Annotated in this window: 63 protein-coding genes and 5 pseudogenes (1 of these 68 cut by a window edge); 31 read left to right on the top strand and 37 right to left on the bottom strand. The window is 61.4% G+C overall.

Annotated elements, in window-relative coordinates:
- From JHW40_RS02955 to JHW40_RS02970, 4 genes are all read left to right on the top strand, one after another.
- Positions 1–307, top strand: partial view of a cysteine hydrolase family protein gene (locus JHW40_RS02955; RefSeq protein WP_244519393.1) — the 3' portion only. The gene continues 299 nt to the left of window position 1, outside the view; only the last 307 of its 606 coding nucleotides appear in the window; its start codon lies beyond the left edge, outside the window; it ends in the stop codon at positions 305–307.
- A 103-nt stretch (positions 308–410) separates the two neighbouring features.
- Positions 411–1,247: a TIGR02587 family membrane protein gene (locus tag JHW40_RS02960; protein WP_272849041.1), complete on the top strand. Its 837-nt coding sequence runs from the start codon at positions 411–413 to the stop codon at positions 1,245–1,247.
- Positions 1,248–1,254: 7 nt separating this feature from the next.
- Positions 1,255–1,584, top strand: coding sequence for a hypothetical protein (locus JHW40_RS02965; protein ID WP_272849042.1), 330 nt, complete (start codon positions 1,255–1,257; stop codon positions 1,582–1,584).
- Positions 1,585–1,927: 343 nt separating this feature from the next.
- On the top strand, positions 1,928–2,095 hold the full coding sequence (locus JHW40_RS02970; protein ID WP_170851980.1) for a hypothetical protein: 168 nt from the start codon (positions 1,928–1,930) through the stop codon (positions 2,093–2,095).
- Positions 2,096–2,103: 8 nt separating this feature from the next.
- On the opposite strand, the gene JHW40_RS02975 is transcribed toward JHW40_RS02970, so the two are convergent.
- Together JHW40_RS02975 and JHW40_RS02980 are read right to left on the bottom strand one after the other, a co-directional pair.
- Positions 2,104–2,583, bottom strand: a complete 480-nt coding sequence (locus JHW40_RS02975; RefSeq protein WP_090617680.1) for a sigma-70 family RNA polymerase sigma factor — start codon at positions 2,581–2,583, stop codon at positions 2,104–2,106.
- Positions 2,584–2,790: 207 nt separating this feature from the next.
- Complete coding sequence (locus JHW40_RS02980) at positions 2,791–3,405, bottom strand: hypothetical protein (protein WP_272849043.1); 615 nt, start codon at positions 3,403–3,405, stop codon at positions 2,791–2,793.
- Positions 3,406–3,610: 205 nt separating this feature from the next.
- Between JHW40_RS02980 and JHW40_RS02985 the strand changes: the two genes are divergently transcribed.
- Positions 3,611–4,108, top strand: coding sequence for a YciE/YciF ferroxidase family protein (locus JHW40_RS02985; protein WP_090617678.1), 498 nt, complete (start codon positions 3,611–3,613; stop codon positions 4,106–4,108).
- A gap of 98 nt (positions 4,109–4,206) precedes the next feature.
- Here the strand turns inward: JHW40_RS02985 and JHW40_RS02990 are convergent, their stop codons facing one another.
- On the bottom strand, positions 4,207–5,757 hold the full coding sequence (locus JHW40_RS02990) for an alpha,alpha-trehalose-phosphate synthase (UDP-forming) (RefSeq protein ID WP_336390102.1): 1,551 nt from the start codon (positions 5,755–5,757) through the stop codon (positions 4,207–4,209).
- A gap of 142 nt (positions 5,758–5,899) precedes the next feature.
- Between JHW40_RS02990 and JHW40_RS02995 the strand changes: the two genes are divergently transcribed.
- Complete coding sequence (locus JHW40_RS02995) at positions 5,900–6,406, top strand: ferritin-like domain-containing protein (RefSeq protein WP_090617674.1); 507 nt, start codon at positions 5,900–5,902, stop codon at positions 6,404–6,406.
- Between the two features lie 99 nt (positions 6,407–6,505).
- Here JHW40_RS02995 and JHW40_RS03000 read toward each other — a convergent pair whose 3' ends face one another.
- Together JHW40_RS03000 and JHW40_RS03005 are read right to left on the bottom strand one after the other, a co-directional pair.
- Positions 6,506–6,712: a hypothetical protein gene (locus JHW40_RS03000; protein ID WP_090617672.1), complete on the bottom strand. Its 207-nt coding sequence runs from the start codon at positions 6,710–6,712 to the stop codon at positions 6,506–6,508.
- A 75-nt stretch (positions 6,713–6,787) separates the two neighbouring features.
- The gene (locus tag JHW40_RS03005; RefSeq protein ID WP_090617670.1) at positions 6,788–9,202 is read right to left on the bottom strand and encodes a membrane-bound PQQ-dependent dehydrogenase, glucose/quinate/shikimate family; all 2,415 of its coding nucleotides are present in this window, start codon (positions 9,200–9,202) and stop codon (positions 6,788–6,790) included.
- Between the two features lie 142 nt (positions 9,203–9,344).
- On the opposite strand from JHW40_RS03005, the gene JHW40_RS03010 reads away from it, so the two are divergent.
- From JHW40_RS03010 to JHW40_RS03020, 3 genes are read left to right on the top strand one after another with little or no spacing between them, the layout of a single operon-like run.
- Positions 9,345–10,469: a DUF3182 family protein gene (locus JHW40_RS03010; protein ID WP_090617668.1), complete on the top strand. Its 1,125-nt coding sequence runs from the start codon at positions 9,345–9,347 to the stop codon at positions 10,467–10,469.
- The gene (locus tag JHW40_RS03015) at positions 10,459–10,818 is read left to right on the top strand and encodes an alpha/beta hydrolase family protein (protein WP_211657448.1); all 360 of its coding nucleotides are present in this window, start codon (positions 10,459–10,461) and stop codon (positions 10,816–10,818) included. The genes JHW40_RS03010 and JHW40_RS03015 overlap by 11 nt, the downstream gene beginning before the upstream one ends.
- A gap of 2 nt (positions 10,819–10,820) precedes the next feature.
- Entirely contained in the window at positions 10,821–11,162 is a 342-nt protein-coding gene (locus tag JHW40_RS03020; RefSeq protein WP_211657447.1) for an alpha/beta hydrolase, read from the top strand.
- Positions 11,163–11,273: 111 nt separating this feature from the next.
- Here JHW40_RS03020 and JHW40_RS03025 read toward each other — a convergent pair whose 3' ends face one another.
- The 4 genes and pseudogenes from JHW40_RS03025 to JHW40_RS03035 all read right to left on the bottom strand — a co-directional run bounded on the left by JHW40_RS03025 (position 11,274) and on the right by JHW40_RS03035 (position 15,389).
- A complete protein-coding gene (locus JHW40_RS03025; RefSeq protein ID WP_419182456.1) occupies positions 11,274–12,863 on the bottom strand; it encodes a thiamine pyrophosphate-requiring protein in 1,590 nt (529 codons plus the stop codon).
- A pseudogene (locus JHW40_RS24095) lies at positions 12,778–13,059 on the bottom strand (thiamine pyrophosphate-binding protein); the annotation flags it as partial. The gene JHW40_RS03025 and the pseudogene JHW40_RS24095, both read right to left, overlap by 86 nt.
- A 499-nt stretch (positions 13,060–13,558) precedes the next feature.
- A protein-coding gene (locus tag JHW40_RS03030; RefSeq protein WP_090617666.1) for an IS5 family transposase occupies positions 13,559–14,310 on the bottom strand; the annotation gives its coding sequence in 2 pieces (ribosomal slippage) (positions 13,559–13,980 and positions 13,980–14,310; 753 coding nt in all).
- 206 nt (positions 14,311–14,516) lie between these two features.
- Positions 14,517–15,389 carry an SDR family oxidoreductase gene (locus tag JHW40_RS03035; RefSeq protein ID WP_272849045.1) on the bottom strand — a complete coding sequence of 291 codons (873 nt, stop codon included), beginning with the start codon at positions 15,387–15,389 and terminating at the stop codon, positions 14,517–14,519.
- On the opposite strand from JHW40_RS03035, the gene JHW40_RS03040 reads away from it, so the two are divergent.
- From JHW40_RS03040 to JHW40_RS03055, 4 genes are all read left to right on the top strand, one after another.
- On the top strand, positions 15,363–15,734 hold the full coding sequence (locus JHW40_RS03040; protein ID WP_272849046.1) for a hypothetical protein: 372 nt from the start codon (positions 15,363–15,365) through the stop codon (positions 15,732–15,734). The two genes, JHW40_RS03035 and JHW40_RS03040, sit on opposite strands and share 27 nt — an antisense overlap.
- Before the next feature lie 445 nt (positions 15,735–16,179).
- Positions 16,180–16,371, top strand: coding sequence for a hypothetical protein (locus tag JHW40_RS03045; RefSeq protein ID WP_272849047.1), 192 nt, complete (start codon positions 16,180–16,182; stop codon positions 16,369–16,371).
- Between the two features lie 78 nt (positions 16,372–16,449).
- A complete protein-coding gene (locus JHW40_RS03050; protein ID WP_272849048.1) occupies positions 16,450–16,692 on the top strand; it encodes a hypothetical protein in 243 nt (80 codons plus the stop codon).
- 74 nt (positions 16,693–16,766) lie between these two features.
- Positions 16,767–17,699, top strand: coding sequence for an IS5-like element ISPpa3 family transposase (locus JHW40_RS03055; protein WP_026155396.1), 933 nt, complete (start codon positions 16,767–16,769; stop codon positions 17,697–17,699).
- Between the two features lie 286 nt (positions 17,700–17,985).
- On the opposite strand, the pseudogene JHW40_RS03060 reads toward JHW40_RS03055, so the two are convergent.
- Together JHW40_RS03060 and JHW40_RS03065 are read right to left on the bottom strand one after the other, a co-directional pair.
- Positions 17,986–18,194, bottom strand: a pseudogene (locus tag JHW40_RS03060) (transposase domain-containing protein); the annotation flags it as partial.
- Positions 18,188–18,310, bottom strand: coding sequence for a hypothetical protein (locus tag JHW40_RS03065; RefSeq protein ID WP_272849049.1), 123 nt, complete (start codon positions 18,308–18,310; stop codon positions 18,188–18,190). The gene JHW40_RS03065 and the pseudogene JHW40_RS03060, both read right to left, overlap by 7 nt.
- Before the next feature lie 190 nt (positions 18,311–18,500).
- Here JHW40_RS03065 and JHW40_RS03070 point away from each other — a divergent pair, with 190 nt between their 5' ends.
- The 6 genes from JHW40_RS03070 (at position 18,501) to JHW40_RS03095 (ending at position 22,104) form a co-directional block, all read left to right on the top strand.
- Positions 18,501–19,193, top strand: coding sequence for a hypothetical protein (locus tag JHW40_RS03070; protein ID WP_211657415.1), 693 nt, complete (start codon positions 18,501–18,503; stop codon positions 19,191–19,193).
- Positions 19,194–19,369: 176 nt separating this feature from the next.
- Positions 19,370–19,870 carry a YciE/YciF ferroxidase family protein gene (locus tag JHW40_RS03075; RefSeq protein ID WP_090617022.1) on the top strand — a complete coding sequence of 167 codons (501 nt, stop codon included), beginning with the start codon at positions 19,370–19,372 and terminating at the stop codon, positions 19,868–19,870.
- A 49-nt stretch (positions 19,871–19,919) separates the two neighbouring features.
- A complete protein-coding gene (locus JHW40_RS03080) occupies positions 19,920–20,471 on the top strand; it encodes a type 1 glutamine amidotransferase domain-containing protein (RefSeq protein WP_090617024.1) in 552 nt (183 codons plus the stop codon).
- Positions 20,472–20,522: 51 nt separating this feature from the next.
- A complete protein-coding gene (locus JHW40_RS03085; RefSeq protein WP_090617026.1) occupies positions 20,523–20,996 on the top strand; it encodes an HD domain-containing protein in 474 nt (157 codons plus the stop codon).
- A 377-nt stretch (positions 20,997–21,373) separates the two neighbouring features.
- Entirely contained in the window at positions 21,374–21,676 is a 303-nt protein-coding gene (locus JHW40_RS03090) for a hypothetical protein (RefSeq protein ID WP_090617028.1), read from the top strand.
- Entirely contained in the window at positions 21,673–22,104 is a 432-nt protein-coding gene (locus JHW40_RS03095) for a PIN domain-containing protein (RefSeq protein ID WP_090617031.1), read from the top strand. The genes JHW40_RS03090 and JHW40_RS03095 overlap by 4 nt, the downstream gene beginning before the upstream one ends.
- Here JHW40_RS03095 and JHW40_RS03100 read toward each other — a convergent pair.
- The 3 genes from JHW40_RS03100 to JHW40_RS03110 are packed head-to-tail and all read right to left on the bottom strand — an operon-like array spanning position 22,079 to position 22,722.
- Entirely contained in the window at positions 22,079–22,252 is a 174-nt protein-coding gene (locus tag JHW40_RS03100; RefSeq protein WP_244519355.1) for a hypothetical protein, read from the bottom strand. The genes JHW40_RS03095 and JHW40_RS03100 overlap by 26 nt on opposite strands.
- Positions 22,240–22,455, bottom strand: a complete 216-nt coding sequence (locus tag JHW40_RS03105) for a hypothetical protein (protein WP_244519356.1) — start codon at positions 22,453–22,455, stop codon at positions 22,240–22,242. The genes JHW40_RS03100 and JHW40_RS03105 overlap by 13 nt, the downstream gene beginning before the upstream one ends.
- A gap of 21 nt (positions 22,456–22,476) precedes the next feature.
- Positions 22,477–22,722 carry a DinB/UmuC family translesion DNA polymerase gene (locus JHW40_RS03110; RefSeq protein ID WP_090617035.1) on the bottom strand — a complete coding sequence of 82 codons (246 nt, stop codon included), beginning with the start codon at positions 22,720–22,722 and terminating at the stop codon, positions 22,477–22,479.
- A gap of 4 nt (positions 22,723–22,726) precedes the next feature.
- On the opposite strand from JHW40_RS03110, the gene JHW40_RS03115 reads away from it, so the two are divergent.
- Positions 22,727–22,882 carry a PHP domain-containing protein gene (locus JHW40_RS03115; RefSeq protein WP_211657418.1) on the top strand — a complete coding sequence of 52 codons (156 nt, stop codon included), beginning with the start codon at positions 22,727–22,729 and terminating at the stop codon, positions 22,880–22,882.
- Positions 22,883–23,360: 478 nt separating this feature from the next.
- Here JHW40_RS03115 and JHW40_RS03120 read toward each other — a convergent pair whose 3' ends face one another.
- From JHW40_RS03120 to JHW40_RS03145, 6 genes and pseudogenes are all read right to left on the bottom strand, one after another.
- Positions 23,361–25,535 (bottom strand): xanthine dehydrogenase family protein molybdopterin-binding subunit, encoded by a 2,175-nt coding sequence (locus tag JHW40_RS03120; RefSeq protein ID WP_090617037.1) that lies wholly within the window; start codon positions 25,533–25,535, stop codon positions 23,361–23,363.
- Positions 25,532–26,500, bottom strand: coding sequence for an FAD binding domain-containing protein (locus tag JHW40_RS03125; RefSeq protein WP_090617040.1), 969 nt, complete (start codon positions 26,498–26,500; stop codon positions 25,532–25,534). Before JHW40_RS03125 ends, JHW40_RS03120 begins: the two co-directional genes overlap by 4 nt.
- Positions 26,497–27,021, bottom strand: a complete 525-nt coding sequence (locus JHW40_RS03130; RefSeq protein ID WP_090617042.1) for a 2Fe-2S iron-sulfur cluster-binding protein — start codon at positions 27,019–27,021, stop codon at positions 26,497–26,499. Before JHW40_RS03130 ends, JHW40_RS03125 begins: the two co-directional genes overlap by 4 nt.
- A 113-nt stretch (positions 27,022–27,134) precedes the next feature.
- Positions 27,135–27,716: a DNA-3-methyladenine glycosylase gene (locus JHW40_RS03135; RefSeq protein WP_090617044.1), complete on the bottom strand. Its 582-nt coding sequence runs from the start codon at positions 27,714–27,716 to the stop codon at positions 27,135–27,137.
- Positions 27,717–27,888: 172 nt separating this feature from the next.
- Positions 27,889–28,065, bottom strand: a complete 177-nt coding sequence (locus JHW40_RS03140; RefSeq protein ID WP_170851950.1) for a hypothetical protein — start codon at positions 28,063–28,065, stop codon at positions 27,889–27,891.
- Positions 28,066–28,129: 64 nt separating this feature from the next.
- Positions 28,130–28,990: pseudogene (locus JHW40_RS03145) on the bottom strand (IS5 family transposase); the annotation flags it as partial.
- A gap of 219 nt (positions 28,991–29,209) precedes the next feature.
- On the opposite strand from JHW40_RS03145, the gene JHW40_RS03150 reads away from it, so the two are divergent.
- Positions 29,210–29,344 carry a hypothetical protein gene (locus tag JHW40_RS03150; RefSeq protein ID WP_272849050.1) on the top strand — a complete coding sequence of 45 codons (135 nt, stop codon included), beginning with the start codon at positions 29,210–29,212 and terminating at the stop codon, positions 29,342–29,344.
- Positions 29,344–30,711: a transposase gene (locus JHW40_RS03155; protein ID WP_272849051.1), complete on the top strand. Its 1,368-nt coding sequence runs from the start codon at positions 29,344–29,346 to the stop codon at positions 30,709–30,711. Before JHW40_RS03150 ends, JHW40_RS03155 begins: the two co-directional genes overlap by 1 nt.
- On the opposite strand, the pseudogene JHW40_RS24100 reads toward JHW40_RS03155, so the two are convergent.
- The 7 genes and pseudogenes from JHW40_RS24100 to JHW40_RS03185 all read right to left on the bottom strand — a co-directional run.
- Positions 30,624–30,917 (bottom strand): annotated as a pseudogene (locus tag JHW40_RS24100) (IS110 family transposase); the annotation flags it as partial. The gene JHW40_RS03155 and the pseudogene JHW40_RS24100 overlap by 88 nt on opposite strands.
- A gap of 161 nt (positions 30,918–31,078) precedes the next feature.
- On the bottom strand, positions 31,079–31,816 hold the full coding sequence (locus JHW40_RS03160; protein ID WP_090617047.1) for an ABC transporter permease: 738 nt from the start codon (positions 31,814–31,816) through the stop codon (positions 31,079–31,081).
- A complete protein-coding gene (locus JHW40_RS03165; protein ID WP_090617049.1) occupies positions 31,813–32,757 on the bottom strand; it encodes an ABC transporter ATP-binding protein in 945 nt (314 codons plus the stop codon). Before JHW40_RS03165 ends, JHW40_RS03160 begins: the two co-directional genes overlap by 4 nt.
- Complete coding sequence (locus JHW40_RS03170) at positions 32,754–33,899, bottom strand: ABC transporter permease (RefSeq protein WP_090617051.1); 1,146 nt, start codon at positions 33,897–33,899, stop codon at positions 32,754–32,756. The genes JHW40_RS03165 and JHW40_RS03170 overlap by 4 nt, the downstream gene beginning before the upstream one ends.
- Positions 33,900–33,907: 8 nt before the next feature.
- Positions 33,908–34,813, bottom strand: coding sequence for a glycine betaine ABC transporter substrate-binding protein OsmF (gene osmF / locus JHW40_RS03175; protein ID WP_090617053.1), 906 nt, complete (start codon positions 34,811–34,813; stop codon positions 33,908–33,910).
- 780 nt (positions 34,814–35,593) lie between these two features.
- Positions 35,594–36,211, bottom strand: coding sequence for an exopolysaccharide biosynthesis protein (locus JHW40_RS03180; protein WP_090617055.1), 618 nt, complete (start codon positions 36,209–36,211; stop codon positions 35,594–35,596).
- A gap of 29 nt (positions 36,212–36,240) precedes the next feature.
- Positions 36,241–36,459, bottom strand: a complete 219-nt coding sequence (locus JHW40_RS03185) for a hypothetical protein (RefSeq protein WP_139208259.1) — start codon at positions 36,457–36,459, stop codon at positions 36,241–36,243.
- Positions 36,460–36,671: 212 nt separating this feature from the next.
- On the opposite strand from JHW40_RS03185, the gene JHW40_RS03190 reads away from it, so the two are divergent.
- Together JHW40_RS03190 and JHW40_RS03195 are read left to right on the top strand one after the other, a co-directional pair.
- A complete protein-coding gene (locus JHW40_RS03190) occupies positions 36,672–36,899 on the top strand; it encodes a hypothetical protein (protein WP_090617060.1) in 228 nt (75 codons plus the stop codon).
- A gap of 39 nt (positions 36,900–36,938) precedes the next feature.
- On the top strand, positions 36,939–37,544 hold the full coding sequence (locus JHW40_RS03195; RefSeq protein ID WP_244519358.1) for a cysteine hydrolase family protein: 606 nt from the start codon (positions 36,939–36,941) through the stop codon (positions 37,542–37,544).
- Between the two features lie 4 nt (positions 37,545–37,548).
- On the opposite strand, the gene JHW40_RS03200 is transcribed toward JHW40_RS03195, so the two are convergent.
- Positions 37,549–37,809 (bottom strand): hypothetical protein, encoded by a 261-nt coding sequence (locus JHW40_RS03200; RefSeq protein WP_090617062.1) that lies wholly within the window; start codon positions 37,807–37,809, stop codon positions 37,549–37,551.
- 82 nt (positions 37,810–37,891) lie between these two features.
- On the opposite strand from JHW40_RS03200, the gene JHW40_RS03205 reads away from it, so the two are divergent.
- From JHW40_RS03205 to JHW40_RS03220, 4 genes are all read left to right on the top strand, one after another.
- Positions 37,892–40,174, top strand: a complete 2,283-nt coding sequence (locus JHW40_RS03205) for an FdhF/YdeP family oxidoreductase (protein ID WP_090617064.1) — start codon at positions 37,892–37,894, stop codon at positions 40,172–40,174.
- A gap of 29 nt (positions 40,175–40,203) precedes the next feature.
- Positions 40,204–41,040, top strand: coding sequence for a TIGR02587 family membrane protein (locus JHW40_RS03210; RefSeq protein WP_272849052.1), 837 nt, complete (start codon positions 40,204–40,206; stop codon positions 41,038–41,040).
- A 7-nt stretch (positions 41,041–41,047) separates the two neighbouring features.
- Positions 41,048–41,422 carry a hypothetical protein gene (locus tag JHW40_RS03215; RefSeq protein ID WP_272849053.1) on the top strand — a complete coding sequence of 125 codons (375 nt, stop codon included), beginning with the start codon at positions 41,048–41,050 and terminating at the stop codon, positions 41,420–41,422.
- Between the two features lie 298 nt (positions 41,423–41,720).
- Complete coding sequence (locus JHW40_RS03220) at positions 41,721–41,888, top strand: hypothetical protein (RefSeq protein WP_272849054.1); 168 nt, start codon at positions 41,721–41,723, stop codon at positions 41,886–41,888.
- Between the two features lie 6 nt (positions 41,889–41,894).
- On the opposite strand, the gene JHW40_RS03225 is transcribed toward JHW40_RS03220, so the two are convergent.
- Both JHW40_RS03225 and JHW40_RS03230 read right to left on the bottom strand, forming a co-directional pair.
- On the bottom strand, positions 41,895–42,374 hold the full coding sequence (locus JHW40_RS03225; protein WP_090615062.1) for a sigma-70 family RNA polymerase sigma factor: 480 nt from the start codon (positions 42,372–42,374) through the stop codon (positions 41,895–41,897).
- A gap of 570 nt (positions 42,375–42,944) precedes the next feature.
- Positions 42,945–43,871, bottom strand: coding sequence for a manganese catalase family protein (locus JHW40_RS03230; protein ID WP_272849055.1), 927 nt, complete (start codon positions 43,869–43,871; stop codon positions 42,945–42,947).
- Positions 43,872–44,014: 143 nt separating this feature from the next.
- Between JHW40_RS03230 and ku (JHW40_RS03235) the strand changes: the two genes are divergently transcribed.
- On the top strand, positions 44,015–44,815 hold the full coding sequence (gene ku, locus JHW40_RS03235) for a non-homologous end joining protein Ku (protein ID WP_272849056.1): 801 nt from the start codon (positions 44,015–44,017) through the stop codon (positions 44,813–44,815).
- A 2-nt stretch (positions 44,816–44,817) separates the two neighbouring features.
- Here ku (JHW40_RS03235) and ligD read toward each other — a convergent pair whose 3' ends face one another.
- From ligD to JHW40_RS03260, 5 genes are all read right to left on the bottom strand, one after another.
- On the bottom strand, positions 44,818–47,283 hold the full coding sequence (ligD, locus tag JHW40_RS03240) for a DNA ligase D (RefSeq protein WP_272849057.1): 2,466 nt from the start codon (positions 47,281–47,283) through the stop codon (positions 44,818–44,820).
- Positions 47,284–47,285: 2 nt separating this feature from the next.
- A complete protein-coding gene (ku, locus tag JHW40_RS03245) occupies positions 47,286–48,131 on the bottom strand; it encodes a non-homologous end joining protein Ku (protein ID WP_272849058.1) in 846 nt (281 codons plus the stop codon).
- 188 nt (positions 48,132–48,319) lie between these two features.
- Entirely contained in the window at positions 48,320–48,628 is a 309-nt protein-coding gene (locus tag JHW40_RS03250; protein WP_090617407.1) for a type II toxin-antitoxin system RelE/ParE family toxin, read from the bottom strand.
- A 104-nt stretch (positions 48,629–48,732) separates the two neighbouring features.
- Positions 48,733–49,197 carry a hypothetical protein gene (locus tag JHW40_RS03255; protein ID WP_090617403.1) on the bottom strand — a complete coding sequence of 155 codons (465 nt, stop codon included), beginning with the start codon at positions 49,195–49,197 and terminating at the stop codon, positions 48,733–48,735.
- Between the two features lie 132 nt (positions 49,198–49,329).
- Positions 49,330–50,391 (bottom strand): DNA topoisomerase IB, encoded by a 1,062-nt coding sequence (locus tag JHW40_RS03260; RefSeq protein WP_090617401.1) that lies wholly within the window; start codon positions 50,389–50,391, stop codon positions 49,330–49,332.
- Between the two features lie 327 nt (positions 50,392–50,718).
- On the opposite strand from JHW40_RS03260, the gene JHW40_RS03265 reads away from it, so the two are divergent.
- Positions 50,719–51,027, top strand: a complete 309-nt coding sequence (locus JHW40_RS03265) for a hypothetical protein (RefSeq protein WP_419182481.1) — start codon at positions 50,719–50,721, stop codon at positions 51,025–51,027.
- Between the two features lie 395 nt (positions 51,028–51,422).
- Here the strand turns inward: JHW40_RS03265 and JHW40_RS03270 are convergent.
- Positions 51,423–51,866 (bottom strand): annotated as a pseudogene (locus tag JHW40_RS03270) (IS66 family transposase); the annotation flags it as partial.
- A gap of 62 nt (positions 51,867–51,928) precedes the next feature.
- Positions 51,929–52,165: a group II intron maturase-specific domain-containing protein gene (locus tag JHW40_RS03275; RefSeq protein ID WP_336390103.1), complete on the bottom strand. Its 237-nt coding sequence runs from the start codon at positions 52,163–52,165 to the stop codon at positions 51,929–51,931.
- A gap of 1,168 nt (positions 52,166–53,333) precedes the next feature.
- Here JHW40_RS03275 and JHW40_RS03280 point away from each other — a divergent pair.
- Positions 53,334–53,684, top strand: a complete 351-nt coding sequence (locus JHW40_RS03280) for a hypothetical protein (RefSeq protein WP_090617397.1) — start codon at positions 53,334–53,336, stop codon at positions 53,682–53,684.
- Positions 53,685–53,854 lie beyond the last annotated feature (170 nt).

Raw genomic sequence — 53,854 nt, forward strand, 5'->3', positions numbered from 1 at the left:
TGTTCCGCCGGCACGGCTGTTCGACAAGCAGCTTTATTCGCCCTGGCCTGATGGCAGGCTGGACGGGTTTCTGCGCCGGGCCGGGATCTCGACCCTGATCGTCACCGGGGGCGAGACCGAAGTCTGCGTCCTGGCCACGGTTCTGGGCGCGATCGACCGCGGCTATCGGGTGATTCTGGTGTCGGATGCGGTCTGTTCCTCGGCGGACCCCAGCCATGACGCCGCGATGCAGATCTATGAATCGCGCTTCGGACAGCAGGTTGAGACCGCGCCGCTGGCGGAACTGCTGAATCAATGGCGGGTCTGAACGCCTTGCGGGAACAAAGACCCCGGCCATCGGGTTGGCATTTCCAGGATGCGGCAAACCCGTCGCGGCAAAACCCGGCGATCCGGTCAGTGGAACATCAGGCATGGCGCAATCAGGGCGGACCGCCTCTCACCCTCCCAACCGCGTGTTCCGCGATTTCGGCCGCGCGGCGGGCGGGGCGCTGATCTTTTCACTGCCGATGCTGATGACGATGGAGTTGTGGTCGCTCGGCTTCTATCTGGACCGGCTTCGGTTGTTGCTGCTGGTGGTCGTGACCCTGCCGCTGCTGGTGCTGCTGTCGCGCCATATCGGCTTTGAACGCACCCGAGGCTGGCGCAGCGACGTGTTCGACAGCCTGATCGCGCTGGGGGTGGCGGCGGTGATTTCGGCCGTGGTGCTGTTCCTGCTGGGGGTGATCGACGCCGAAACATCGCTTGACGCGGTGCTGGGCAAGATCTCGATCCAGATGATCCCGGCTTCGATCGGTGCGCTTCTGGCCAAAAGCCAGCTTGGTGCCGGATCCGGGGACGACCCCGAAGAGCAGGACGAATCCTGGTGGGGAGAGTTGTTCCTGATGGCGGTTGGCGCATTGTTTCTGGGGCTGAACACCGCGCCGACCGAAGAGGTGATGGTGATCTCGTATCAGATGACGCATTGGCATGCGCTGGCGCTTGTCGTGCTGTCGTTGCTGCTGATGCATGGCTTTGTCTTTTCGGTGGGCTTTGCCGGCGGCTCCGAGGTCTCCAGCGAAGAGCGGTGGTGGAGTGCATTCATCCGCATGACCTTACCCGGCTTCATCATCGCGCTGACGGTCAGTTTCTGCTTGCTGTGGCTGTTCGCACGCACCGACGGGCTGTCCTTTGACAGTGCGCTGATGGCGACCATCGTTCTGGCGTTCCCCTGTGCGATCGGCGCCGCCGCCGCCCGCCTGATCCTGTGAGGCAATGATGAGCGACGCAGACGAAAACACCGGCAAACGACCCCTGGCAGAGTGGATATTCGGACTGCTGTCCGGCTGTGGCATCGTTGTGCTGATCCTGTTTTTGAGCTGGCAGGCGCTGTTTTCGTCCTCTCATGCGCCGGATCTGGTCGTGTCCGTCATCGGCGTCGAGCGCAAAGGCGACGCAAACATCGCGACTTTCGAGGTTGCGAACCATGGCGACCGGGCAGCATCGGCGGTGACTGTACTGGCGAAAGGACAGCAGGTGGTCGAGTTTGATTATGTGGCGGCCCATTCAATCCGGCGTGGCGCGGTCGGCGTGGCGGCGGGAACCTAGGTCGCGGATCTAGGGATCGCGATCGGCGGGTTCGCGGAACCCTGACACTGCCGGGACGCGGCGGGGCGGCACCCGGGAGCTTCGGGAGGAATTCCGGGAACATTCCCCCCGTTCCGCCCCAGCGACAAAAGCGTTTCCCGCATTTATTTCGACGAATGTCTTTCGTAACTCATTGAACTGACGTATATTCAGAGGAACGCGACTGGCGTCGGGGGACAGCTTCAGCCCGGGCGAAGGGCCGGGAAAACATGTAACACCGCAAGGCAAAATTGCATGAAGGGGCCCATTCGCAGCGAATATGGATTAACATAAAGCAATTGATCGGGCGCATCTGGAGCTTTGAATGACCCGCGAAACGAATGACGATCCGGAGGCGGATTCCCGGCTGGATGCCGCCTTGTCGGAACTGCTGGCGCAGGTGGATGCCGAGCCAATCTCGCCGCGCCCTCGCGAACTGGCGCAGCGGCTTGAGGCCGCGTTGCGGCAAAGCCGCAAGTCGCGCGCGCAGTAAAGGTCCTGTCAGCGGGGATGCTCGGGCTCCAGCGCGCGGCGCAGGATATTGCGGGCGCGGTTCACCCGGCTTTTGATCGTGCCGATGTCGCATTCCAGGATCCGCGCCGCGTCCAGATAGCTTTCACCGATCACCGCCACCAGAATGATCGCCTCGCGGTAATGGACCGGCATCGCCTCCAGCGCGGCGCACAACTCGCGCTGGCGCAGATGCCATTCCTGCGCAGGCGGAACCGAGGGTTGCAGGGACGCGCAATCGCTGCCGCCGGTGCGTTCGCGGGCGGATTTCTTCACATCGGTAAAGAACTTGTTGCGCATGATCGTGAACAGCCAGGCGCGCATATTGGTGCCGGGCCGGTAGAGATCGGCCTTCTCGATGGCGCGCAGCATCGTGTCCTGTACCAGATCCTCGGCATCGCCCGCCGCGCCGCAAAGCGAGCGGGCATAGGCGCGCAAGGCCCTTACATGGGTCAGGACGTCATCCGACATTGTCAACCATCCAGCGCCTGCCTTCCCCTGCTAACCCAATGCCGTGCGCGGGATTCGGTTCCCTGAAGGCAGCGTTCCGGAACGGCGTTCACCGCCGCACAGATGGCAAAAGCGAGATGGACCGGGCTCAGTCGATGCGGTTCTTTCCGGGGCCGCTGCCGCCGGGCTGTTTGGTGTTGAGGTCGCCATGCCGGTTCGGGTCCTCGGTCACCATGTTGGCGGGGTCGATGCGCTGCTGCCGCTGATCCAGCTCCGTCGGCGCGGGGCGGCGCAATCTCTCCAGATCCGTCGGGGGCGGGGGTTGCCGGGCATTCCCGCGCGCGGAGGGGGCAGGGGAAGAATGTCGGCATGACGCAGCCGAACCACGGTCAGACCCGATGCGATGCCGATCCCTAGGGCCAGCAGGCCGGCGACGACCCCCGATGGCGGCAGGACCAGTTCCCAGCCGGGGCTAAGACGGGCGGGCAGCAGCCCGTAATCGACCACCCCGGCCAGCGCAGCGGTGCCCAGCCCCGCCACCCATGCCGCACCCATTCGCGGGCTGCCGATCACGCGCAGCAGAAGGATGGCGACGCCCGCCCAGAAGAACGCCGATACGATATGGATGATCGCACCGGGGGCAGTATGGGTGAGATCCATATCTGCGATGGTCGCGACCGCCGGGCCATGCAGGACATGCGAGGTGGCATTCAGCGGCATCCACGGCGGCAGACCGCCCATGATCGCCAACATACCAAGAACGAGCACCGAAAGAACCGCCGCAAGTGTGCCTGCAAGGGGCAGGGCAAGGCCGAAACGTGCCATCGGATTGCGGACCGTCATGAGGACTCTCCTTCATTCGGGCGCCGTTAACCGCAAAACCCCCGATATGTTCCCGCATCACCGCCGGACGAAAAACTTCGTACGGGTTTTCGCGGGATGAGCCTCACGGATCAGTTTTCGATGCGGCAGGCAGGAACATCCCGCTCGCTACCTTGTTGCTTTCCCGTCTGCCGCAGAAGGCGGCATGAGTTCACAGGAGGATCCGATGAAGACCAAGGCCCTTGATGACCTGTTTCATGACACGTTGCGGGATATCTATTACGCGGAACGCCAGATCCTGAAGGCACTTCCGAAGATGGCGCGCGGCGCACAATCGGAGGATCTGCGTTCGGCCTTCGAGGCGCATCGCGAGGAGACCGAAGTGCATGTCGAACGGCTGCAGAACGTGTTTGAACTAATCGGCAAACGCCCTCGCGGGAAGACCTGTCCGGCTATTGATGGGATCATTGAGGAGGGCGAGGAAATACTGGAATCTTTCAAGGATTCTCCGGCGCTGGATGCGGGGCTTGTGTCGGCGGCGCAGGCGGTCGAACATTACGAGATCACCCGTTATGGCACGCTGAAACGGTGGGCAGAGGTATTGGGCATGAAAGACGCGGCCGCGCTGCTGTCGAGTACTCTGGATGAGGAATCGGCCACGGATGAAAAGTTGACCGGCATTGCCGACAAGACCGCCAATCCCGAAGCCGCCGAACCGGTCTGACACGCCACGCCGAACCATGCCCCGGCCCCGTCTGCGGGCGCCACCTTGGCCCCCTGCGCCCGTCCGGCGCGGGGGTTTTGCCTGTTACGTCGCCTGCGCTATCCAAGAGTCGCGAGATAGGACGATGACCACCAGCCGACATCGTGTTCCAGAACCTCCTGCAGCAGCGCCAGATGGCGGCGGCGCCTTTCGTCGGCCGGCATTTCAAGGGCCCGGTGCATCGCCTCTGCCATTTCGACCGGATCGTGCGGATTGACGATCAGGGCGCTTTGCATAGTCTCGGCCGCGCCGGCAAAGCGCGACAGGATCAGCACGCCCGGATTGCCCACGTCCTGCGCCGCGACATATTCCTTGGCCACAAGATTCATTCCGTCGGCCAAGGGCGTAACAAGGCCGACCCTTGCCTGCCGATAAAGGCCCGCAAGTTCGTTTCGCGGAATGGCGCGGTGAATATAGCGGATCGGCGTCCAGTTCACCGTGGCGAATTTGCCATTGATCCTTCCTGCCAGATGTTCGGTTTCTTCCCGAATATCACGATAGGCGGATACATCTTCCCGTGTCGGCGGAGCCACCTGAAGAAGGTCCACCTTTTCGATGAGCTCCGGATGGTTTTCCAGCAGCGTTTGCAGCGCCCTGAATTTCTGAGGAATGCCCTTGGAATAATCCAGCCTCTCGACGCCGATCATCATGCTGGAATAGGTTAGGCTTCTCATTCTGTCTTCGATATCGGCATTGCGCGCTTCGTCCATGAAACCCAGCGAATCGATGCCGATCGGGAACACCCCAACCCGCAGCTTCCGCTCGCATAAGCGGAATCGCTGATCGTCAAGACGCTGGACCCGGCTGAGGCGGCTCGAACAGTCCTCGAAATTCACAAGGTCGCGCCGGGTCTGAAAACCGACCAGATCATAATGCGACAACCACTCGAACAGATCGGCCGGATTGGGAAGGGCGGCACAATCGGCCAGACTTGGAAAGGGAATGTGAAGGAAAAGGCCGATACGTCCGGCAAAGCCCTGCAGGCGCAGTTCCGATGCCAGCGGCAGTAAATGATAATCCTGAACCCAGATACGGTCAGCCGTTCGCAGATGCGGAATCATCAGCTTTGCGATACGGGAATTTGCGCGCCTGTAGGCCTGCAGGTATTCGGGCGCGATCCTCATCAGATCCGCCCGACCGTGAAACGCGGGCCACAGAACCGTATTCGAGAATCCCAGATAATAGTTGTCGTAAACGGCGCCATTCAGGGTAAAGGACGCGCGCCCAAAGCCGCCGCCCTGATGAAAGCTGAGGGATCCGGCACCGGTGTCGCCCTTGTCGGAATGGCCGATCCAAAGCCCTCCGGTTCTTTGTAACGAATCCTTCAGGGCGACGACCAGACCACCAGAGGGGCTGTCGCCTGACGGCAGGCGGTTGGACACCACGACAAGCCGGCCGGCAGAGCCCGGCGTCTGGGCTGCCGTCGCGAACGTTCTGGTCTTGTCGATGAAGGTCGGCCATGTGCTCCGGGCAGGTTTGGCGCCGTATTGTTCGTCTTCCGTCACATCCATTGTCTCACCCAAGAGCTTCGAGACGCTGCTAACCCGCATCGGCCCCGAATGTTCCAGCCTGCGGCGACCCAGTGTCCGGTCGGACGATGCCGCCGTCATTTCGCGCGGCAGGCACCGGCGGGCAGGAACATTTCAGCGCCTAGCCGGTTGTCCGGGCCATCTGCCGCATGACGCGGCCGGGCCCGGAGGGCCGGATGCTGAACGCCGTCGTTGTGGCAAAATCCCTGAACGGAGAAGCATGATGGAAATCCACGACATGTATCTGAACTGGTTGCGCGATGCGCATGCCATGGAAGAACAGGCCCTGACGATGCTGGGCAGCATGAGCGGGCGGCTGGTGCATTACGACCATCTTCACGCCCGCGTCGAACAACATATCGCCGAAACCGAACGGCAGGAAAAGGCCCTGCGCCAGCTGCTGGAACGCGATTCCGGCACCTCACTGATGAAGGACCTGACCGGCAAGGCCGCCGCGACGGGGCAGGCGCTGGGTGGCGTGTTCGCCTCGGACGAGGTCGTCAAGGGCGCGATCGTGAGTTATGCCTTCGAGTATATGGAGATCGCGTCCTATTCCGTGCTGATCGCCACGGCGCGGATCATCGGCGATGACGAGGCGATAGCGGTCTATGAGCAGAATCTGGCGGAAGAACAGTCGATGGCGAACTGGCTGGCGCAGAACATGGAAGCCACGACCGATTTCTATCTGCGGACCCTCGATTCAGACGGGCCGGAGAAACGTCAGGAATGACCGGCCCTGCACCCCGCCCGGCCCGCAAGCCGCATCGGCGCTGATCGGGAGGCAAGCCACCGCGGCCGGAAGCTGCGGCGGCTTGCCTGCGGGAAACGGTTATTCCCCGCCGTTGGTGGCCCGGTCGTTCTGACGCGCCTTCCGATCTCCAGCTTCGCGGTTCTGGCCGCCCGCATTCGGCTCGTTCGAGCGGTTTTCGTGTTTCGGATTCACGAAGGGGTCAGCCTCGGCCATTTTAGCATCCTGCGCGCCCTTGCGGATGTTGAACTTTTCGTTTTCTGTTTTGGGATCGAATTTCTCGGCCATTTTGATGTTCCTCCTACCCGGACGAAACGGCAGGTCCGTGCAAATGTTCCTGCCGCGACGGCGAATGTGAGCGGCTCAGACATCGTCGGGCAGCGCCCAGGCGATGAAGTGATCGCCGATCGGGGTCTGCATGAAAGTATGCCCGCCCGCATTGATGACCAGATATTGACGACCATCGACCTCATAGACGGCGGGGCTGGCCTGTCCGCCTGCGGGCAGGATATCGCTCCACACTTCTTCACCGGTCTCGATGTCGATGGCGCGGATCAGATCGTCGGTCGTGGCGGCGATGAATATCAGCCCCGAACCCGTCACCACCGCCCCGCCGTTGTTCGGGGTGCCGATGGTGAAGGGCAGGCGCGTGGGGATGCCCCACGGGCCATCGCTGCGCGCCGTACCGAAGGGCTTGTCCCACAGCACCTCGCGCGTTTGCAGGTCCACGGCCATGATGCCGCCATAGGGGGGCTGGGTGCACAGAAGCTGGGTGAAGGGCACGCGCCAGCCCGCATTCACTTCGACCCCATAGGGGGTGTCGGCTTGCGGCGAGACCTCGTCGGGGCTGTTCTCGTGCCAGCCGGGTTCGTCGATGGGAACCACGCCATATTCATCGATCTGTTCGCGCGGAACCAGCCGGGTGCGGTTGGCGGTGATGTTGTAGTTGGCGACCATGATCCCGCGATCCGGATCGACCGCCACCCCGCCCCAGTCCGATCCGCCGTTATAGCCGGGGAACTGAACCCACCAATCGGTACCGGGCGGCGTATAGATGCCTTCGTAACGGCTCTGGCGATACTGGATGCGGCAGAACAGCTGATCCAGCGGCGTCATGCCCCACATATGGCGTTCCTCCAGATCGGGTTTCAGCAGATTGGGAAAGTCGGTGACAAAGGGTTGCGTGGGCGAAAGCCGGTCGGGTTCGACTCCACCTTGCGGAACGGGACGGTCCTCGACCTCGACCAGCAATTCGCCGTTGCGGCGGTCGAAGACCCAGAACATGGATTGCTTGGTGGGCAGGACCAGTGCCGGAATCGGGCCGTCGGGCGTCGGAAAGTCGATCAGCGTGCCCTGCGACCCCAGATCGTAATCCCAGATATCGTAACGCACGGTCTGATAGTGCCACTCGGGCTGGCCGGTTTCGACGTCCAGCGCCACCAGCGCGGTGGAATATTCGTTCTCGGCATCCGAACGGCCGCCGCCCCAGTAATCCACCGCCGCATTACCAAGCGGCAGATAGACAAGCCCCAATTCATCGTCGCCCGACGCGATGGTCCAGACATTGGGCGTGCCGCGGGTATAGGTCTGCCCCTCGGGCGGGGCGCCGGTTTCGCCCGGGCGGCCCATGTCCCATGCCCAGAGCATGTCGCCGCTGGCCGCGTCATAGCCGCGCACCACGCCCGAGGGCGCATCGCGGCGCTGGCCGTCGCGAACCTGCGAATGAACCACCGCGACATTGCGCACGATGGTCGGCGGCGAGGTCGGCGCATACCAGCCCGGCGCGGTATGTCCGATGCCTTCCTCCAGATCGACGCTGCCGCCATTGCCGAAACCTTCGCACAGCTGGCCGGTGCGGACATCCAACGCCAGCAACCGGGCGTCCAACGTGTTCATCAACACCCGTTCGGCGCAGGGTTCGTCCACGGCCAAGTCCGGCGCGGCGTAATAGGCCAGCCCGCGACAGCTTGCGTTATAGGGGATGGCATCCGTTGCAACCCCCGGATCGTGGCGCCACAGTTCCAGCCCGGTCGCGGCATCCAGCGCGATGGCCTGATTCATCGCCGAACAGATCAGCAGCCGGTCGCCGATCTTCAGCGGCGTGTTCTGGTTCGAGAAACTTTCATCCTCTTCGGGCATATCGCCGGTGCGGAACTCCCAGACCTGCTGCAACCCGCCGACATTGGCGGGTGTGATCTGTTCCAGCGGCGAGAAACGGGTGGCGTGATGGGTGCCGCCATAGGCGGGCCAGTCGGCCCCGGCCTGCGGCTGGGCGGCGGCTGCGGTGGAACCTGCGTCGCGTTCGTCCCCGACAGCCTGCTGCGCACGCGCGGTGATATCGCCACGGGTCGCCAGAAGCACCATTGCGGCAAGCCCCGTGAAGACCGCCGCCCCGGCGATGGTTCTGCGGTATCCGGGACGTCCGCCGCGAAGGACCGGCAGGGTCAGCAGCACCAGAACCAGCACCACCAGAGGCGCGACCAGACGGGGAACCTGCGCCCAAGCGTCGAACCCGGCCTCCCACAATGCCCAGATCAGCGTTCCGCCGAAGGTCAGCAGATAGACCCACAGCGCCGCGACGGACCGACGGAACAGGAACCATGCGGTGACCAGCAGTCCTAGCCCGGCGAACAGGTAATACCATGATCCGCCCAGCACGATCAGCCAGACACCGCCGCCAAAAATCGGCGCTCCGAACAGAACCAGCACGGCCCCCAGAAGCATCGTAAGCCCGTCACCCAGCCCGCGTGAACTGATTGGCCTGTTGGAAGCCGTCATGTCCTTATCCTCCCTGCTTTCCGGGCTATGCAACAGTGAAGTAAGGGAAATGTTCCTGATATGCCGCAAGACCGACGACATCAGGAAGAGAACGGCTACCTGACGGTTATGCACTTCTTCATAATGACGGCGGAAAAGCACCATGACGCCAAAAAATGAACGCCCCGGCCCCGCACGCCCTTCGGTCGAGGTGAGATCGCATTGCCCCCGCTCGGCCGAGCATCATGTGCGCACCAGTCATGACGCTTTGGTCCGTCGCCTGGCTTCCTATCTGGGGCTGGACTATAAGGGGCCGTTCGAAAAAGTTCCTGCTGCCATGCCGGATTGGTATCTGGCCCCGCGTGAGACCCTGTGCGGCGAAAACTGGCGGCCACCCAGCATAGCACATTTCTTCCGTGGCTGGACGCGGGATCCGCTTCTGGCGACCAAGGCGGTCGTCCATCCTGCCTTGCCCAACGCCCGTCGCCTGCCGCCGGCCTGGCCCTCCGGCTTTGGCGCTTTGGTGCGCGACCTTACGTTGCGAGGGGTGACGGTTTTCGATGCCAACGACGCGGTATTGGCCGGTCGTAACCTGCTCGGGCTTTCACGGGTGATCCGCCTCAAGCTGGCCGCGGCCGAAGGCGGGCAGGACCAGCATATCGTGAACTCGCCATCCGAACTGGAGGGAGTGCTGAACGATATTTCACCGTCCACGCTGGCCACCGGACTCGTGATAGAGGAAAATCTTGCCCGCGTAACGACGCTGAGCGTCGGGCAGATCAACATGCCCGACCAGGTCATCAGTTATGTCGGTCGGCAGACGAACACGAAAGACAATCATGGGAACGATGCCTATGGCGGCTCGTGCCTGCTCGTCATCCGTGGCGGTCTGGCGCAACTGCTGGAACAATCCCTGCCCGCAGCGGCGCGCGAGGCCATTGGCAAGGCGGCCGAATTCGACAGGCGCGCGCAAGCGGATCTGGACGAGGTGATGGCGTCGCGGCGCAATTATGACATAGCAATCGGCATCACCCATCATGGCCGGTCGCGATGTGGCCTGCTGGAGCAGTCATGGCGCATCGGGGGGGCCAGCGGGGCAGAGATCTTGGCGCTGGAGGTATTGGCATCCCGCCCCGAGGCGAACGCTGTCCGCGCCTCTACCACGGAACGTTACGGATACGATCAACGCGATCCGTCGCCTTTGGACTTCGTCATCTATCATGATGAAGATCCGCGGGTAGGACCCTTGCTGAAAACCGCAAAAGTGGAGGCAATCATTGGAGATTGAACCGCAGGAGCTTCACATCGACGGCCACCGCGTGTCGGGACGGCTGGTCCGGCCCGCGACCGGTGTGCCGGCGGTGCTATTCGTGCATGGATGGGGAGGCAGCCAGGAACGCGATACCGAAAGGGCAAGATCGCTGTCGCAGCTTGGCTTTGTTTCGTTCACTTTCGATCTGCGCGGCCATGGCGCCTCGTCGAACGACCTGCAACGGGTCACGCGCGAAGACAATCTGCGCGATCTCTGCCTTGCTTATGATTTCCTTGCGGCTCAGCCGCAGTCGTCGGAAGCAGTTACGGCGCCTATCTGGCCGCGCTTCTCACTCGACTGCGTAAGGTACGATGGCTGGGGCTGAGGGTGCCGGCCCTTTATCGTGACAAGGATTGGACGCTACCCAAGGGACAACTGGATCGCGACGATCTGACGACATATCGCAGCGCGATCGTCTCGGAACGCAATAAGGCGCTGGATGCCTGCGGCGAGTTCAGCGGGGATGTATTGATAGTCGAGTCCGAATATGACGATCTTGTGCCACATACGACGATTGCAAGCTATATGCGGGCGTTTCTTTGTGCCCGTTCCGTCACCTATCGCCTGATCTCGGGCGCCAATCATGCGCTTTCCTCGCCAGGCAGCAGGCGGGATTATATCGTCCTGATTTCACGCTGGCTGCGCGAGATGATCTTTGGAGCGCGCTAAGTCTTCATTCACCACCGCTGACCCTGATCTATCGTGAAAGCGTGCGGGCTATCAGCTTTCATAGCAATGAAGCCCAACCCGCCGACGTGAGCAATAAAGCCGAGAACTGTGTCAGCCCTTGCCACTCGATAGGCCCAGCATCTGGCGAGCAGTGTTGCGCAGGATGCCGCTGCGCTCGGCATCGGCCAAAGTCGCTGAAGAGAAGTTGCGGATCTGGCTCTGGGTCAGATGGGGCGGTAGCGGGGGAACCTCGGGATCGCTGCGCACTTCGATGACGGTGGGCCGCGCTGCCGCGAGAGCTTCGTCCCACGCGTCACAAATCCTCTCGGGGGCTTCAACCAGAATACCCTGCAAACCAATCATTTCCGCAAAGCGATGATAGGGAACGTCGGGGATCGTTTGGGTGGCCTCGAACTTCGGATTGCCCTCCATGACCCGTTGTTCCCATGTCACCTGATTGAGGTCTCGGTTGTTCAATACCAAGCAGACCCATGTCGGCGTCTTCCAGTCACGCCAGTATTTCGCGACCGTGATCAGTTCGGCCATGTTGTTCATCTGCATGGCGCCATCGCCGACCATGGCGACCACCGCCCGCTCCGGATGGGCGAATTTGGCAGCAATTGCGTAGGGGACCGCCGCCCCCATCGAGGCGAGCCCGCCAGAAAGCGATGCCATCATCCCGTCGCGGATCTTCACGTCACGGGCAAACCAGTTCGCGCAAGATCCAGAATCCGAGGTCAGGATGGCATTGTCAGGCAAACGTGCCGACAGCTCCCAGAATGGCAATTGAGGGTTTACCGGCCTGGCGGGCTGACGCGCTCGTCCTTCCAGTGTCTTCCAGCTCTTTTGGACGCTTCGCTCGATCTTGCGTTGCCACGGCCCTCTTCGCTTGCGTTTAAGAAGGGGAAGCAATGTCCGTAAGGTTTCGCTGCTATCGCCGACCAAACTGACTTCCATCGGATAGCGCAGCGACAGCATTGAGGGATCGATGTCGATCTGAACCCCTCTTGCCGTCCCCTCTTCAGGAAGAAACTCGGAATAGGGAAATCCCGTTCCGACCATCAGCAGCGTATCGCAGCCCGTCATCAGTTCCCAGCTGGCTTCAGTTCCCAGCAATCCTATCGCGCCCGTCACATAGCGAAGGTCGTCCGGAAGGACAGCTTTGCCCAGCAATGCCTTGGCCACGCCCGCTCCCAGAATCTCGGCCACGGCCTTTACTTCCACGGACGCGCCCAACGCGCCGGCGCCGACCAACATCGCGACACGCTTTCCGGCATTCAGTACATCCGCAGCGCGCTGCAGGTCCTTGCCCCAGGGTAGCGTTCGCGGATGCGAAAGGCCTACGCCTGAAAAAACCGCGCCATGCGCGCGGGACGGATCTTCATAAACCGCCTCCTGAAGATCATTTGGAAAGATCAGAGCCGCAACCTTCCGACCGCCGATGGCCGTCCGTATGGCCCGGTCGGTCAGATGCCGGACCTGCGATGGCAGACTGGCCTGCTGCACGAAGGCGCTGACATCCTTGAACATGGAGACAAGGTCGATTTCCTGCTGGTAGTGAGAGCCCAGAGCCGTCCGCGCCTGCTGACCCGAAATCGCCAAAACTGGCGCGTGGGCCCGGTCCGGAAGTGGCCAGACAAACGCCCAACTCACCGGTGAACTTGGCATGTGCCGTCGCCATGAAGGCAGCCATTTCCTCATGTCTGACCTGTATGAATTCGATGTCTCCCTCGCGACTCTGCAACGCGCCCAGCAGACCGTTGATACCATCGCCAGGATAGCCGAAGATTCGGGTGACTCCCCAATCCTTCAACCGCTGCCAGAAGAAATCGCCTACTGTCCGTGCCATGCGCGCCTCCTGTTTGCGTTGGCCGACTGACGTAACCGTTTGCCGCATGAGGTGTTCCCACTAAAGATCGGCACCGTCGGGAACATTGGCGGGCGGTCGGTGTTCTGGGGGTCCCATTGCATGGAGGATCCCGCTTATGCCGGTAGACGGGCAGCAACAGCACAGGTCATCAGATACCGTTCGCAACAGGTCCGAAACGAAAACGGATCGTTCGGCAGGCGAGGCTGGCGCACCTGTCGACATGGACTACTATCGGAAGTCCAAGCAAGTAGGAGCGCGGCTGACACTTGGCGCCTGGGCCCCCGCGCTCGTGCTGCTGGCATTGATCGCTATGGCGAGCCTGTGGTTTCTGGTTGGCTGAGCAACGACAGTTCCCTCAACAATAACGGAATCAGTTGCAGGAATGATATGCACGAATGTCAGATCGAACAGCTAAACGATTTGGTAGGGCAAAATCGTCCGACGCATTGCTCGGCAGAGGAGCCAGCGTCACAAACATATCCTGGCTCAGCCGTTCCCGGGTTCGAACATTAGGTCGTGTGGGGATTCATCGTGAGTTGATAACGGCGGCAGCGAGGTAGACCATTGCTTCGAAGCTCCGGTCGGTCTTGCAGGCACGCATGGCGATGCGCTTGAACTCCTTGAGCTTGCAGAAGAAGTTCTCGATGAGATGGCGCCAGGCGTAGATATCGGCGTCGATCCTGAGCTTCTGCGCACGGGCGGGGTGTTGCGAGATCACGATCCGGGCGCCGCGATCGTTCAACTCGGCAACCAGCGCATTGCTGTCGAAGGCCTTGTCGGCGATCAAGCCGTCGAAGGCGATCCCGTCGATCAGCGGCGGCACCTCGACGCTGTCGTAGCGCTGGCCCGGCATCAGACGGAAGCGCACGAGGTTGCCCAAGGCATCGGTGAGGGCCAGGATCTTGGTCGTTATGCCGCCTTTGGAGCGGCCAATGGCCTGGCTCTGAGTCCCCCTTTTGCGCCCTGTCCGTGACGATGGACCTTGACAATTGTGGCATCGACCATGGCGTATTCCAGGTCGGGATCATCCGACAGCGCATCGAATATGCGCCTGAAAACATCGGCTTCCCGCCAATCTCGGAACCGCCGGAACACCGTGTTCCAGTTGCCGAACCGTTCCGGCAGGTCGCGCCACGGACTGCCCGTGCGCACAATCCACAGCACCGTTTCCAGAAACAGTCGGTTGTCTTTTCCGCTCCGTCCAGGGTCGCTTGACTTACCCAGACAGTGCGGCTCGATCTTCGCCCATTGGGCATCCGTCAGAACATCGCGATCCATCCGAAGTATGAATCACATCAACCCCCGCTTGTGAATCCCCACACGCCCTAATGATCGTGTAGCGGCGGTGAACCCGGACTGGTTTGGCGCATCGGTCGTGCCAGCGCAACGATATGGGCGCTAACGCGCTTTCCGGAATGGGTGGGGGGACCTGATAGGTCAGACCAGTACGCGAATATGACGGAACTGGCCCCGTTCTGTCTGCGTCACAACATCGGCCGTCCACCGGTCACCTCATAGAGAGCGCCAGTGGTATAGCTCGACTCGCTCGATGCAAGCAGGACATATGTCGCCGCAAGTTCGGCGGGCTGCCCTGGCCGTTTCAGCGGGGTGTCCTTGCCGAAATTCCTTACCTTCTCTTCCGGCATGGTTGATGGGATCAGCGGCGTCCAGATGGGCCCCGGAGCCACTGCGTTGACGCGGATGCCCCGATCTGCCAGCAGCCCCGCGAGCCCTGCCGTGAAATTGGCGATCGCCCCTTTGGTTGTGGCATAGGCCAGCAAGGTTGCCGAAGGGCTTGTGGCGTTGATCGACGAGGTGTTGATGATTGCGGCGCCCGGTTTCATGTGCTTTACCGCTTCTTGGCAGAGGTAAAACATCGAGTAGATGTTGGTCCTGAAGGTCAGGTCCCATTCCTCGGTGCTGATATCCTCGAACTGCTCGAATGTTGCCTGATGAGCGGCGTTATTGACCAGAATGTCCAGCCGGCCCAGCTCCTCCACGGCCTTGCCAATCAGAGATCTGGCATAATGTTCGTCCGAGATGTCGCCCCGCGCCAGAACAGCCTTCCGCCCCGCCTTTTCCACCCAGCGGGCGGTGTCCTGCGCATCCTCGTCTTCTTCCAGATAGTTGATGACGATATCCGCGCCTTCCCGCGCGAAGGCAATGGCGACTGCCCTCCCGATGCCTGAATCTCCGCCGGTAATGATTGCTACGCGGTCCTTGAGCCGATCATTGCCGCGATAGCTCTCCTCACCATGATCCGGTTGCGGATCCATCTGGCCGGTATAACCGGGCATGTCCTGCTGTTGTTCGGGCAGCGGAGGCTGGACGTGCTTCTTCTGCGGATCATCCTGCATTTTTTACTCCTGTTCAAATGCTGCTTCACCTCGACAAGAGATGCGGCATCAATTCTAAACGTTGGGGCACTCGTGCCGCTTGAGACACTCGCTTTCCTGGATTTGCCTGCACGGGAGCCGGTGCAAACGCACATGTCCGCGCATTTACAACTGGTGCAACAGGAACCGGTGCCTGTTGTTCCCGATAAAGCAACAAAATCGCTGATTTTTCTCTTTGTCCTATTGGCGAGCAGGTTCCGAATGACCAAAATGCATCGGCAGAAGGTGGCTCTCGGCATGGTGCCGGCCAGCGCCACAGAAACGGTCCTGACTGCGGCTATCTCGGCACGGAAGAGGCGCCGGTGACGGCGTTTCGGCTGGCGCGCGCGGCCTAGTCATCCTGCCGATGATCTCACGCTCAACCGGTTGCCCCACAAGATCGAGAGCCGGTGAGGATTTTTACGCCATCTTTGTCTGTATCATGGTCGACGCTGGGGGATCGAGATCGTCAACAAGATGCTCTTCGGACCACGTGTCGCGTTTTACAGTTACGATCACGCAATTCACCTCACAGAACGTACGACTGAAGGCGGAGGACTTCCGGATCGAAAAGACGCAAAACAATGAAGCGCGATTTCAAGGTTGTCGACGTTTTCTCGGCGAGTGAGACAGCCGCCGCGCTGGTGCGGTCCCGATCGCCACGCCAAGCTAGCATGCGGCGATCTGGCATTCAGCGATGAAGACAACTTGACTTTGTATAGGTCAGGGTTCCTATACTTAGGCAGGTTTTCGCTTATCATGGTTTATTGTCATGCCCCACAAATCCACCCCGCGCATCTTCCGTCCTGCCGTTTCGCCCCATGAATGGGCGGTGATCCTGACCGTTCTCGGCACCTACCGCCACAACAAGGATTTCCGGAAAATCCATGATCGCTTGACCGACGAAGCAGCGAAAGCGGGAATCAAGGTTCCACAGGGCTTGTCCCAGGTCGGCCAGCACTGACGAAGGCGCGTGGGCCGCGCCCGCAGACGACGGGAACATATGCCCGCCCCCCAAGTTACAGGCATGGAGGTTTGACCCATGACCAGAGAACGACCGAAGCAGCACAACCCAGCGGCCGATCCCGAGCGGGAGAATGGCCAAGGTGAACATGAGGGCGTCCCGCACGATCCGAAAGAGTTCGACACGCTCAATCCGGCCAAGCAGAAAGACATTCGGCAAGATGCCGACAATCCCGTCGAGCCGGATGGCCGGAAGCCCGACACTGCCATGTGCGAGAACCGGGACCGGCCGGGAATGGTCGATAAGAGCGAAGACTGCTGACTCAACCGGCGTTGTTGCAGAACTCCGTTTTCTGAGGGATTCACACTGCGAATCCAGTGGGCTAAGGGGCGAGTATGAGCAAGCCTGAGCCGACCCGCTACCGCACGATGAACTGGAAGTCCTACAACGATGCCTTGAAGCGGCGCGGGTCCCTTCTGATCTGGCTGGACAAGGACATGGTTTGGCGCGCACCCAAATCCGGATGCAATGGTCGGCCGCCGGTCTTCTCTGATGCCGCGATCCAGTTCTGCTTGATGGTGAAGGTTCTGTTCGGCCTGCCTCTGCGGCAAACGACAGGGATGGTGGCGAGCATCCTTTCGATGGCCGGGCTCGACTGGCGGGTGCCCGATTTCTCGACCCTGAGCCGCAGGCAGAAGCGCATCACGGTTCAGATCACGAGCCGCCGTGCGCCGGGGCCGCTGAACCTGCTGGTGGACAGCACCGGGATCAAGTTTCTTGGTGATGGGGAATGGCTTGCCCGCAAGCATGGCCCGCATCGCCGACGCCAATATCGTAAGGTTCATCTGGCGATGGACACGGCTACAGGTGACATCCGCGCCGTCGAATTCACCTCAAGCCGTGAAGGCGACAGCCCTGTTCTGCCCGACCTGCTCAACCAGATCCCAGAGGATGAACAGATCGGCACCGTCACCGGCGACGGTGCCTTTGACACCCGACGCTGCCACACCGCGATCCTGGATCGAGGCGGCACCGCCATCATCCCGATCCGGAGGAATGGCCGTCTCTGGAAGGAGGATTGCCCCGCAGCCAGGGCGCGCAACGAGATCCTCCGGGCAACCCAGCGCTTGGGCAGGGCCATATGGAAGCGCTGGTCAGGTTATCACGTCCGAAGCAGGATCGAGGCAAGGATGCGCTGCCTCAAGGCCTTCGGTGAACGCATCTCATCACGAGACCCGGACCGCCAGACCGCCGAAATCCATATCCGCATCGCCCTCATGAACCGCTTCAATGCCCTCGGATCCGCCGAGATCAAACGCGTGGCATGAACTCAACGCGGAAAGGGAAAACTGCGCTCACACACTGACTTCTGCAACAACGCCGACTCAACCCACGGAAGCAAGCCGGGTCCGGCCGGTCTCGCGCCTGCTCCGGGGTGCCGCTTCAAACTTCGCAAGTAGGCGGAACAAGGCTACTTGTTTGGCGTTCTTGTCGCGATGCAGCATCTGACGTCCCGCATCGCCATTTTTTTTGTAATTGCCTGAACAAGCGCTTTGGGAGGGAAATTCTTCCACTGCATCATCTATCTGTTCGTAAGCGGGAAGCGGAGACCGTTCAGGCCTTGTAGTTCCATGGCATGAGAGCGTCGATGTTTGCGCTTTGCCATTGCTTGGCAATGTGCTCCAAGGTCTGGGTAGCCACACGACGGGGTCGACGCTGTTCGTTTTGCAGGTCTGCAAGAGCGTGGAGATGGTGGCCCATGTCCGACCGCCGCCATCTGACCCGGCGAACAGGCTGTTCTTCCTCGTGATGGTCATCACCCGTTCATTCTGCCCATGTCGGGCAATTTGTTGAGGTGCATTACCGGTGGCACGCGCTCTTCGGCCGACAGGTTCGGGTCGAGCGTGTCGACCGACGCAAGTCCGGTCAGTTTGTCCATATCGAGGTGCTGCCTGGCATCTTCATGGTCGTGGCCGCGTGGATGCTCGACCCGGCAGCTTGCACCGGCATGGTCCTCGGCACACCGCGCGTATCGCTCGCGGCCCTGTCGGATCTCGATGACCTTCTGAGTCGGCGCGGTCTTCGGCGAAGCTCTTCCGGTGATGTCATCGCCGGAAAGGAACAGACCGATGCAAGACCTGCCCACCGGGCCGTCGAGCCCCAGGCAACTGCAGATGCAGTTCGACTCGGAGCGGTTGCGCGGAATGAGCCCACGGGAGCGCCAGCAGGTATTGACGCGCCTGGCCATTTTGTTGGCCGAAGCGGGGGAACGAGCAAGTTGGAGCAAGACGATGATGGACCGTGATCTCTTTCCGCCGGCCATCCTGCAGCGCAAGGCGGTGGTCTATGTGCGCCAATCGACCCCGGCCCAGGTGGAGTTCAACACCGAGAGCCGGCGACGGCAATATGAACTGGTCGAAGTCGCGCGTCGTCGTGGTTTCCGGACCGTGGATGTGATCGACGACGATCTCGGCCGCTCTGCCAGCGGCATGGCGGCCCGAGCGCCGACGCGTACCCGTTGCTCTTACCAGAAGGATAGCGACGCCAGCCCAGAAGAACGCCGATACGATATGGATTATCGCGCCGGGGGCAGTATGGGTGAGGTCCACATCTGCGATGGTAACCGCAGCCGGGCCATGCAGGACATTCGAGGTGGCGTTCAGCGGCATCCACGGCGCCACCCCCTCCATGACCGCCATCACGCCCAGAACCAACGCCGACAGGACCGCCGCAAAGCTGCCCGCAAGGGGCAGGGCAAGGCCGAGACCTGCCATCGGATTGCGGACCGTCATGAGGATTCTCCTTCATTCGGGCGCCGTTAACCGCAAAACCCCCGATATGTTCCCGCATCACCGCCGGACGAAAAACTTCGCACGGGTTTTCGCGGGATGAGCCTCACGGATCAATTTTCGATGCGGCAGGCAGGAACATCCCGCTCGCTACCTTGTTGCTTTCACCGTCTGCCGCAGAAGGCGGCATGAGTTCACAGGAGGATCCGATGAAGACCAAGGCCCTTGATGACCTGTTTCATGACACGTTGCGGGATATCTATTACGCGGAACGCCAGATCCTGAAGGCCCTTCCGAAGATGGCGCGCGGCGCACAATCGGAGGAACTGCGTTCGGCCTTCGAGGCGCATCGCGAGGAGACCGAAGTGCATGTCGAGCGGCTGCAGAACGTGTTCGAGTTGATCGGCAAACGCCCTCGCGGGAAGACCTGTCCGGCTATTGATGGGATCATTGAGGAGGGCGAGGAGATACTGGAATCTTTCAAGGGTTCTCTGGCGCTGGATGCGGGGCTGGTGTCGGCGGCGCAGGCGGTCGAACATTACGAGATCACCCGTTACGGCACACTGAAGCGGTGGGCGGAGGTATTGGGCATGAAAGAGGCGGCTGCGCTGCTGTCAAGCACTCTGGACGAAGAGTCGGCTGCGGATGAAAAGTTGACCGGCATTGCCGACAAGACGGCCAATCCCGAAGCTGCCGAGCCGGTTGAATAATTCCCGCCGCAAAACTCTGTCGATTTCATGGTCATCAAAGGAACACGCCATGCCAAAGATTTCCGAAGCAAGGATCCTGATCCTCGCCACCGACGGTTTCGAGCAATCCGAATTGGAAGTGCCTCGCGACCAGTTGCGCGAAGCCGGGGCGACGGTAGAGATTGTCTCGCCCGATGGCGAAAGCATCCGTGGCTGGCAGGATGGCGATTGGGGGCAGTTGGTTTCAGTGGATCTGGCTCTGGCCGGGGTGGATGTTTCGTCTTATGATGGAATTGTTCTGCCCGGTGGCCAGATCAACCCCGACAAGCTGCGCATGGAGGCAACTGCGGTCGATCTGGTGCGGCGGTTTCACGACGGCGGTAAAGTGGTCGCAGCCATTTGCCATGGTCCTTGGTTGCTGGTCGAAGCCGACCGAGTTCGGGGTCGTAATGTGACGTCCTATAAATCCATCCGGACGGATCTGGAAAATGCCGGCGGACTATGGTCCGATAATGAGGTTGTTACGGATCAGCGTATTATCACCTCTCGCAGCCCCGACGATCTGGATGCCTTCTGCGCCTGCATAATAGAGGTGATCGAGGAAGGTGAAGAAAACGGATAGGATATGCCGAAGGCGCAAGCCTTGCCTGGCCAATGCACCAGAGGAACCCATATGGATCTTGGACGAGCCATGGAAATCGCCGCCGCTGCCCATGAGGGGCAAACCGACAAGGCGGGTGATCCGTATATTTTGCATCCTCTGCGGGTCATGGCGGCATGTAAGGGCGACGCGGCGCAGATCGTGGCCGTGCTGCACGACGTGGTCGAGGATAGCGACTGGACTCTGGAAGCCTTGCGAGCGGAGGGATTGCCGGACGATCTGGTCGCTGCACTGGACGCCGTGACGCGGCGCGACGCCGAGGATTACTTCGATTTTGTATGCCGGGCGGGACAAAGCGAAATCGGGCGCGCAGTAAAGATCGCGGATCTGCGCGACAATCTGGAAATCAGCCGCATCGAGAAACCCACCGACAAGGACGAGCGGCGGTGCGAGAAATACCGCCAGGCGCTGCAAATCCTCAAAGCATCGCCGGATGACCCGGCGCAAACAGCTTTGTCAGCGGCGGTAATCGTCAAGCATAAGTAGCCATTCATCTCCGTCCTTTTCTGAACCACCTGGGAACCTTTCCTCTGAAGCAGCGTTCTGCCCTCGACGCGCCTGAGTGGAACCCTGCGTGTCACTCCACCACCCCAGACCCCTGTGTCGATTCCCGGCGCAGGGGTTTTCTTGTGGCGGCTCACGCCGCGCCCCTGTTCCCGCGTTCCAGAGGTCGTCATCGAGGATGCGCAGCTCAGGCGCTTCCTGAATGACCCATTCTGATTCCGGGTTGCCACAGCATATGGAAAATACTGGCGGGAACGCGCATGAAATGGCCTGTGGTGCCAGTCGCGCGGCATCGCTGACATCCCTTGTTTGCTAGGACAGTACCGGCTATATGTCAGGATATAATACGGAGGCCAGCCATGAGCAATGCCGCACAGAAGAGAGCGATCGAGAATTACCGGACACGCCTGACGCAGCGTGGCTTCAAGCGTTTCGAGGTTCTGGCGCTGGAAGCCGACCGTGAGTTGATCCGGTCGCTTGCCCGGCATCTGGCCGAGGAGGGGCCGGGAGCGGAAGAAGCCCGGCAGACCGTCAAGGCTCTGGTTGCCGGCGAGCCGCCGAAATCTGGGGACATTCTGTCGGCCTTGCGCCGCTCGCCTCTGGTCGGCGCCGATCTCGATCTGTCGCGCCCGCGCGAGGAAGGGCGCCGGGTCGACCTGTGACGCGCTACCTCCTCGATACGAACATCATTAGTAATATCGTCAAGCCGCAACCGTCGGAATCGCTACTGGCGTGGTGGGCGGAGCAACGCGACGAAAATCTGTTCATCGCCTCGTTGACCATCGCTGAAATCCGGCGTGGCGTTCTCGAAAAGCCACGCGGCAAGAAGCGCGATGCTCTCGATGCCTGGTTTTCGGGACCGGAGGGGCCGCAGGAGCTGTTCGCCGGCCGCATTCTTTCGTTCGATGACAAAGCGGGCCTGATCTGGGCGCGTTTGATGGCAGACGGCAAGGCGGCTGGACGTCCGCACAGCGCTCTCGACATGATCATCGCTTCTGTCGCAGGTGCAAACGACTGTATTGTCGTTACGGACAACGAGAAGGACTTTGCCGGGCTGGAATTCGTCAATCCGCTGCGTGCGGTGGAATGATCCCCGACAGGCCGGGATCAAGAACGGGTTCGTGCCATTTGCGTGCTACGCCGAGCCAGCGGTCCACGAACGCCTGACACTCGGGCTTTCCGAAGCGGAGCTGGAACTTATAGAGGCGATTGACCACCTGGCGCATCAGATCGCGCATCTCGTCGTCGTCAATACGCGAAAGCTCTTGCCATGGATTTGGTTGCCGTCGGCATCGACGACAAAAACATCGGAGAAATTTCCGGCATTCGTTACCGGCACTCGCCCCGCATGGATGTTCTCCAGCATGGTGTTGCGGACGCAGATCATCGCCATCGCCTTGGCGAGTTGAGCCGCAATCTTCTCCTCGTCCCGCCGCCTCATCCGGCCACTCCCGTTTGGTTTTTACTGGCCCGGCAGACCAAGGCTGAGTTGCCGGGTATCGTCTTCGTCCCTTTCCGGCTCCAATGAGGATAGCGTCGCGCCAAGAAGCCGCACACCCTTTTTGACCGGGAACAGCGGCTCCAGAAGCACCGACGCGATTCCGACGAGTTCCTCCACTCCGCGCAATCCGCGCTCGTTAGTCCGGCTGCGGGTGATCTGCTGGAAGTCGGCATATTTGACCTTGAGTGTCACAGTGCGGCCGGTCAACCCCTTGAGCGCACCTCGCTATGCCGAGCTACAGGTGACGTCGCAGTTTTCCTTCCTGCGCGGGGCGTCCTCGGCCGAGGAGCTGTTCGCGACTGCGGCGGCGATGGGGATAGAGGCGCTGGCAGTCACGGATCGCAATACGTTGGCCACCCTGCCCTGACTCGCTATTCCCGCTTTTCCTTCTTGGCATCAATTCTCAGCGCAAATCAACTCGCTTTGGCGACGCCGTGAATGCCGAGGACAGCAGCTGACATGAAACCCGCTTGCGGGCAGCGTGGGCAGTGTTGATGACGCGCAGCAGGCCGGCCGAAGGACGTGACAGCAGCGTGACTTCCACTCCGCAAGCAAGGCAGCCGCAGATCGATTCAGGATGAACCCTCGTCATATCGCAGCCGCGCTGGCCCACGGTCCAGCGCGTCACGAGCATGGGCAGCAAGATCTGTCCCAATGCAGCCGGAGCTTAGCGATCTTGTCCGCTGGTTACCGCAAAGGACCACGATATCTTCGGCGGCCAAAAGGATGGCCGCGAGATGCCGGTAGTGATCGCTAGAACCGCGTCAGATCGTCCGGTGCGACGGCCAGCAGTTGAGAGTCTAGGAACGCCGCGTCACGGTGACGGCTGACAGGATCGGCTGACATCACAGGTCCAGCCCCGCAATGATCTTGTCCGGCGTCGCGGGCAGGTCGCGCACCCGGACGCCGCAGGCATTGTGGATTGCGTTCAGCACCGCTGCCCCTGCACCGCAAATCCCCAGTTCCCCCAATCCCTTGGCCTGTAGCGGACCGACATAGGCATCGCGCTCCGGCAGGAAATGCACCTCCAGCGGCGGTACATCGGCATGGCAGGGGATGTGGTATTCGGCAAGATCGCGGCTGACGGCATGGCCGTCCCGGGGATCATGCTCCATCGCTTCGGTCAGAGCGATGCCAATGCCGAATGTCATACCGCCAAGGCATTGCGAACGTGCGGTCTTTTCGTTCAGAACCCGGCCGCAGGCGAACACGCCCAGCATCCGCCGCACCCGCGCCTCTCCAGTCCAGCGATTGACCGCAACCTCGGCCCAATGGCTGCCCCATGTGGCCTGACGGACGGATTTTTCGGTCTTGCCAGGTTGCAGATGACCCTCTGCGCCGATCGGGCTGTCGATCAGGTCGGACAGGGATTTTGCTACATTGCCCGCGCGTGCCACACCATCATGCAAGGACAGGTCGGTTTCGTCACATCCCATCTTGGCCGCAATTTGCCGCCGGATGTCCTCGCACGCCAGATAGACCGAGTTTCCGCTGGAGGCCGCGCCAAACGAACCGCCAGATCCTGCGGCGGGCGGGAAATCGGTGTCGCCTAGCCGGACCTCGACACGGTCGGTCGGCAAGCCCAGCATCTCGGCCGCAAGCTGGCCGAGAATGGTATAGGTGCCAGTGCCGATATCGGTCATATCGGTTTCGACGATGGCCCGGCAGTCGGGGTGCAAGGTGACTTTGGCGCGGGACTCGATCAGCATATTGACGCGCACTGCCGCAGCGACCCCCATCCCGATCATCCATTCGCCCTGCACCTGCTGTCCCGTGGGGCGGCGTTCCGACCAGCCAAAGCGTTCGGCGCCGACCCGCAGGGCCTCGGCCAGCTTGTTGCTGGAGTAAGGGCGTCCGCTCACGGGCTCGGCGTCGGGGATATTGCGCAGGCGCAGTTCAACCGGGTCTATTCCTGCGGCTTCGGCCAGTTCGTCCATCGCGCATTCGAACACGGTGACACCCACAGCCTCACCGGGGGCGCGGACGGACCCTGCGCAGCCGCGGTGGATATGCGCGACGGCGTGGACAATCTGGCGATGCGCGGCTTCATAGGTAAAGGGTGTGGCTTGCGTCACGGGTTCCGAAAACTGCGTGCCGGGCAAGTTGGAGACCAGCACGTCGTGGCCGATACCCGTCATGCGGCCATCGGCGTCGCAGGCCAGCCGTACGCGCTGCCGCGTTTCAGACCGGCGATGGGCAAGGTCGAACACCTGCTGCCGGGTCATCGCCACCTTGACGGGGCGGCCCAATTGCTTGGCGGCGATGGCGGCAGCAACAGCCTCGGCGTTGATGCCCAGTTTCGATCCGAAACCGCCGCCGACATAGGGGGCCAGCAATCTCAGCTTGTCGGGCTTGATCCCGAGCGCATCGGCCATCTGCGCGCGGTTCGAGGACAGCATTTGCAGACCGGCCCGGATCGTCAGGTGATCGCCGTCCCATTCGGCGACGGCGGCATGTGGCTCCATCGCGGCGGCCATCTGGGACGGGGTGTGCCACACCGCGTCCACGGAAACGGCGGCATCCCGCATGGCCTGAGCCAGATCGCCGGTGTTCGATTGTTTTTTGGGGGGCAGTTCGGGCTTGACCGCATTCGGGTCCACGACCGCAGTCTCTGCCGAATAGCGCACAGACAGGTTTTGCGCCGCATTGGTCGCAGCCTCAAAGCTGTCGGCCACGACCAGCGCAATGGCCTGACCCATATACTCGACCTGATCCGGGCCTGCCTTCGGACCTTTCTGATCCATTCCCTGCGAGGCATAACGGATCATGCGCGGATCATGAATGACGGCCAACGCGCCCGGCGCGTCACCGATGTCCAGAACCCTGCCTGCGGGAATGGAAGCCTGCACCAGAACGCCATAGGCTATCTTATCCGGCCGCACCTCGGCTGCGTAAGCCGCGCGGCCCGTCACCTTCAGCGGGCCCTCCAGCCGATTGAGCGGTTGGCCCAGAACGCCCTGCACCATATGGTCCAGCCGGTTGTCGTGGTCGGGCTTATCGACTTTCAGATGACGGGTCATGCGCCAGCCTCCAGCCCGGTTGCATCGCGAAGCGTTGCGATCAGCGTGCGGCGCAGCAGCGGGATTTTGAATTGGTTCTCACCCCACCCTCGTGCTGGCCGCAATATGATCTCTGCGGCATCCGCAAAAAGCGGGTCCGAGGGCATTTTCCCGGCCAGCAGCCATTCGGCCTCGGGGTTGCGCCACGGCCTTGCAGCGACCCCGCCGAACGCCAGCGCGGCGTTGGCGATCTGTGTGCCGTTCATCGTGACAACTGCCGCGACCGACACCAGCGCGAACGCATAAGAGGCGCGGTCCCGGACCTTGCGATAACGCTGTTGCCCCCCGGCAGGCGGGGGGAGGGTGATTGCGGTGATGATCTCACCGGGTTGCAGCACGGTTTCCAGATGCGGAGTGTCACCGGGCAGCAGATAGAAATCGGCCAGCGCAACCCGCCGGGGATTGGGGCCGTCGATTTGGACAACAGCATCCAGCGCGCGCAAGGCCACGGCCATGTCGCTTGGATGTGTCGCGATGCAATGTGATGACGCCCCCAGAATGGCATGATTGCGCGTTACGCCGCCGATGGCCGCGCACCCTGCACCGGGATCGCGCTTGTTGCAGGCCATGCGGCGGTCATAGAAATAAGGGCACCGGGTCCGTTGCAGCAGATTGCCGCCGGTTGTGGCCATATTGCGCAATTGGCCGCTGGCCCCGGCCAGCAGCGCGCGGGACAGGACAGGATAATCGCGCCGGATAACGGGATGGACGGCCAGATCGCTGTTTTTCACCAAGGCCCCGATCCGCAGGCCATCGCCATCGGGTTCGATCCGGGCAAGGTCCAGCCGGGTAATGTCCACCAGTGAGTCAGGCGTCATCACCTCGTGCTTCATCAGGTCCAGAAGGTTGGTGCCGCCGGCGATGATGGTCGCGCCGACCGCGACATCGCCAAGTGATTCAGCGCGATGATAGGTGAACTCTTTCATGCTGCGTCCTCGTGGCGGTTGCCCTTGCCGGCAACTTCGAGGATGGCATCGACGATATTGGAATAGGCGGCGCAGCGGCAAAGATTTCCGCTCATCCTTTCCGCGATTTCGCTATGAGACATTGGCTGCGGCCCGTCCAGGCTGGCCGAAGCGTGGCTGGGCCAGCCCGCCGCGATCTCCTCCAGCATGGCTGTGGCTGAACAGATCTGCCCCGGCGTGCAGTAACCACATTGATAGCCGTCATGGTCCAGAAAGCTTTGTTGCAACGGGGAAAGGTGTTCCATGGTACCCAGCCCTTCAATGGTCGTGATCTGCGCATCCTCGGCCATGCAGGCCAGCGTCAGGCAGGTATTTATCCGCCGACCATCAACCAGAACCGTGCAGGCACCGCATTGCCCATGGTCACACCCTTTCTTGGTGCCGGTCAGGCCCAGATGGTGGCGCAACGCATCCAGAAGCGTCGTTCGAGTGTCGATGTCGAGGTCATGGGACTGGCCATTAATCATAAGGGTGATCTGCATGTGGCCTCTCTTGCTGGCGAACTGCTGGCTGACGGTTGCCGGACTAACCCCCAGGACGGGCGGGGGGTTCCGCGACGGTCTATTCCGTCACGCCCCATCCTGCGCCGACGCATTTACGATAGGCGCTGGTGTCGTCCTTGCGGTTTGGAAAACGGACGACTAAGGCCGCGTGCCCCCACAAGGCCAAAGCGCCACGGCAAATCCTTTGCCTTGCTGATGCCGATGCGTGGACCTGCAAGAATGTCGGGGAATGTCGGCGACAGAATGATGCGAAAGTCGTCGGTGACAAACGAGGCGCCATCGTCCGTCGAGCGGATATCCAGCGCCTGTGTCAAACGTCCTGGACCGTTGCACAGACTTTCATTGCCGCGCCGCAGTCGCATCAGGTCAATGCCGTATTCAGGCCTGATGGCACGGATCAGCACGGCCTCGCCGGGTCTGGCGACGACGTTAAGGCATAGATGGATGCCGTAAGACCGATAGACATAAGCATGTCCCGCCGGACCGAACATCGCGCCGTTCCGCGCGCTCGGCCCGCGAAAGCTGTGAGAGGCGGGGTCATCCTGGCGATAGGCTTCGGTCTCGATGATGGTGCCACCCGCACCGCGAACCCACAGGGATGCCCCGATCAGTCTTTGTGCGAGGCTGACGGCATCCATTTCGGCGGCTTGCTGTGACAAAAGCACGTGGGTCATTCTCTCTTTTGCCGGATGCTTTCAATACTGAAAACATTCCCGCCGTTGCTTCGTTCCAACCGCAACACGTTTTGAAAAACGGACAGCCATCACCCTGTTCGTATCCTCCACCCGCACAGGGCCTGCCACGTCGCCGAATGAAGGCATAGAGCGCCGCCGTTCCCTCAGGAAGCTAGCCTTCCGATCCGGCATCCAGCGCAGTGACCGGGCTGAAGATAGCTGTGATCACTGCGACGACCGGCTCATTGTCATTAGTTTGATAATCCGGAAAATCACGCTGTTCTAACAGGCCGCTGAAATAGTTGCCGAACCAGAACCGCTTCCTGTCTTGGCGACTGATGAGGATCATGGCCGGGCCCTTCGGCGCTGGAGGGCATAGTTGCCTCATGGGTGCCTGATGCCCGGTTTGGAGGTCAGGCCCCCAAAAGCCGGGGCAATCGGGCCAGGTTGTTGGCGGCCATTGTCAGGATGAAGCGGGATCTCACCCGTTCGACACCGCGATAGACGGTCTGGGCCATGCCGCCGACGGTCTTGGTCCATCCAAAGGGCTCCTCGATCCGCTTTCGATGCTTGATCGACAGGGCATACCCTTTGTGCCGTGTGGTGCGTCCGTCGATTGCCGAATGCCGCGCTTTTTGGGCGACATGGGGGGTGACGCAGGCCCGACGCAGATCGGCCACGAAGCCAGCGGCATCATAGGCCTTGTCAGCGCCCACCGTCAGTTTTCGGGTCGAGCCAGGGGAATGACGATGCAGCATGTCGAGCGCGGCCTTCCGTTCGGCATGGTCGTCGGCCTGTGTCAGGTCGCCCTGAACGATCAGCCCGTTTCGGTTTTCCATCAGCGCATGTCCCATGAAGCAAAGCATTGCGCCCGTGCCGGGGGCTTTCTTGTAAAGCCGTGCCTCCGGATCGGTGGTGGAGACATGGGTCGCGTTGGAGCGCTTCTCGCCCTTGAAGTCGACCTCGGCATTTCGGCTGCGATGGTTGGTGTGGGGCATTGGAGCTGTCTCGGGGTTGGTCGCGGCGGCCTGATCAGCGGGGATGTCATCCTGGGCGGGCGGACCGCCGGGACCCTCGTCACTGGGCGGCGCGTCCTCGGTCTTGGGCTTGAAGCTTTTCATCGACGCCCAGGCCTTGATGAGCGTGCCATCGACCGAGAAGTGATCATCCGACAAGAGTGGCGCAACTTCGCGATGGGCCAGGATCGCCGCCATCACCTTGCGCGACATCTCGGTCGTCAGCAGCCTGTCCCGGTTCTTGGTGAACACAGTCGGCCTTCGGCCCGGGGCTTCGCCCGTTCAGGGCTGAAATCCGTCCCCCGGGGGCTGTTGAAGAAGTTCGATGTCTCTGATTCACTTGGCTGAACAGAGATATTGGGGCAGCGATGCTGGGTCGGAAAGAACGCGGGCAACTGGAGCTTTTCATCACGGGGTCGCTGCGGGGGCTGATCCCTGATGACCATGTGCTGGTGAGGGTCGATCAGGTTCTTGATCTTGGGTCGGCTGCGCGCTGAAGTGGCCGATCTCTATTGTGCCGACAATGGCCGTCCCGGTATCGATCCCGAGGTAGCCATGCGGCTGATGCTGGCGGGTTTGCCTCGATTGGGATCGTTCGAGACCGGCGGCTGATGCGTGAAGCGCAGGTCAATCTCGCGATCCGCTGGTTCGTCGGTTACGCCTTGCACGAGGCCTTGCCGGATCACTCCTCGCTGACGCGCATCCGGCAGCGTTGGGGCGCAGATGTTTTCCGCCAGATCTTCATACATGTCGTGCGACAGTGCCAGGCGGCGGGCCTGGTTTCGACTGAAACCGTCCACATTGACGCCAGCCTGATCCGGGCGAATGTCAGCATGGACGCACTGGTTTCGCGCCATCTGGATGCGGTCGAGGCCGCCCGTGACGACGTCAATGGCGCCGAGCGGGACGCGCGCACGAGCGGCAAGTTCAAGTTGCTCTGCCGCACAGACCCGGACGCGACCATGGCTACATCCTCCAGGGCGCCGCTGTGCCCGGCCTACAAGCAGCACACGGCCGTTGACGATTTTGCGGGCGTCGTCGTCGATGTGGAGATTGTGACCGGCGAAGAACATGACACGGGCCGGTTCGATGAGCGCCTGGAAGCAATCGAAGCGACCCTTGGAGTTACCCCGGGCCGGATCACGGCGGACAGGCTCTATGGCATTGGCCGGATTTACGCCGCCCTTGAAGACCGCAGGATAGCAGCCGTCATCCCGCCTCTTCGTGCCCCCCGTCGCAAGGCGGCACAGGGCTTTCCAACCGAGCGGTTCAAGTTTGACCCCCATCACGATGTGGTCCGGTGTCCGGCGAGGAGGCGGCTGACCCCGAGAAACGTCACAAAATCCGGGCAATGGTATCGCGCCGACCGGCATGACTGCGCGCGCTGTCCTCTCAAGGCGCAATGCCTGCCCCGGGGCGCGCCATCCCGCAGGGTGCATATCGTGACAAACCACGCGGCCATCTTGCGCGCTCGACGCAAACGCCTGGCATGGGGAAAGGACGGCCATGCGAACCGCCGCGACCACCGGCGCGAGGCTCCACTGCGGCAGCAGATCCGCAATCTACCCGGTCAGCCGCTCGATCCGCGCCTCGGCATCGGCAACCGCGTCGATATAGTCCTGCAGGACGATCTGCTGCGCCGGATACGTGAAGCGCACCAGCGCGAGCCACCGCCGATAGGCCCCGGTCCAGCCTTTCTTCCCCGGATAGACCTGGCCGTGGCGCAGCAGAAAGCCCTGCAGGTGCTGGCGCGCCTTGCCCGCCACCCGCATCGCCGTTGCCCGCGCCCGGACCAGATCGCGCATCGCCTCATGCGCCACATCCGGAAACAGACCGCCGTCAGCTCACCCGACCGGTGCAGCTTTGCCGGCATCACCGCATCGCGACGGTCGGTCTTCATCCGGTCGCCCGCCTTCACCGGGATCAGCGATGGCGCCACCACGATGCAGCCGTGCCCCATCTCGACAAGTTGGCGGTAGAGGCCATAGCCGCAGGGGCCCGCTTCATAGCAGAGATGCAGCCGTGCCGCACTGGCCGAAAGCTTCTCGACCAGTTTGCGGACATGATCGGGACGGTGCGGCACCGTCCCCCAGTGGCGGACCTCGCCGCCGCGTTCGCCTTGCGCAACCGCAACAGATATCGTCGCCTTGTGGACATCCAACCCAATGGACGTGCTATCCTGCATGTGGTATCTCCCCCATTCCTGAGGCTCGGCACCGGCCCGTCCGGCGCAACCCTCGAACGGAGAATGCCGCGGGAGAGGCCACCGGCCCAGTCAGTTCACACAGCGATCATGGGTTCTAAGCATGCATGAAAGATGGCGGATGCCTCTTTTACAAATAGCTCCTAACGGGGCTCTCGACCACTACGGCGCTTTGCAATGCCGATCAGCACCCCAAAGACGTCATAGATCAGTACGGCGATACAGCCAGTCAGCACCCCTCCCTGAACGACGAAAGCCAGATTGTTGGAGGTCAGGCCGGCAATTATCACTTCGCCGAGGCTGCGTGCGGCGACGGTCGAGCCGATCGTCGCAGTCGACAACGCAATGACGATCGAGATGCGGGTGCCTTCGAGGATCAACGGCAACGCCAGAGGTATCTCCACCTGCGTCAGCATCTGGCGGGATGTCATGCCGACAGCTTTACCGGATAGCAGCACTGAGTCGGGAACCCCGCGCAAGCCTGCCAAGGCATTCTCGAAGACAGGCAACATACCATAAAGGAAGAGTGCAAGGATTGTCGGACGGCTGCCGAAGCCCATAAGTGGAACTGACAACGCCAGAACGGCGACCGGCGGAAAAGTCTGCCCTATATTCGTCAGCACTCGGGACATGGGTAAAAATTCAGCGCCAGCCGGGCGGGTAACGAGGATAGCCAGTGACACCGCGAGGACGGTTGACGGCACCATTGCCAACAGCACAAGAGTCACATGCGCTGCTGACAGATTGGCAAGGGTTGCGCGGTCGTAGATGACCGGTCCGCCCTCAGGTGCGAAGGGGCGCAGAACGGGTTCAAACAGACCGGGAAAGAAGATCAATCCACCCGTTATGGCGATCAGAATGACCCAGCGCAGCGTGGTCATGACGGCCCTGCGCGTCTGCCTGCTGCAAGAATATCGTCGCGTTTAACGATACCCAACTGTCGCCCTTGCCCATCGACGACCGGCAGTTTGTCGCGCCCGGTCCAGATCATCTCGGCCAGCGCATCAGACAAGGATGCGGTATCATTGACGGGATCGCCAGCTGCCTCACCTGCGCACAAATGCGGACCAACTGGTTTCAGAGCCAGCAGGCGCAGCGCGCGGCCCACCTCTCCGACGAGTTCGGCCACGAACGGCGTAGCAGGTGTACAAACAATTTCGTCGGGTGTCCCGAACTGCTCGAACCGCCCATCTCGCATCACGGCGATAGCAGCGCCCAGGTTCAGCGCTTCGCTCATATCATGCGTCACCAGCACAACCGTCGTGCCCAATTGGTGACGAATCCGCACCAGGTCCCGCTGCGCCTGGCGACGGAGCACCGGGTCCAATGCCCCAAAGGGCTCGTCCATCAGAAGCACATCAGGCTGCGCCGCAAGCGCTCGCGCTACTCCGACGCGCTGAGCCTGTCCGCCCGAGAGTTGATGCGGATAACGCTGCCCGATCTCGGCAGGATCAAGTTGCAGCATATGCAGTAGTTCGTTAACTCGGGCGACGATCCGGGCTTTAGGCCATCCGAGCAATGTCGGCACGACGCCGATATTGCGGGCCACTGTCCAGTGAGGAAACAACCCGTTTCCCTGAATGACATAGCCGATGCTGTGGCGCAATGAGGCCTCAGGAATTTGACCTATATCCGTGCCATCGATCAGCACTTTGCCCGACGTGGGCACCACCAGCCGGTTGATCATTCGCAGCAGCGTCGTCTTGCCCGAGCCTGAGGTGCCGACTATGGCAGTCACCATGCCGCGTGCGAAGCTGGCGGACACATCGCTGACCACTGGCTTATTGTTATAGGTTTTGGTCAGGGCCACCAGATCGATCATTCTTGTTGCACCCTGAAAAGCGTAATTATCAGGTCCATGATTGCAGAGGTCAGGAAAGCCAGCGCCACCGTCGGAAACACCCCAAGAAGAATGAGATCCGTTGCCGTCTGCCCGATTCCCTGAAAGATGAAAGTCCCATAACCGCCTGCGCCGATCAGCGCTCCTACGGTGGCCAGCCCGATATTCTGCACCATCACTATTCGTGCAGCAGCAAGAATGACCGGAATACTCAGTGGCAAATCCACCATCCAAAGTCGCTCGGCCCCGGTCATTCCCATTCCGGACGCGGCTTCGATGACTGTCTGCGGCACCTCATCCATCCCGGCCACGGTATTGGCGACAATAGGCAACAACGAATAAAGAAACAGCGCCACCATTGCCGGTGCCATCCCGATACCACTGATCCCTGCATTTGTCGCGCCGGGTACATGTGAGGCTATCCAGGCGAGCGGGACAATAAGAATCCCGAACAAAGCGATCGAGGGAATGGTCTGAATAAGCGTTAGCATGCTCACTACGGGATCTCGCAGTCTCGGGTACCGGTGGATGAAGAGCCCCGTCGGCAGACCGACCACGAAGGCGGCAAGAAAGGATCCGAAGGCCAGGGTAAGATGATCCAGTGTCGCACGCCGAAACGTGTCCGCGCGCCCTCGGAACTCCGCCATGATGGACAGTTCGGCTAGTGCCCCGGACCAGAGAAGCGTCGCTACGACTCCGACGGCGCCGACAAGCAGGCCGACCCTCAGGATCGGTCCGGGGTGCAAGCGGGCGAAAGCGTCCGCCAGAAGCAGCAAAAGCGCGCCAACCGCAAGCCAGAAGCCTGCGCCGGGCGATACCCGCGCCGCTGGCGCAGCCTGTTCAAGTAAGATCGTCGCGCCTCGTCCTAAAAGAATGATGTGACCGGTCAGTGCGACAGCGAGCAGCAGCATTCGGGTTCCAGGCCGTCGCACTAGCAGCAGAAAGATCACCAGCAATCCCGTGGCGGCAATTAGCGCCGTCGTTGTCGCCGGTCCGAATACCTCGAACACTGTTTGGCCTTCAGGAGGTGCAATTCTATTGGGCCTTAGGCTGAACGCCGAAAGGGGCAGCGCGGCAATCAGCGGTATCGCCAGTACAACGGTCAGCTTGTCGATACGCCGCATGGAACTTCTCAGTCGAGCAACCCCAATTCCGTTAGATAGCCTTGCGCTACCTCTGCCGCAGGAACGCCCTCGACCTGAACCTGGCCGTTCAGTCGTTGTAACGTCTCCAGGTCCAGACCGGCAAAAGCCGGTGCCAGTAATTCGGCGATCTGCGGATACGCAGCCAATACTTCAGCTCGGATGATCGGGGCTGGTTGATAAACCGGTTGCACATTTTTGTCGTCTTCCAGTACCTTCAGCTCGGAAAAGGCAATCGCACCATCTGTGCCGTAAACCATTGCCGCATTGGCGCCGCTGGTGCCGGCTGCCGCCGCCTGGATCGTAGCGGCGGTATCTCCACCCGACAAAACAATCAACTGGTCCTGATTCAGGGTAAATGCGTATGCTTTCTGAAATGCGGGCAGCGCCGGGGCCGAGTTGACGAATTCAGCCGATGCCACCAGCTTGACACCACCCCCGCCGGCCACCCATGCACCAAATTCCGAGAATGTTCCAATGCCTGCCGCGCTGGCGACATCCGAGCGCAGGGCAACGCCCCATGTGTTGTTCGCGGGGGCAGGCGCAAGCCAGACAATATCATTGGCCTCCTGATCCAGTTTCTTTGCCGCCTCATAGCTTGCAGCGGCATCCTGCCAGATGGCCTCATCAGCGCGATTGAAGAAAAACGCAGCATTTCCCGTATATTCAGGATAGATATCGATCTCACCTGCGATAATTGCCTCGCGCATGATCGGCGTGCCGCCCAGCTGTATTCGATCGCGGGTCTCGATACCCGCATGATCCAATAACTGCAGAACTATCTGGCCGAGCACCCCACCCTCAGTATCAATCTTCGATGCAACGACGACCTGCGCATTGGCATTCCCAATGCCGACGACGACCGCGATGAGAAACATCAGGACGGATTTGGTCATATCGTTCCCTTTCGGCACGGGGTGGCCAGACGCTGAGCGAACTGCCTGCTGATTCGTGCTCCTTGCCGACATATGGTTGGTTCGGCTGATTTAATCGGCTATTGTCGCCATGCCGAAACCCGAAACACGTCATCCTGGTTCCGTCCGCGCCGCCGATTTGTTTGAAATTCCGGTCCTCGCTGTGCGGATCGAAATCCTACCGAGCTCAGTTCGTCCATTGGCCATATCATCAGGTCGAGTCTGCCAACATTGGCCAACCTGCCACAATCAGGCCGCCATCGAATCCACTGTTCAGATTTCTGACAAATGTAGGCGTCAAGAGGTGCGATCATCGACATTCGGCGCGTGTGATGAGCAAAATGTTACATTCTACTCCGATCGGACAAAAAATCCCCCGCACCAAAATGCGGGGGGATCGGGCAGAGAGCGTGAGGGTTGACCCTTGTGATGGGGGCAATGGAACAGCTGCCGCTTCGACGGAATGTTCCCAGAAAGTCCTACCAGCGAGATTACAGAGATGCTTTGGCCGCAAAGCTTTATTGCGTACCGTGGACATGGGAGACGCTGCCGATCGTCTCATTGTCGGGGCCGTAAACCTTGGCGCCGTTCAGGGTGGCCTCATTCAGGTCGCAGGGCTGAGGTCGGGGATGATTGAGGAGGTCCATGCTGGAATTCCTCAGGTTGAGTGAACGTGACAGAGACCAATCCTCTGCGGTCCGTTATGTTCCAGCGATGGGGGGCGAAAGCTGCAGGCCGGTTGAAGCCCCGCTTCCAGCCTGCTTATGCGGCCAGCCAGAAGACCGTGGCGGGCGCGGCGGCCAATATGGTGACCCCGATCAGCACGAACACGCCATCCCGGGCCAGCATCGCCAGCGACATGAAGAACACCACCGTCCCCAGGAGCGACGAGGCGAAGGGCAGCAGTTCCAGAAATGGCATGCACAGCCCGGCAAGCAGGCAGATCAGCTGCGCGCACCACAGAAAAGGCGGGTGCAGCAGGAAAGTCAGCCGTGGCCGGGTCAGCCGGTCGATCCATGTGGCAGGCGTCCTCAGCCTCTCGGCCACCATGCGTAATCGCTGGCTGGAGACGCCGCGCCGCATCAGGAAGCCTGGCAGCCAGATGTGATCGCGGTGCAGCATCATCTGCGCCGAGACCAGTGCGATCCAGATGCCGCAGGTGCTGGAGAAAAGCGGGATGCCCGACAGCGGAGAGACGACCGCCAGCGCCGGCAGCATCAGGTTGGGTATGAACGACGCCTTTCCCAGCGCGCCCGCCACATCGCCCAGCCGGATTTGCGTCCCCGTCGCCCGGTCATGGATGCGGTCCAGCACCGAGGCCACGCTGGCATTGTCGGGGGGGCCTTGGGGCCGGGCGTCGCAGGGCGTATGGGTGTTCATGGCGCAAGGGTCCTGCAAGGGCGCATGGCTCAGCAGATCTGCTTGGGACCGGTGCGCAACTCATCGGGCAGGATCAGCGGACATAACCGGCGCTGTGCTTCCTTGACAAGGATGCAACCCAGTTGGGTGCCCAGCCTTCGCGGGTCGTCATCCTGCAGTTCCAGACCGGAGATGTCGTCGCTTTTCACATGAACGGCGCCGCCATCGACCAGATGGAAATGCAGCGTGATCGAGGTCATTCGGTTCATCGTCTTGCCCTTTTCGATATGGTTTCGCAATCGGCGCGACGCCTCAGGGGTGATCGCTGCTGTCGCCATCAGCCGCGGCGGCGCGCCATGAGAATGGCCCGGCGGCACATTTGTTCCCGTCTGACCGCCCCGATGATCGTGATCCTTCGGGAACAATCGCCGATCCCCGCCGTTTCCTGACAACGCCCTTCATATCAGGAAAGGCACGGAAGATGAGACGCACCGACCCGCTGAGTTTCTGTCTGGGCATCGCCGCCGGTATCGGGCTGAAAGCAGCCTGCGACCTGTTCGCCGCCTCTTCGCGGCCAAACCCGAAGGGTACGCATTATGTCCGCGCCGCCGGGCAGAGCCAGATGCGGGCCCCGCCGAAAGACTGGGATATCGTTGACGAGCAGTCCGACGAATCCTTTCCCGCCAGCGATCCGCCCGGCAATTACTGACCCGGGACCGGCAGTGATGACAGCAGGCGAGGCCATGTTGTGACCGGGATCAGGTTCGGCGCGCCCGGCACCGAGGCGCTGCACCTTTGCGTGGACATGCAGCGGCTGTTCGGGCCGGGCTCGTCCTGGGCGGTGCCGTGGATGGAAAAGATCCTGCCCGCGGTCGCCGAACTGACCGAAGCCCATGCCGCGCGCACGATCTTCACCCGCTTCATTCCACCCGCCGATCAGGGGGCGGCCATCGGGTCATGGGCGCGTTATTATGCGGTCTGGCCACAGATGCTGCGCGACCGGTTGCCATCCGAATGGCTGGAGCTGGCGCCGCCTTTGGCCCGTCATGTTCCGCCGGCACGGCTGTTCGACAAGCAGCTTTATTCGCCCTGGCCGGATGGCAGGCTGGACGGGTTTCTGCGCCGGACCGGGATCTCTACCCTGATCGTCACCGGGGGCGAGACCGAAGTCTGCGTTCTTGCCACGGTTCTGGGTGCGATCGACCGCGGCTATCGGGTGGTACTGGTGTCGGACGCGGTCTGTTCCTCGGCGGACCCCAGCCATGACGCCGCGATGCGGATCTATGAATCGCGCTTCGGACAACAGGTTGAGACCGCGCCGCTGGCGGAACTGCTGGATCAGTGGCGGGTCTGAACGCCTATCCCTGACCCCGGTATCGGCGGGCCAGTTCGGCCAGTTCGCGGAATTCGGCCGCCATGGCCAGTTCCTGCGCCATCCCCTCGGCAGGCACGGCGCCGGGATCTTCCTGCCCGTCATGCAGGATCTGACGATCCGCCAGCCAGTCGGTTGCATCCTGCCATTCGCTTGCGGTGCCATGCGCCAGCAGCCGGGCCAGCACCCGCCGCTGCGCCAGAAGGCGGCCCTCCAGCGCCTGCAAATATGTGTCGGAACCGCCCATCTCCGCTTCTCCTGTCTGGTCCATGCGCCACGGTCCGGGAACATAATCCCGGTCATCCGGTTGCTGTTGCAAGGAGGATGTTATGACAAGCAACACGCGCGACAAACCCTATCGGCAACCGACCGGAGGCTGGGGTTCGATCAAATCGCTTGGCAAACACATCACCCGACAACGCGCGTTCGCAAGCGGCCCCGGATTGTTTCGGGACCATAACAAGACCGGTGGCTATATGTGCACCAGCTGCGCATGGGCCAAGCCGGGCAAGCCGCATGCAGCGGAATTCTGTGAAAACGGGGCCAAGGCGACATTCTGGGACCTGACGCCGAAACGCACGCCGCCCGAGTTCTTTGCCGCGCACACGGTTACCGAATTGCTGACCTGGTCCGATTACGATCTGGAAAATCAGGGGCGACTGACCCATCCGATGCGCCATGATGCGGCCAGCGATACATATGTTCCGGTATCGTGGTCCGACGCCTTCGCGGAAATCGCTGCGGGCCTCAAAGCCCACGAGCCTGACGATGTGGTCTTTTACGCCTCGGGACGCGCCTCTCTGGAGGCATCCTATATGTATCAGTTGCTGGCGCGGCTCTATGGCACCAACAATCTGCCCGACAGTTCGAACATGTGCCATGAGACGACCTCGGTCGCGCTGCCCGAAAGCATCGGCACCCCGGTCGGGACAATTCTGCTGGAAGATTTCGCCCGGTCCGATTGCGTGCTGTCCTTTGGCCAGAACGTGGGCACCAATTCGCCCAGACTGCTGCACGAGTTGCAGAAACTGCGCGAGCGGGACGCGCAGGTGATGGTGTTCAATTCCCTGCGTGAGCGCGGGTGGGAAGAGTTCGTCAATCCCCAGTATCCCGGTCAGATGCTGACAAACCGGCCCACACGGATCGCCACGCAATATTATCAGCCCCGCGCCGGGGGCGATATCGCGGCGATGATGGGTATCGCCAAGGCGCTGCTGGCCTGGGACGATGAGGCAAGGGCAAGCGGAGCAGAGCGTATCCTCGATGTGGACTTCATTGCCGGGCACACCCATGGATTCGACGCGTTCGAACGGCAGGTCAGGGCAGCCGACTGGGCCGGCATTGTGGCGATCAGCGGCTTGCCCCGGCCCGCACTGGAGGCCGCCGCCCGGACATATGGTGCCGCCCGCTCGGTCATTGCGGTCTATGGGATGGGGCTGACCCAGCACCGGCTGGGCAGCGACAATGTGCAGATGCTGATCAACCTGCTGCTGATGCGCGGCAATATGGGCAGGCCGGGCGCGGGCATCTGCCCTGTGCGCGGCCATTCCAACGTGCAGGGCCAACGCACCGTCGGCATCGCCGAAAAGGCCGATCTGGTTCCGCTGGACCGTCTGGCCGCGCAATACGGGTTCCAGCCGTCGCGCAAGGACGGAATGAACACGGTCGAGGTCTGCGAGGCGATGATTGACGGCAGGGCCCGCGCCTTTCTGGGGCTGGGCGGCAATTTCCTGCGTGCCGTCCCCGAACGGGAACTGATGGAGCAGGCATGGGCGAAGCTGGATATGTCGGTGCAGATCGCGACCAAGTTGAACCGCACGCATCTGGTGACGGCACGGACCAGCTTCCTGCTGCCGACGCTGGTGCGATCCGAAATCGACGAGCAACTCAGCGGCCCGCAGATCGTGACGGTCGAGGATTCGACCACCTGCATCCACGCCTCGCGCGGAAAATTCCGGGCCGCCAGCCCGGACCTGTTGTCCGAACCAGCCATCGTGGCCGGTATCGCAAAGGCGGCGCTTCCGGACAATCCGGCGGTTCCCTGGGACGCGTGGGTGGCGGATTATGCGCTGATCCGCGATGCGATCGAGGCCAGCTTTCCCGAAGATTTCCGCGATTTCAACGGCAGGCTGGATCAACCCGGCGGGTTCCCGCGGCCGGTCGCGGCACGGCAGCGGAAATGGGAGACGGACAGCGGCAAGGCCAACTTTCTGTGTCCCCGCGCACTTTCGGCCGATGCGGGCGCCGGAGAGGGTGCCGACATTTTGCGGCTGATTACCCTTCGGTCCAACGATCAGTTCAACACCACGATTTACGGCTATGATGACCGGCTGCGCGGGATTCACGGCTCGCGCATGATCGTCATGATCAATACCGATGACCGTATCCGTCATGGTATCGCCAAGGATGGGATGGTGCGCCTGACCACCGCCGCGCAGGACGGCGTGTTCCGCAGTCTGGGCGGTTTCCAGGCGATTGATCGTGATCTGCCACCCGGAACGCTGGCCGCCTATTATCCCGAATGCAACGCGCTGATCCCGCTGTGGTATCATGACGAGAAAAGCAAGACGCCCGCAGCCAAATCCGTGCCCGTCAGGATTGCGGCAGACTGATCCGCAAAAAGTGGAGTGGGACAGAAAGCATGGCGCAATCAGGACGACCCGCCCATCACCCGCCCGGCCGCATGATCCGCGACTTCGGTCGCGCGGCGGGTGGGGCGCTGATCTTTTCACTGCCGATGCTGATGACGATGGAACTGTGGTCGCTCGGCTTCTATCTGGACCGGCTTCGGTTGTTGCTGCTGGTGGTCGTGACCCTGCCGCTGCTGGTGCTGCTGTCGCGCCATATCGGCTTCGAACGCACCCGCGGCTGGCGCAGCGATGTGGTCGACAGCCTGATCGCGCTGGGGGTCGCGGCGATCATCTCGGTCATGGTGCTGCTTCTGCTGGGGGTGATCGACGCGACCACATCCCTTGACGCGGTGCTGGGCAAGATCTCGATCCAGATGGTTCCGGCTTCGATCGGCGCGCTTCTGGCCAAAAGCCAGCTTGGTGCCGGATCCGGGGACGACCCCGAAGAGCAGGACGAATCCTGGTGGGGAGAGTTGTTCCTGATGGCGGTTGGCGCATTGTTTCTGGGGCTGAACACCGCACCGACCGAAGAGGTGATGGTGATCTCGTATCAGATGACGCATTGGCATGCGCTGGCGCTTGTCGTGCTGTCGTTGCTGCTGATGCATGGCTTTGTCTTTTCGGTGGGCTTTGCCGGCGGCTCCGAGGTCTCCAGCGAAGAGCCGTGGTGGAGTGCATTCATCCGCATGACCTTACCCGGCTTCATCATCGCGCTGACGGTCAGTTTCTGCTTGCTGTGGCTGTTCGCACGCACCGACGGGCTGTCCTTTGACAGTGCGCTGATGGCGACCATCGTTCTGGCGTTCCCCTGTGCGATCGGCGCCGCCGCCGCCCGCCTGATCCTGTGAGACAATGATGAGCGACGCAGACGAAAACACCGGCAAACGACCCCTGGCAGAGTGGATATTCGGACTGCTGTCCGGCTGTGGCATCGCCGCTCTGATCCTGTTTTTGAGCTGGCAGGCGCTGTTTTCGTCCTCTCATGCGCCGGATCTGGTCGTGTCCGTCATCGGCGTCGAGCGCAAAGGCGACGCAAACATCGCGACTGTCGAGGTTGCGAACCATGGCGACCGGGCGGCATCGGCGGTGACTGTGTTGGCGGAGGGACAGCGGGTGGTCGAGTTTGATTATGTGGCGGCCCATTCAATCCGTCGTGGCGCGGTCGGCCTTCCGGGGGGCTGGTCCGCCGGGGATCCGAGCATCGGGATCGGCGGGTTCGCGGAACCCTGACGATGCGGGTCGCGGCGAGGCGGCAGCCGCGAAACATTCAGAAACAATTCCGGGAACATTCTACCATCCGGCCAGAGCGACAGATGAAAGCCTCCGCCTTTATTTGATCGAATATCTTGGCAACTCATTGAAATAGCACATATTAATGGGAACGTGGTGGACGCCGAGGGTTGCCGTGACTTACGCGGAAGGCCGGAAAACATGCAACACCAGAGGGCAAAGTTCGTATCATGGGGCCCTTTTGCAGCCCGATTGGCTTAACATAAAGCAAGAGGAGAAGGCGCATCTGGAGCTTTGAATGACCCGCGAAACCAATGACGATCCGGTGCTGGATCCAAAGCTGGGCGCCGCCTTGTCGGAGCTGCTGGCGCAGGTGGATGCCGAACCGATCTCGCCGCGCCTTCGCGAACTGGCCCGCCAGCTTGAGGCCGCGCTGGAGGATAGCCGCAAGTCGCGCGCGAAGTGAACGCCGTCAGCCGTGATGTTCAGGCTCCAGCGCGCGTCGCAGGATGTGTCTGGCGCGGTTGACCCGGCTTTTGATCGTGCCGATGTCGCATTCAAGGATCTGCGCCGCGTCCAGATAGCTTTCGCCGATCACCGCCACCAGAATGATCGTTTCGCGGTAATGGACCGGCATCGCCTCCAGCGCGGCGCATAGTTCACGCTGGCGCAGATGCCATTCCTGCGCAGGCGGAACAGAGGGCTGCAGGGACGCGCAATCGCTGCTGCCGGTGCGTTCGCGGGCGGATTTCTTCACGTCGGTATAGAACTTGTTGCGCATGATCGTGAACAGCCAGGCGCGCATATTGGTGCCGGGCTGATAGCTGTCGGCCTTCTCGATGGCCCGCAACAGCGTGTCCTGCACCAGATCCTCGGCATCGCCCACCGCACCGCAAAGCGAGCGGGCATAGGCACGCAAGGCCCTTACATGGGTCAGGATGTCATCCGACATGGTCAACCATCCAGCGCCTGCCTTCCTTCTTGCCAACCCAATGCGGACCGGAAGCTTCGGTTCCCTGACGACCGCATAAGGCCAGAACATCGTTCGCAACCGTAAGTTGCGGCCTGCCATCTCTCACGCTTCCATGAAACCAGGATGTGATGCTTCCAACAGCGCTTCTGGGCAATAGCTGAAGATGGTGATGGGACGTTTCGTGGCGAGTGTCGAAGCCTGTCAGGCTTCCCCTCGAACATCTTGCCGCGGTGGGTGCAGCGGGCGCGCTGCCTTGATGCGCTGCCGACCGTGCTTTACCTGCATGCACCGCAGCACCGCAGCACCGCAGCACCGCAGCACCGCAGCACCGCAGCACCGCAGCACCGCAGCACCGCAGCACCGCAGCACCGCAGCACCGCAGCACCGCAGCACCGCAGCACCGCAGCACCGAAGGAGGTCAAATGGAGGCGCTGTCGTTTTCAAGCACGAGCAATCGATAGACCCATTGCTCCGCCCTTTTGAAAGAGCCCTGCAACGGATGCCGCCATAGTCCTCATTGCAGAGGAGTGGCGGCCTCTCGCAGCCCCTTTATCGTGATTTCTGATACAGCTTGCTGGCGATCTCGAACATTTCTTCGGGTGCATAATCGGGAGTAAAGGCCGAAGGAACGCCGGTCAGATCGTGGATCTTGCCGCCCTCCGGGATGCCATCCACCACCTCCAGTTCTCCGGGCGGGTCATCGGGCAGCGCCACCTCGCCATTTCCCCAGATGCCCTTCATCTCGTGATAATCGTCCGGGCTGAAGGTATAGAGGCGGCGATGTGCCCCCTCGGCCAGATATTTCTGACATTCGGGAATATTGCCCAAGGGGATGTTCGGCACCGGCAGAAACTTGTCCAGATCGACCCCGGTAATCTTTTTCAGTGCCAGCGCATATGCATGTGCGTGAACCGAACCCCGCACCAGCAGATAGCCGCAGACCTCGCGCCCGGTGGGATCGGTCAGGCTCTCGTAAACCCGCAGCTTGTGCAGCCTCGCGCCGCATTCGAGGTGGAAGTTGTGCAGCAGGTCCACGACGACATTGCCCGTCGTGGTGACCATGTCCGCGTTCCATGACTGCCCGTTGCTGTTGACCGGAACCGCGCCACCCGCGTGCGAATAGAAAGCCGCGGCCAGCCGGGCATCCTTCATCGCCTCGAATGGAGCGCCGGAAATGTCGCCGCCGGGTCCCTGATCGTCCTGATCCGCATCCGGACCATTCGCCAGCATCGCAACGCCGTTGCTGACCAGCTCGACATGACCGAGTTCCTCGGCCGTGATTGCCGCCACCAGACTATAGAAAGGACGCAGCTTGCTTTTGCTGCGGAAGTTGAAGCTTTGGAACATATAGTTGCCCAAAGTGGACATTTCGCCATATTTGCCACCCAGAAGCTCTTGCAGGGCTGCTGCCGCGTTGGGATCCTGGCGCTTCGGTGCCGGCAGGTCGATCTGCAGTTTATCAACGCGTAAGAACATGTGCCTTCTCCTTGTTGGGGTTCGCGACTCCTCGGAGGCCCGGCAACAACCCTTTGCCCGAAATGTTCCCGACGCGATGCGTGGGGAACCATCGGCGATAACTTCCGTTCCATCTCAAGGCCCGTATCGCGAAGGATCCCGACATGGCACCGCGCTCTTATTGGAAGGGCTATCTCAAGCTGTCGCTGGTCACCTGTCCGGTGGCGATGATGCCCGCCACGACCGAGGCCGAGAAGGTCCGATTCCACACGCTGAACGCCAAAACCGGCAACCGTGTCCTCAGTCGGTATGTCGATGCAATCTCGGGGAAACCGGTGGCCGAGGATGACGAGGTCAGGGGCTATCCCCGGGGCGAGGACGACTATGTCATGCTGGACGACAAGGACATCGAGGCGGTCGCGCTTGAAAGCACCCGCACCATCGATATCGACATGTTCGTGCCGGCGGATTCCATCGGCTGGGTCTGGTATGACCAGCCCCATTACCTGACCCCCGCCGACAAGATCGGCGCAGAGGCATTTGCCGTCATCCGCGACGCGATGGCCAGAACGAAGACCGTCGGCATCTCGCGACTGGTGATGTATCGCCGGGAAAGGGCGGTCATGTTGCAACCGCGCGGCAAGGGGATCACGCTGTGGACCCTGCGCTATGGCGACGAGATGCGCAACGAGGCCGATTATTTCGACGACAGCACGGATGACAAGCCCCCATCCCGGCTGATGACGCTGATGCGGAAACTGATCGATGAGCGCACGGTGCCCTGGGATCCCTCGATGGTGGATGACCCTGTTCAGGCGCGACTGCTGGACATCATCGCCGCCAGAAAGAAAAGCCCCAAACGGCGTGTCAGGACCAAAGCGCCTGAAAAGGCGGATACGGACAATGTCATAGACATCATGGATGCCCTGCGCAAAAGCATCGGTGCGGAAAAGAAAAAGAAGTAGCGTCAGGCTTTGCGCTTCGTCTCCAGAGGCTTTTCCGCGGAACGAAACGCCTGCCACGGATCGGCTTTCAGCACCGCAAGGCGGTTGGGCACATTCGCCACCGTGAAATGATCCGGGCCGATATCGGGGGTCAGTTCCTCCCACGCCAAGGGCATCGACACCGCAGCGCCGGGCCGGGCGCGGGGTGACCACGCAGCGACCGCCGTCGAGCCTCGCTGATTGCGCAGATAGTCGATCAGGATCCTGCCGCGCCGCTTCGATTTCGCAATGGTCGAGACATATCGTTCCGGACTGTCCAGGGCCATGCTGTCGGCGATGGCCTTGGCAAAGCTCTTGACCGCCGCCCATCCCGCCTTGGGTTTCAGGGGTGCGACGACATGCAGCCCCTTCCCACCCGAGGTTTTCACAAAAGCCGCAAGCCCCGCGTCCTCCAGCCGCTGCCGCACCTCATGCGCGGCGTCGATCACCGCCTGCCATTCGACGCCCTCACCGGGATCGAGGTCCATGGTGATCGTGTCGGGTCGTTCCCAATCGGCGATGGTCGTACCCCAAGGATGGATTTCGAGTGCGGCGGATTGCACCAACCCCATCAGCCCGTCCAGATCAGTGATGGAGATCAGCGGCGCGCCCTTCTTGTCCTTCGGATCGTGGATGGGGACGATATGTTTGTTCATCCCTTTCCACGCATGCTTCTGAAAGAACTTCTGGCCTTCGATGCCAGTGGGGCAGCGCAGCAGCGCCAGCGGGCGCCCGACGATATAAGGCGCGATCAGCGGCCAGACTTCGGCATGGTAATCCGCAAGCCCCTCTTTGGTGATGCCCTCATCCGGCCAATAGATGCGGTCGGGATGGGTCAGCGTGACGCGACGGCGTTGGGGCCTGGCGGGCGCATCCTTCACACCCGCCGTTTCGCGGACGATTTCCGCGGCGGGCTTGTCCTCGCGCAGGCCCCGGAACGACGCATGGCGCAGATGACCGTCGGCGGTCCATGCCCGGAACTCGATCTCGGCCACCAGTTCGGGGCGGACATAGCGAACCTTGCGCGCTTCGGTCGCGGTCAGCGGTTGCGCGAATGGGCTTTTGTTGACCCGAAGCTTGTCCAGGCTGGCCTGAAGTTCTTCGGCGACCCTGACAGAAAAACCAGTGCCCACCCGTCCCACATGCTGCAACGCCCCATCCTCGTAAACACCCAGCACCAACGAGCCGATGGCCTTGTCCGACACCGTCGAGGGCACATAACCCGCCACCACGAATTCCTGCCGCGCCGAGCATTTCGATTTGATCCAGCCCTTGCCGCGCCCTGACCGATAGGGCGCATCGGACTGTTTCGAGACGATCCCCTCCAGCGACAACCGGCAGGCATGGCGCAGAACCAGCGCGCCGCTTTCATCGAAATGGTCGCTGTAGCGCAACGTCGCCGGAGCAGCGTCCAGCAGCTTTTTCAAAGCCGCCTTTCGGTCGCTCAACGGGGCTTTGCGCAGATCATATCCGTCGAGATAAAGCAGATCGAACACATACAGCAGAAAACGGTCGTCGCGTCCCTTGCTCAGATCGGCTTGCAGGGTCGGGAAATCCGAGGCGCCGTTGCCTGTTTCGACCACCAGTTCGCCGTCCAGCAATGCGGTCTCAGCTGGCAGGGCGCGCAGCGCGTCCACAATCCCGGCTCCAAAGCGATCGGTCCAATCCAGTCCGCTGCGGGTCAGCAGCCGTATATCGGATCCGTCGATCCGGGCCTGCAATCGGTAGCCGTCGAATTTGATCTCATGCAGCCATTGCGCACCAGTCGGCGGAGCAGCCCGCAATGTCGCCAGCGCCGGTTCCACGAACTCCGGCAACGCGGCCTTTTTCGCGCGGGGCGCAAGGGGACTGGCCTTGAGCGCTCTGGTTTTCGGTGCGACATCGCCTTTCGCAACATCCTCCACCATGCGCCCGGTCTTCACCGACTCGGGGCGTTGCTCAAGAATATCGGGATCGCCCTCGGCACGGGCCGCAGCATCATCGCCCTTGATCAGCAGCCAGTTCTCGCGCTTTTCGCCGGGCTTGCCGCGCATCCGCACCAGATGCCATCGTCCCGACAGCTTTTCGCCCGACAGTTCGAATTCCAGATGCCCCTTCGCATAGCCCCGATCGGGATCGGCCACGGGGTTCCAGCTGCCGCGATCCCAGACAATCACCGCACCTGCACCATACTGCCCCTTTGGAATCGTACCCTCGAAGCCGCCATAGTCCAGCGGATGATCCTCGACATGGACCGCAAGGCGTTTGTCATCGGGGTTCAGGCTTGGTCCCTTGGTGACGGCCCAGCTTTTCAGCACGCCATCCATCTCCAGCCGCAGATCGTAATGCAGCCGTGTCGCCGCATGTTTCTGAATGACGAAGGAGTTGCCTTTCTTGTGGGATTTCCGCCCGCGAGGCTCGGACGTGGCCTTGAAGTCCCGCTTCTTGCGATAGGTTTCCAGTGCCGCCATGGTCAGCCTGCCTTCTTGCGGCTGGTGGCGGGTTTTGCCTTGCTTTCCGACCGTGATTTGCGCGGCTTCTTGTCAGTTACCCCCGCGCTTTCACGCAGGGCTTCCATCAGATCGACCACCTTGCCGCGTTTTTGCGCCTTCACCGGGGTGATCTTGCGGCCTTCCAGCTTGGCTCTGACCAGATCGGCCAGCGCAGCATCATAGCGGTCGTCGAAATCATTCGGATCGAATTCACCCATTTTTGTGCCAATGATATGCTTGGCCAGATCCAGCATCTCGCCCTTGATCTTCACATCGGGGATATCATCGAAAGCCTCGGTCGCCGAACGCACCTGATGGTCGAAATTCAGCGTCGTCGCGATCAGCCCCGCGCCATGCGCGCGGATCAACACGCTCCGGACGCGACGGAACAGGACCGTCCGGGCCAGCGCCGCCACCTTTCGCGCACGCATCGCCTCGCGGATCAGGGCAAAGGCCTCTTGCCCCGTGGGATCCGACGGGGCAAGATAATAGGGCCTGTCGAAATAGACGGTGTCGATATCGACGCAACCGATGAAGGCCGAGACTGCCAGCACCTTGTCGCTGTCGGGCACGGCCGAGGCGATTTCCTCGGGTTGCAGCACCACATATTCCCCTGCGCTGGTCTCATATCCCTTGACCTGATCGTCGCGCCCGACCGGCTTTCCCGTCTCATTGTCCACGAGTTGACGGCGCACCCGGTGGCCGGTCTTGCGGTTCAGCGTATGAAAGACGATGCGATCCGAGGTCGAGGCTGCGGTATAAAGCGCGACCGGACAGCTGACCTCGCCGATCTTCAGGACTCCCTTCCAGTTCGCTCTGGGCGCCATAATTGCCTCCCTGCCAATAGGTTCAGGGTGAACCACCGGCATCGCGGATTGTTCCGGCGGCGAAGGAGGCCGCCTCGATCCGGGCCTGATCGCGCCCACAGGGATATGCCGGCCCGACTCTGCCACGACGTTTCGCCATGCAACATCCTTTCGCGACTCGGGCGATCACGCCGAAAGCCTGGTATCGCCTAGTCTTTATCCTTGTTGTGCTTGCGGGTCTCGGCCGCCTTCTTGGCGGATCTGGACCGTTCCGCCGCAGGACGCGCGGCGGAAGCCTTGCCACCTTTCTCGCCGCCCTTTTTCGCGGCTGGATTACCCGTCCGCTTTCCCCGGCCCGAGCCGGATTTGTTGCCACCACCATCATCCTTGTTGACGGTCGCCCAGGCCCGCCGTTCAGCCTCTTTCTCGGAAACACCCTGCTTTTCATAGCTTTCAGCAATATGATCGGCTTTGCGTTCCTGCTTGTCCGTATATTTCGGCTTGTCGCCACGTGGCATGAAACGTCCTTCCATACTGAGACCGGGAAAGTCCGCCGCAAGGTTGCGGCGGCGGGGCATAATGTGTCGTCAGGCGGGAATCGGTGCCGCACCCTAGGCGATGATCACAGGGCTGCCGCTTCGTCCAGTGCTTCGCGGCAGGCTTCCTCATCACCGGCAGCCAGAGCCGCCCGCGCCCGCTCGATCGCGGCGTCGCGATCGCCGGACCCATCCCCGGCCTGCTCGACCGCTGTCGGCGCGCCCTCCTGCTGCGCCTGGGCATCATCGCCCGACATCGCCAGATCCTCGCCGGTCTGCTCGTCATTGCCGCCTTCCTGGAATTCGGCAGGGGTGCCGTCCCGGGCAACGCCCTCACCAGCCTCCTCGTCGGACGCCGCCGCTTCAGAGCCGTCATTCACCGCGCCGCCGTCCTCCAGCGGTGCCAGCGAACCGTCCTTGGCGATCCCTTCGGTTTCGCCATCCGCCTGATTTTCCAGCGCCGCCAGATCTGCCGCGCAATCGGCACTGGCAAGACCCGCCGTCAGCGCCCAGATCGCACCCGCCGCCATCAGTTTCGTACCGGTCTTCATTTCGGCCTCCCATCAAATGCGCCCCGACCCCATGTCGGAACGGGCCAGAAACAAGCAGGCTGTCGAAATGTTCCTGTCAGCCATTGAGCAATGCGGCGGATTGGCCGGACACGGCGCGGCGATCCGACCTGCTCATGTCCTCAGCCGCTTTTTGAGAAACTTCAGAACCTGCTTTTCCTCGTGCCGCAAGCCGGGCTTTTTCAGGTCGTCATCGATCTGATCGCGCAGGTCCAGCGTCAGCTCTTTAGCGAGATAGGCCTCGATGATCTGCGGGTGAACATAGCATTTGCGGCAGATGGCAGGCGTATTGCCCAAACGGCTGGCGACGCTTTCGATGGCCTCGCGGATATTGCTTCTGGCGGCGGTCTCGCTGTCGAAACCCTCGTATTCCGACAGGGCCAGCGCCGCCAGCACCGTGCCGGTCCAAGTGCGGAAATCCTTGGCGGTCACCTCGCTGCCCGTAATCTCGCGCAGATAGTCGTTCACATCCGTCGAGGTGATCTTCTGCCGCACGCCGTCCTTATCCAGATACTGAAACAGGTGCTGGCCGGGAATGTCCTGCGCGGCACGCACGATCCGGGCCACACGGCGATCGCGGATACCCAGATCCCATTCCTTGCCGCCCTTGCCGTTGAAGCGGAACCGTACCTCATTGCCGTTGAACCTGACATGCCGGTCGCGCAGCGTGGTCAGCCCATGGGACCGGTTCTGGCGGGCATAATCGCTGTTGCCGACGCGGATCATGGTGTTTTCCAGCAGGAACACCACGGTCGCCAGCACCTTGTGGGCAGGCAGCCCACGACGCGACATGTCCTGATCGACCTGTGCCCGGATCTTTGGCAGAAGCCCTGCGAATTCCAGCATGTGATCGTATTTCGCACTGTCGCGCAGCGCGCGGAAATCCGGGTGATAGCGGTATTGCTTGCGCCCGCGCGCGTCCCGGCCCGTGGCCTGAATATGGCCACGCGGATCAGGGCAGATCCAGACATCGGTATAGGCGGGCGGCACCGCCAGCGCCGCCAGACGCCTGCGTTCCTCCTGATCGGTGATCCTGTGGCCCTGCGCATCGCGATAGGAAAAGCCCGTGCCCGCACGAATGCGGCTAATCCCCGGCATGTCGGCATTGACATAGACCAGCCCCGCCTCTTTCGCGGCGGCGCAGGGGTCCGGGATGGCAGGGGCGTCCTTGGGCATCGCGCGATCCGCCGTCAATCATGTCGGGACCAACGCCATCTTGGCGCAATGGTTGCGCGGGGAACCATCAGCAGTCGCCAGCACGATACTGGCGCGCCAGATGTTCTTTCAGGCGGTGTTACAGTCCGAGATCAGTGCTTCGCCGTGCTCGGTCGGAAGGGCTAAGGAATCATAAGCTCTGGCTGAGCAACTCCAGTATCAAGCGCATGCGGTCACAACACCCGCAAGATCCTCGCCCATCCCAAGGATGGGCGCTGCGAGACAAGATGCCCATTCGCGAGATCGCGCGGCGCAAGGGCATTTCGCGCATCGAGGCCATGGACGCCATTGGTTCAAGTCCATGGCCGAGGGATCAAGAAGTATCTGCGGGAGTGGATTGTTGAACTTGCGTTTCAGACGCCGGCTCGTTCGAGCAAGCTGGATCCGTATGCCAATCAGCTGACGGCATGGCTTGTTTCGGACCAGCGCAAATCACGCAAAGAACGCCGGACGGCGAAGCTGATGCACGCCGATCTGGTCAAGCTGGGATATGACGGTTCCTATGAGCGCGTTGCCGCCTTCGTTCGTGCATCCGGCATTCCCGGTCCAGCTTCGCGCTCCGCTGCATCAAACAGGGGGGCGTCCCGGTTTGAATGAAGGTCCCGAACAGGGGTTCTCGACCCACCGGGCGCCAACCACCTCGTCAGAGAGCTTGAAGGTGTGCTGGAGATATGTGAGCCCGACAACTAGGCGGCGCCGCACCGGCCTCACCCGCCAGGATTTGGAGGGTCGGATCCTAGCAATCCTGTCCCAGCAGTTGATGGTCCCGAAATTGGTAAAGGTCTTCGCCGCTGAATATATCGCCGAGCGCAACAGCCTCGCTGCCGCCCATGTCGATAACCGGGCCCCCGGCGGTTCCTGGAGGCGGTATTTTAGTCCCTATTGTTCCAGCTTGGGTTTCTGTGATCGTAGGAACGGGAAAGGTCATGCTGGTTCCCTAACGTACTACGGCAGCGAGTTCGTCTCGCACGATCTCGACCTTTGGGCCTATGCCAGCAATGGGCCAGCCGAATGGGATCGCCGCCCTTGCGCGAAGGTTTGGTCAGCCGGTTGTAGCCGGTGTAGCCGGCGACTTGCAGGATACCGTCGAAGCCGGTCAGGAAGGTTTCGGCATTCTCACCGGCGCGGCCCGGGGCGTAGAAGTAGGCCACTCCGGGCGGATCGTCCCCGCCCCATGGCCGGTCATCGCGGGCCAAGGCCCAGAGATATCCGGTCTTTGTCCTCCCGCGCCCCGGATCCAGCACCGGGGCGGTGGTTTCGTCCATGAACAGCTTGCCGGATCGTTTCAGATGCTCGGCCAGCCGGTCGACGACGGGCCTCAGATGGAACGCGGCCTTGCCGACCCAATCGGCCAGAACGGCGTGGTGCAGCTCAAGGCCCGCCCGCGCCAGGATCTGGCTTTGGCGGTATAACGGCAAGCGAGTCGCGCGAGGGGATTTCACCCTCACGCGCTCCCAGAACCGTACGTGAACCTCTCGGTTCATACGGCTCCCAGCATTCAGCCATTTGCGTAAAGAAGAGACCAGTGGGTGAACAATCCCGGCGTGGATTTCGTAATTCCGGCGAGCCAGAGCCACGCTTGCCTAGGCCGTTGCTTGAAGCGTTTATATGTCCACTTCCGCATCACCCAACGGACCAAATGAGCGTCGATCAGACGTAATGTCGAATATAGCGCCGATTTGTAGAAGCATCTGAAGTAGCCGACCCATCCTGGGCTCAAAGATCGCGGACACAAGAAAGCAGCCAGCCTGCGATTGATCCAGAATCCCGACTATTTAGTCCGGTCAAACATGCCGGATGGGTTGCGGTGCATTAGGCCAATAGTCATCAAACATCGTGCTTACAGTCACTTACCTGACCGCGTCGTGGTTATCTTTTATCTGCATGCTTTTGCCGCCGACGGATACGGGATTATGCATTTTCGCTACTGACGGTCCGACTATTACCTTTTCTCGATTGGATGCGGCCCTGCGGGATAATATGGACCGGGCGGCGAAAGGTCCGACTATTAGCTGATGGGGGTGTCGCCCGCCCTGCCCTGCACTCCGCATCTTCGCCTCGTCATTGAAACGTCATGGGCGCATGGAACACCCAACATCATCGGCGGCGATTCCGGAACATGAGGATAAACCAATCCGCAGATCTGGTCGTATGAAAATCCCAGGATAGCTCATCCCCCAAGTAATACCGCCTGAGAAAAGAAACTACGATTACGAAACAGGGCATCCTCATCGATCCAGCCACTTGTTCACCAGGATGAACAGCAATCGACCCAATGTGGCAGGCCGACGTCGGCTCCGTTCACAAGACGCCCGGACACTCCGAGGAAGCCTTGGGGCTGCACCCCGGAACGCTGATCGCCGAAACTGCACGGTTCAGAAAAAAATGCTGAACTGGTCAGTCAATGATCAGGCCCCCAGCCCATCACCAACGCCGTGCTGACGGTGAACAGCACGGTCAGGTTTTCTGAAGGGCGCTCACAACCGTCTCAAAAGAGATGTTCAACGTCACTATCCACTTGCACCACTTCAAAGCATGCTGTTGATATTAGCCGCCGGCACGACCGAGGGATCCAATCAGGGAATCTCCTGCCGGACGCGGCCCAAACAGAGCAATCCCCTGATTGATCCTCTGTCGACGGATGGAACTTGCAGCTGCAAGTTCCATCCACCTATCACACCGCAAAAAACCTTCCAGAAAGAAAGGGATGCCGGCAGACAGGCGGGGCTGTCATACATGCAGCATGTCCTGCTGAGTGCCGGGGTTTTCCGGATGCATGGAACATCCTGCCCTGATCGCATCAACTCCGGAACCTGTGGATAACCCAGCTCACAGGTCTATCCGTATGCCAAACCGGAAATATCTGCCCCGCCAGGCAATACCGCCTGACGAAAGGAAATCACATGTCGAAACAACAGATCAACATGGACCAGGTCGAACGGCTTCGCGCATCGCTGAGCGAAGCGCCGCCAAAGCCAAAAGATGGTTATATGGTCCGCGAGGTCGTCGGGGAACTTGCACCACTGCTGCTTGATATGCGCAAAAAAGGGCATAATCTTGTCGATATCGCCGCATATTTCGTTCAGCATGATATCATTGTCAGTGCAAGCACACTCGGCTCATATCTGCGCGACCACGACCGCAAAGGCAGCACACAGAAGGAAAGGCCCCAGAACGCCCGGCGGAGGAGTGCCAAGGCGGCACCGGTGCCGCTGGTCGCGGAACCCGAAGCGCAGGCCCTGCCCCCGGGTTGAACACTGACAGAACAAGCGGGGCGGATGCCCCGCTTATGATCATTCCGGGGTTCCCGGATCTTGGGGGATATCGTCGGGCGGCGATGCACCGACATGGCGCGACTCCTCCCGGAGTGAAGGTATCCGGGTAGGAACCAGATGTCCCACGCCTGACGGACAGGCGTTGGGCA

This window comes from Paracoccus alcaliphilus, assembly GCF_028553725.1.
Taxonomy (GTDB): domain Bacteria; phylum Pseudomonadota; class Alphaproteobacteria; order Rhodobacterales; family Rhodobacteraceae; genus Paracoccus; species Paracoccus alcaliphilus.

Coding starts and splice junctions, on each gene's coding strand:
- JHW40_RS02960 (WP_272849041.1), top strand. CDS start 411: ATGGCGCAATCAGGGCGGACCGCCTCTCACCCTCCCAACCGCGTGTTC.
- JHW40_RS02965 (WP_272849042.1), top strand. CDS start 1,255: ATGAGCGACGCAGACGAAAACACCGGCAAACGACCCCTGGCAGAGTGG.
- JHW40_RS02970 (WP_170851980.1), top strand. CDS start 1,928: ATGACCCGCGAAACGAATGACGATCCGGAGGCGGATTCCCGGCTGGAT.
- JHW40_RS02975 (WP_090617680.1), bottom strand. CDS start 2,583: ATGTCGGATGACGTCCTGACCCATGTAAGGGCCTTGCGCGCCTATGCC.
- JHW40_RS02980 (WP_272849043.1), bottom strand. CDS start 3,405: ATGACGGTCCGCAATCCGATGGCACGTTTCGGCCTTGCCCTGCCCCTT.
- JHW40_RS02985 (WP_090617678.1), top strand. CDS start 3,611: ATGAAGACCAAGGCCCTTGATGACCTGTTTCATGACACGTTGCGGGAT.
- JHW40_RS02990 (WP_336390102.1), bottom strand. CDS start 5,757: ATGACGGCGGCATCGTCCGACCGGACACTGGGTCGCCGCAGGCTGGAA.
- JHW40_RS02995 (WP_090617674.1), top strand. CDS start 5,900: ATGGAAATCCACGACATGTATCTGAACTGGTTGCGCGATGCGCATGCC.
- JHW40_RS03000 (WP_090617672.1), bottom strand. CDS start 6,712: ATGGCCGAGAAATTCGATCCCAAAACAGAAAACGAAAAGTTCAACATC.
- JHW40_RS03005 (WP_090617670.1), bottom strand. CDS start 9,202: ATGACGGCTTCCAACAGGCCAATCAGTTCACGCGGGCTGGGTGACGGG.
- JHW40_RS03010 (WP_090617668.1), top strand. CDS start 9,345: ATGACGCCAAAAAATGAACGCCCCGGCCCCGCACGCCCTTCGGTCGAG.
- JHW40_RS03025 (WP_419182456.1), bottom strand. CDS start 12,863: ATGAGGAAATGGCTGCCTTCATGGCGACGGCACATGCCAAGTTCACCG.
- JHW40_RS03035 (WP_272849045.1), bottom strand. CDS start 15,389: ATGCAGGATGATCCGCAGAAGAAGCACGTCCAGCCTCCGCTGCCCGAA.
- JHW40_RS03045 (WP_272849047.1), top strand. CDS start 16,180: ATGCCCCACAAATCCACCCCGCGCATCTTCCGTCCTGCCGTTTCGCCC.
- JHW40_RS03050 (WP_272849048.1), top strand. CDS start 16,450: ATGACCAGAGAACGACCGAAGCAGCACAACCCAGCGGCCGATCCCGAG.
- JHW40_RS03055 (WP_026155396.1), top strand. CDS start 16,767: ATGAGCAAGCCTGAGCCGACCCGCTACCGCACGATGAACTGGAAGTCC.
- JHW40_RS03065 (WP_272849049.1), bottom strand. CDS start 18,310: ATGGACAAACTGACCGGACTTGCGTCGGTCGACACGCTCGACCCGAAC.
- JHW40_RS03070 (WP_211657415.1), top strand. CDS start 18,501: ATGCAAGACCTGCCCACCGGGCCGTCGAGCCCCAGGCAACTGCAGATG.
- JHW40_RS03075 (WP_090617022.1), top strand. CDS start 19,370: ATGAAGACCAAGGCCCTTGATGACCTGTTTCATGACACGTTGCGGGAT.
- JHW40_RS03080 (WP_090617024.1), top strand. CDS start 19,920: ATGCCAAAGATTTCCGAAGCAAGGATCCTGATCCTCGCCACCGACGGT.
- JHW40_RS03085 (WP_090617026.1), top strand. CDS start 20,523: ATGGATCTTGGACGAGCCATGGAAATCGCCGCCGCTGCCCATGAGGGG.
- JHW40_RS03090 (WP_090617028.1), top strand. CDS start 21,374: ATGAGCAATGCCGCACAGAAGAGAGCGATCGAGAATTACCGGACACGC.
- JHW40_RS03100 (WP_244519355.1), bottom strand. CDS start 22,252: ATGCGCGATCTGATGCGCCAGGTGGTCAATCGCCTCTATAAGTTCCAG.
- JHW40_RS03105 (WP_244519356.1), bottom strand. CDS start 22,455: ATGAGGCGGCGGGACGAGGAGAAGATTGCGGCTCAACTCGCCAAGGCG.
- JHW40_RS03120 (WP_090617037.1), bottom strand. CDS start 25,535: ATGACCCGTCATCTGAAAGTCGATAAGCCCGACCACGACAACCGGCTG.
- JHW40_RS03125 (WP_090617040.1), bottom strand. CDS start 26,500: ATGAAAGAGTTCACCTATCATCGCGCTGAATCACTTGGCGATGTCGCG.
- JHW40_RS03130 (WP_090617042.1), bottom strand. CDS start 27,021: ATGCAGATCACCCTTATGATTAATGGCCAGTCCCATGACCTCGACATC.
- JHW40_RS03135 (WP_090617044.1), bottom strand. CDS start 27,716: ATGACCCACGTGCTTTTGTCACAGCAAGCCGCCGAAATGGATGCCGTC.
- JHW40_RS03140 (WP_170851950.1), bottom strand. CDS start 28,065: ATGATCCTCATCAGTCGCCAAGACAGGAAGCGGTTCTGGTTCGGCAAC.
- JHW40_RS03155 (WP_272849051.1), top strand. CDS start 29,344: ATGCGTGAAGCGCAGGTCAATCTCGCGATCCGCTGGTTCGTCGGTTAC.
- JHW40_RS03160 (WP_090617047.1), bottom strand. CDS start 31,816: ATGACCACGCTGCGCTGGGTCATTCTGATCGCCATAACGGGTGGATTG.
- JHW40_RS03165 (WP_090617049.1), bottom strand. CDS start 32,757: ATGATCGATCTGGTGGCCCTGACCAAAACCTATAACAATAAGCCAGTG.
- JHW40_RS03170 (WP_090617051.1), bottom strand. CDS start 33,899: ATGCGGCGTATCGACAAGCTGACCGTTGTACTGGCGATACCGCTGATT.
- osmF (WP_090617053.1), bottom strand. CDS start 34,813: ATGACCAAATCCGTCCTGATGTTTCTCATCGCGGTCGTCGTCGGCATT.
- JHW40_RS03180 (WP_090617055.1), bottom strand. CDS start 36,211: ATGAACACCCATACGCCCTGCGACGCCCGGCCCCAAGGCCCCCCCGAC.
- JHW40_RS03185 (WP_139208259.1), bottom strand. CDS start 36,459: ATGAACCGAATGACCTCGATCACGCTGCATTTCCATCTGGTCGATGGC.
- JHW40_RS03190 (WP_090617060.1), top strand. CDS start 36,672: ATGAGACGCACCGACCCGCTGAGTTTCTGTCTGGGCATCGCCGCCGGT.
- JHW40_RS03200 (WP_090617062.1), bottom strand. CDS start 37,809: ATGGGCGGTTCCGACACATATTTGCAGGCGCTGGAGGGCCGCCTTCTG.
- JHW40_RS03205 (WP_090617064.1), top strand. CDS start 37,892: ATGACAAGCAACACGCGCGACAAACCCTATCGGCAACCGACCGGAGGC.
- JHW40_RS03210 (WP_272849052.1), top strand. CDS start 40,204: ATGGCGCAATCAGGACGACCCGCCCATCACCCGCCCGGCCGCATGATC.
- JHW40_RS03215 (WP_272849053.1), top strand. CDS start 41,048: ATGAGCGACGCAGACGAAAACACCGGCAAACGACCCCTGGCAGAGTGG.
- JHW40_RS03220 (WP_272849054.1), top strand. CDS start 41,721: ATGACCCGCGAAACCAATGACGATCCGGTGCTGGATCCAAAGCTGGGC.
- JHW40_RS03225 (WP_090615062.1), bottom strand. CDS start 42,374: ATGTCGGATGACATCCTGACCCATGTAAGGGCCTTGCGTGCCTATGCC.
- JHW40_RS03230 (WP_272849055.1), bottom strand. CDS start 43,871: ATGTTCTTACGCGTTGATAAACTGCAGATCGACCTGCCGGCACCGAAG.
- ku (WP_272849056.1), top strand. CDS start 44,015: ATGGCACCGCGCTCTTATTGGAAGGGCTATCTCAAGCTGTCGCTGGTC.
- ligD (WP_272849057.1), bottom strand. CDS start 47,283: ATGGCGGCACTGGAAACCTATCGCAAGAAGCGGGACTTCAAGGCCACG.
- ku (WP_272849058.1), bottom strand. CDS start 48,131: ATGGCGCCCAGAGCGAACTGGAAGGGAGTCCTGAAGATCGGCGAGGTC.
- JHW40_RS03250 (WP_090617407.1), bottom strand. CDS start 48,628: ATGCCACGTGGCGACAAGCCGAAATATACGGACAAGCAGGAACGCAAA.
- JHW40_RS03255 (WP_090617403.1), bottom strand. CDS start 49,197: ATGAAGACCGGTACGAAACTGATGGCGGCGGGTGCGATCTGGGCGCTG.
- JHW40_RS03260 (WP_090617401.1), bottom strand. CDS start 50,391: ATGCCCAAGGACGCCCCTGCCATCCCGGACCCCTGCGCCGCCGCGAAA.
- JHW40_RS03280 (WP_090617397.1), top strand. CDS start 53,334: ATGTCGAAACAACAGATCAACATGGACCAGGTCGAACGGCTTCGCGCA.